The 56,750-nt window shown below is 62.3% G+C and carries 53 protein-coding genes and 1 other RNA gene (2 of these 54 only partly in view); 26 read left to right on the top strand and 28 right to left on the bottom strand.

Annotated features, from left to right (window positions below; all coding sequences use genetic code 11):
- Positions 1-828, top strand: partial view of a bestrophin family protein gene (locus P3T17_RS20775; protein WP_074265481.1) — the 3' portion only. Its footprint begins 96 nt before the window's first position; only the last 828 of its 924 coding nucleotides appear in the window; its start codon lies beyond the left edge, outside the window; its stop codon occupies positions 826-828.
- A gap of 33 nt (positions 829-861) precedes the next feature.
- On the opposite strand, the gene P3T17_RS20770 is transcribed toward P3T17_RS20775, so the two are convergent.
- The 5 genes from P3T17_RS20770 to apbC form a co-directional block, all read right to left on the bottom strand.
- The gene (locus P3T17_RS20770; protein WP_429408737.1) at positions 862-1,581 is read right to left on the bottom strand and encodes a lysozyme inhibitor LprI family protein; all 720 of its coding nucleotides are present in this window, start codon (positions 1,579-1,581) and stop codon (positions 862-864) included.
- Positions 1,582-1,583: 2 nt separating this feature from the next.
- The gene (locus P3T17_RS20765; RefSeq protein WP_074265483.1) at positions 1,584-3,869 is read right to left on the bottom strand and encodes an arginine/lysine/ornithine decarboxylase; all 2,286 of its coding nucleotides are present in this window, start codon (positions 3,867-3,869) and stop codon (positions 1,584-1,586) included.
- A gap of 90 nt (positions 3,870-3,959) precedes the next feature.
- Positions 3,960-4,529, bottom strand: coding sequence for a dCTP deaminase (dcd, locus tag P3T17_RS20760; protein WP_012432068.1), 570 nt, complete (start codon positions 4,527-4,529; stop codon positions 3,960-3,962).
- A 252-nt stretch (positions 4,530-4,781) separates the two neighbouring features.
- Positions 4,782-5,315, bottom strand: coding sequence for a superoxide dismutase family protein (locus P3T17_RS20755; protein ID WP_074265484.1), 534 nt, complete (start codon positions 5,313-5,315; stop codon positions 4,782-4,784).
- A 119-nt stretch (positions 5,316-5,434) separates the two neighbouring features.
- Positions 5,435-6,523, bottom strand: a complete 1,089-nt coding sequence (apbC, locus tag P3T17_RS20750; protein ID WP_429408736.1) for an iron-sulfur cluster carrier protein ApbC — start codon at positions 6,521-6,523, stop codon at positions 5,435-5,437.
- A 279-nt stretch (positions 6,524-6,802) separates the two neighbouring features.
- On the opposite strand from apbC, the gene P3T17_RS20745 reads away from it, so the two are divergent.
- The gene (locus P3T17_RS20745; RefSeq protein ID WP_074265486.1) at positions 6,803-7,453 is read left to right on the top strand and encodes an OmpA family protein; all 651 of its coding nucleotides are present in this window, start codon (positions 6,803-6,805) and stop codon (positions 7,451-7,453) included.
- Positions 7,454-7,807: 354 nt separating this feature from the next.
- Positions 7,808-9,961 carry a methionine--tRNA ligase gene (gene metG, locus P3T17_RS20740; protein WP_429408735.1) on the top strand — a complete coding sequence of 718 codons (2,154 nt, stop codon included), beginning with the start codon at positions 7,808-7,810 and terminating at the stop codon, positions 9,959-9,961.
- 108 nt (positions 9,962-10,069) lie between these two features.
- On the opposite strand, the gene P3T17_RS20735 is transcribed toward metG, so the two are convergent.
- Positions 10,070-14,368 carry a translocation/assembly module TamB domain-containing protein gene (locus tag P3T17_RS20735; RefSeq protein WP_429408734.1) on the bottom strand — a complete coding sequence of 1,433 codons (4,299 nt, stop codon included), beginning with the start codon at positions 14,366-14,368 and terminating at the stop codon, positions 10,070-10,072.
- A 60-nt stretch (positions 14,369-14,428) separates the two neighbouring features.
- Positions 14,429-16,261: an autotransporter assembly complex protein TamA gene (locus tag P3T17_RS20730; RefSeq protein WP_429408733.1), complete on the bottom strand. Its 1,833-nt coding sequence runs from the start codon at positions 16,259-16,261 to the stop codon at positions 14,429-14,431.
- A gap of 307 nt (positions 16,262-16,568) precedes the next feature.
- Between P3T17_RS20730 and P3T17_RS20725 the strand changes: the two genes are divergently transcribed.
- The 4 genes from P3T17_RS20725 to panD all read left to right on the top strand — a co-directional run bounded on the left by P3T17_RS20725 (position 16,569) and on the right by panD (position 19,083).
- Positions 16,569-16,754, top strand: a complete 186-nt coding sequence (locus tag P3T17_RS20725) for a DUF3460 family protein (protein ID WP_074265491.1) — start codon at positions 16,569-16,571, stop codon at positions 16,752-16,754.
- A gap of 2 nt (positions 16,755-16,756) precedes the next feature.
- Positions 16,757-17,632: a segregation and condensation protein A gene (locus tag P3T17_RS20720; protein ID WP_074265492.1), complete on the top strand. Its 876-nt coding sequence runs from the start codon at positions 16,757-16,759 to the stop codon at positions 17,630-17,632.
- Positions 17,633-17,824: 192 nt separating this feature from the next.
- On the top strand, positions 17,825-18,658 hold the full coding sequence (gene panC / locus P3T17_RS20715; RefSeq protein WP_429408732.1) for a pantoate--beta-alanine ligase: 834 nt from the start codon (positions 17,825-17,827) through the stop codon (positions 18,656-18,658).
- A gap of 38 nt (positions 18,659-18,696) precedes the next feature.
- On the top strand, positions 18,697-19,083 hold the full coding sequence (gene panD, locus P3T17_RS20710; protein ID WP_074265493.1) for an aspartate 1-decarboxylase: 387 nt from the start codon (positions 18,697-18,699) through the stop codon (positions 19,081-19,083).
- Between the two features lie 16 nt (positions 19,084-19,099).
- Here panD and P3T17_RS20705 read toward each other — a convergent pair whose 3' ends face one another.
- On the bottom strand, positions 19,100-19,738 hold the full coding sequence (locus tag P3T17_RS20705; RefSeq protein WP_429286307.1) for an AAA family ATPase: 639 nt from the start codon (positions 19,736-19,738) through the stop codon (positions 19,100-19,102).
- Positions 19,739-19,905: 167 nt separating this feature from the next.
- On the opposite strand from P3T17_RS20705, the gene P3T17_RS20700 reads away from it, so the two are divergent.
- Positions 19,906-20,325 (top strand): PaaI family thioesterase, encoded by a 420-nt coding sequence (locus tag P3T17_RS20700; RefSeq protein WP_429408731.1) that lies wholly within the window; start codon positions 19,906-19,908, stop codon positions 20,323-20,325.
- Between the two features lie 69 nt (positions 20,326-20,394).
- Here the strand turns inward: P3T17_RS20700 and P3T17_RS20695 are convergent, their stop codons facing one another.
- The 3 genes from P3T17_RS20695 to P3T17_RS20685 all read right to left on the bottom strand — a co-directional run bounded on the left by P3T17_RS20695 (position 20,395) and on the right by P3T17_RS20685 (position 22,981).
- On the bottom strand, positions 20,395-20,811 hold the full coding sequence (locus tag P3T17_RS20695; protein WP_074265498.1) for a DoxX family protein: 417 nt from the start codon (positions 20,809-20,811) through the stop codon (positions 20,395-20,397).
- 281 nt (positions 20,812-21,092) lie between these two features.
- Entirely contained in the window at positions 21,093-21,941 is an 849-nt protein-coding gene (locus P3T17_RS20690) for an ABC transporter ATP-binding protein (protein WP_429408730.1), read from the bottom strand.
- Positions 21,938-22,981, bottom strand: a complete 1,044-nt coding sequence (locus P3T17_RS20685; RefSeq protein WP_429408729.1) for a FecCD family ABC transporter permease — start codon at positions 22,979-22,981, stop codon at positions 21,938-21,940. Before P3T17_RS20685 ends, P3T17_RS20690 begins: the two co-directional genes overlap by 4 nt.
- A gap of 410 nt (positions 22,982-23,391) precedes the next feature.
- Here P3T17_RS20685 and P3T17_RS20680 point away from each other — a divergent pair, with 410 nt between their 5' ends.
- The 5 genes from P3T17_RS20680 (at position 23,392) to P3T17_RS20660 (ending at position 25,921) form a co-directional block, all read left to right on the top strand.
- A complete protein-coding gene (locus tag P3T17_RS20680; RefSeq protein ID WP_429408728.1) occupies positions 23,392-23,763 on the top strand; it encodes an ATPase in 372 nt (123 codons plus the stop codon).
- Positions 23,760-24,074, top strand: a complete 315-nt coding sequence (locus P3T17_RS20675) for a cell division protein ZapA (protein WP_074265502.1) — start codon at positions 23,760-23,762, stop codon at positions 24,072-24,074. The genes P3T17_RS20680 and P3T17_RS20675 overlap by 4 nt, the downstream gene beginning before the upstream one ends.
- An 89-nt stretch (positions 24,075-24,163) precedes the next feature.
- A non-coding RNA gene (gene ssrS / locus P3T17_RS20670) (6S RNA) lies at positions 24,164-24,345 on the top strand.
- An 84-nt stretch (positions 24,346-24,429) separates the two neighbouring features.
- Positions 24,430-24,888 (top strand): EVE domain-containing protein, encoded by a 459-nt coding sequence (locus tag P3T17_RS20665; protein ID WP_074265503.1) that lies wholly within the window; start codon positions 24,430-24,432, stop codon positions 24,886-24,888.
- A gap of 307 nt (positions 24,889-25,195) precedes the next feature.
- Positions 25,196-25,921 (top strand): SIMPL domain-containing protein, encoded by a 726-nt coding sequence (locus P3T17_RS20660; RefSeq protein ID WP_429286313.1) that lies wholly within the window; start codon positions 25,196-25,198, stop codon positions 25,919-25,921.
- Positions 25,922-26,020: 99 nt separating this feature from the next.
- Here P3T17_RS20660 and lgt read toward each other — a convergent pair whose 3' ends face one another.
- Complete coding sequence (gene lgt, locus P3T17_RS20655; protein ID WP_074265505.1) at positions 26,021-26,926, bottom strand: prolipoprotein diacylglyceryl transferase; 906 nt, start codon at positions 26,924-26,926, stop codon at positions 26,021-26,023.
- A 46-nt stretch (positions 26,927-26,972) separates the two neighbouring features.
- Positions 26,973-27,929, bottom strand: coding sequence for a LysR family transcriptional regulator (locus P3T17_RS20650; protein ID WP_429286314.1), 957 nt, complete (start codon positions 27,927-27,929; stop codon positions 26,973-26,975).
- Positions 27,930-28,051: 122 nt separating this feature from the next.
- Between P3T17_RS20650 and ilvD the strand changes: the two genes are divergently transcribed.
- Together ilvD and P3T17_RS20640 are read left to right on the top strand one after the other, a co-directional pair.
- Positions 28,052-29,725 carry a dihydroxy-acid dehydratase gene (ilvD, locus tag P3T17_RS20645; protein WP_429286315.1) on the top strand — a complete coding sequence of 558 codons (1,674 nt, stop codon included), beginning with the start codon at positions 28,052-28,054 and terminating at the stop codon, positions 29,723-29,725.
- A gap of 111 nt (positions 29,726-29,836) precedes the next feature.
- Positions 29,837-30,163 carry a c-type cytochrome gene (locus P3T17_RS20640; RefSeq protein ID WP_074265508.1) on the top strand — a complete coding sequence of 109 codons (327 nt, stop codon included), beginning with the start codon at positions 29,837-29,839 and terminating at the stop codon, positions 30,161-30,163.
- Positions 30,164-30,232: 69 nt separating this feature from the next.
- Here the strand turns inward: P3T17_RS20640 and P3T17_RS20635 are convergent, their stop codons facing one another.
- From P3T17_RS20635 to P3T17_RS20625, 3 genes are all read right to left on the bottom strand, one after another.
- Positions 30,233-30,835 carry a DUF2486 family protein gene (locus P3T17_RS20635; protein ID WP_429408727.1) on the bottom strand — a complete coding sequence of 201 codons (603 nt, stop codon included), beginning with the start codon at positions 30,833-30,835 and terminating at the stop codon, positions 30,233-30,235.
- Positions 30,836-30,940: 105 nt separating this feature from the next.
- Positions 30,941-31,357, bottom strand: coding sequence for a DNA polymerase III subunit chi (locus P3T17_RS20630; protein ID WP_074265510.1), 417 nt, complete (start codon positions 31,355-31,357; stop codon positions 30,941-30,943).
- Between the two features lie 49 nt (positions 31,358-31,406).
- On the bottom strand, positions 31,407-32,933 hold the full coding sequence (locus P3T17_RS20625; protein WP_429408726.1) for a leucyl aminopeptidase: 1,527 nt from the start codon (positions 32,931-32,933) through the stop codon (positions 31,407-31,409).
- Between the two features lie 133 nt (positions 32,934-33,066).
- Here P3T17_RS20625 and lptF point away from each other — a divergent pair, with 133 nt between their 5' ends.
- Genes lptF through P3T17_RS20610 form a run of 3 tightly spaced genes read left to right on the top strand, consistent with a single transcriptional unit; the run spans position 33,067 to position 35,707 of the window.
- On the top strand, positions 33,067-34,167 hold the full coding sequence (gene lptF / locus P3T17_RS20620; RefSeq protein WP_074265512.1) for an LPS export ABC transporter permease LptF: 1,101 nt from the start codon (positions 33,067-33,069) through the stop codon (positions 34,165-34,167).
- A gap of 3 nt (positions 34,168-34,170) precedes the next feature.
- On the top strand, positions 34,171-35,319 hold the full coding sequence (lptG, locus tag P3T17_RS20615) for an LPS export ABC transporter permease LptG (protein WP_074265513.1): 1,149 nt from the start codon (positions 34,171-34,173) through the stop codon (positions 35,317-35,319).
- A 10-nt stretch (positions 35,320-35,329) separates the two neighbouring features.
- Complete coding sequence (locus P3T17_RS20610; RefSeq protein WP_429408725.1) at positions 35,330-35,707, top strand: sirohydrochlorin chelatase; 378 nt, start codon at positions 35,330-35,332, stop codon at positions 35,705-35,707.
- An 814-nt stretch (positions 35,708-36,521) separates the two neighbouring features.
- Here the strand turns inward: P3T17_RS20610 and cobA are convergent.
- The 6 genes from cobA to P3T17_RS20580 all read right to left on the bottom strand — a co-directional run bounded on the left by cobA (position 36,522) and on the right by P3T17_RS20580 (position 42,787).
- Positions 36,522-37,274 (bottom strand): uroporphyrinogen-III C-methyltransferase, encoded by a 753-nt coding sequence (cobA, locus tag P3T17_RS20605; protein ID WP_429408856.1) that lies wholly within the window; start codon positions 37,272-37,274, stop codon positions 36,522-36,524.
- A gap of 85 nt (positions 37,275-37,359) precedes the next feature.
- Positions 37,360-38,673, bottom strand: coding sequence for a sulfate adenylyltransferase subunit 1 (locus tag P3T17_RS20600; protein WP_429408724.1), 1,314 nt, complete (start codon positions 38,671-38,673; stop codon positions 37,360-37,362).
- A 58-nt stretch (positions 38,674-38,731) separates the two neighbouring features.
- Positions 38,732-39,694 (bottom strand): sulfate adenylyltransferase subunit CysD, encoded by a 963-nt coding sequence (cysD, locus tag P3T17_RS20595; RefSeq protein ID WP_429408723.1) that lies wholly within the window; start codon positions 39,692-39,694, stop codon positions 38,732-38,734.
- 89 nt (positions 39,695-39,783) lie between these two features.
- Positions 39,784-40,536, bottom strand: a complete 753-nt coding sequence (locus P3T17_RS20590) for a phosphoadenylyl-sulfate reductase (protein WP_429408722.1) — start codon at positions 40,534-40,536, stop codon at positions 39,784-39,786.
- The gene (locus P3T17_RS20585) at positions 40,533-41,084 is read right to left on the bottom strand and encodes a DUF934 domain-containing protein (protein ID WP_429408721.1); all 552 of its coding nucleotides are present in this window, start codon (positions 41,082-41,084) and stop codon (positions 40,533-40,535) included. The genes P3T17_RS20590 and P3T17_RS20585 overlap by 4 nt, the downstream gene beginning before the upstream one ends.
- Before the next feature lie 23 nt (positions 41,085-41,107).
- Positions 41,108-42,787 (bottom strand): nitrite/sulfite reductase, encoded by a 1,680-nt coding sequence (locus P3T17_RS20580; RefSeq protein ID WP_429286319.1) that lies wholly within the window; start codon positions 42,785-42,787, stop codon positions 41,108-41,110.
- Positions 42,788-43,002: 215 nt separating this feature from the next.
- Between P3T17_RS20580 and P3T17_RS20575 the strand changes: the two genes are divergently transcribed.
- From P3T17_RS20575 to P3T17_RS20540, 8 genes are all read left to right on the top strand, one after another.
- Positions 43,003-43,944 (top strand): CysB family HTH-type transcriptional regulator, encoded by a 942-nt coding sequence (locus tag P3T17_RS20575; RefSeq protein WP_074265520.1) that lies wholly within the window; start codon positions 43,003-43,005, stop codon positions 43,942-43,944.
- Positions 43,945-44,011: 67 nt separating this feature from the next.
- Positions 44,012-45,172 (top strand): ABC transporter substrate-binding protein, encoded by a 1,161-nt coding sequence (locus P3T17_RS20570; RefSeq protein ID WP_074265521.1) that lies wholly within the window; start codon positions 44,012-44,014, stop codon positions 45,170-45,172.
- Positions 45,173-45,489: 317 nt separating this feature from the next.
- A complete protein-coding gene (locus tag P3T17_RS20565) occupies positions 45,490-46,305 on the top strand; it encodes a DeoR/GlpR family DNA-binding transcription regulator (protein ID WP_074265522.1) in 816 nt (271 codons plus the stop codon).
- Positions 46,306-46,370: 65 nt separating this feature from the next.
- Complete coding sequence (locus P3T17_RS20560) at positions 46,371-47,354, top strand: tagatose kinase (RefSeq protein ID WP_074265523.1); 984 nt, start codon at positions 46,371-46,373, stop codon at positions 47,352-47,354.
- Positions 47,347-48,630, top strand: a complete 1,284-nt coding sequence (locus tag P3T17_RS20555; protein WP_429408720.1) for a D-tagatose-bisphosphate aldolase, class II, non-catalytic subunit — start codon at positions 47,347-47,349, stop codon at positions 48,628-48,630. The genes P3T17_RS20560 and P3T17_RS20555 overlap by 8 nt, the downstream gene beginning before the upstream one ends.
- Before the next feature lie 62 nt (positions 48,631-48,692).
- Positions 48,693-49,451: a GolD/DthD family dehydrogenase gene (locus P3T17_RS20550; RefSeq protein WP_429408719.1), complete on the top strand. Its 759-nt coding sequence runs from the start codon at positions 48,693-48,695 to the stop codon at positions 49,449-49,451.
- Positions 49,452-49,534: 83 nt separating this feature from the next.
- Positions 49,535-50,896, top strand: coding sequence for an ABC transporter substrate-binding protein (locus P3T17_RS20545; RefSeq protein ID WP_429408718.1), 1,362 nt, complete (start codon positions 49,535-49,537; stop codon positions 50,894-50,896).
- A 176-nt stretch (positions 50,897-51,072) separates the two neighbouring features.
- Positions 51,073-51,330: a hypothetical protein gene (locus P3T17_RS20540; RefSeq protein ID WP_074265526.1), complete on the top strand. Its 258-nt coding sequence runs from the start codon at positions 51,073-51,075 to the stop codon at positions 51,328-51,330.
- Positions 51,331-51,361: 31 nt separating this feature from the next.
- Here the strand turns inward: P3T17_RS20540 and P3T17_RS20535 are convergent, their stop codons facing one another.
- From P3T17_RS20535 to P3T17_RS20510, 6 genes are all read right to left on the bottom strand, one after another.
- On the bottom strand, positions 51,362-52,069 hold the full coding sequence (locus tag P3T17_RS20535; protein ID WP_429408717.1) for an NAD(P)H-binding protein: 708 nt from the start codon (positions 52,067-52,069) through the stop codon (positions 51,362-51,364).
- 61 nt (positions 52,070-52,130) lie between these two features.
- Complete coding sequence (locus P3T17_RS20530; RefSeq protein ID WP_429408716.1) at positions 52,131-53,282, bottom strand: Gfo/Idh/MocA family protein; 1,152 nt, start codon at positions 53,280-53,282, stop codon at positions 52,131-52,133.
- 26 nt (positions 53,283-53,308) lie between these two features.
- Positions 53,309-54,367 carry a sugar phosphate isomerase/epimerase family protein gene (locus P3T17_RS20525; RefSeq protein WP_429408715.1) on the bottom strand — a complete coding sequence of 353 codons (1,059 nt, stop codon included), beginning with the start codon at positions 54,365-54,367 and terminating at the stop codon, positions 53,309-53,311.
- Positions 54,368-54,425: 58 nt separating this feature from the next.
- Positions 54,426-55,388: a substrate-binding domain-containing protein gene (locus P3T17_RS20520; RefSeq protein WP_429408714.1), complete on the bottom strand. Its 963-nt coding sequence runs from the start codon at positions 55,386-55,388 to the stop codon at positions 54,426-54,428.
- Positions 55,389-55,578: 190 nt separating this feature from the next.
- Positions 55,579-56,592: an ABC transporter permease gene (locus P3T17_RS20515; RefSeq protein WP_122153914.1), complete on the bottom strand. Its 1,014-nt coding sequence runs from the start codon at positions 56,590-56,592 to the stop codon at positions 55,579-55,581.
- Positions 56,573-56,750, bottom strand: partial view of a sugar ABC transporter ATP-binding protein gene (locus P3T17_RS20510; protein WP_429408713.1) — the final stretch only. 1,310 nt of this gene lie beyond the right edge of the window; 178 of the gene's 1,488 nt are visible here — the last part of the coding sequence; the start codon falls outside the window, past its right edge; it ends in the stop codon at positions 56,573-56,575. The genes P3T17_RS20515 and P3T17_RS20510 overlap by 20 nt, the downstream gene beginning before the upstream one ends.

The raw sequence follows: 56,750 nt of genomic DNA, 5'->3' as shown, positions 1-56,750 counted from the left end.
TGCATCTCCATCGCGGCCGTGGCCGTCCACGACCACCTCCTCAGGATCACCGTCAACCTCAGCACCACCCCCTTCTCCCTCATCGGTATCGCGCTCGCCGTCTTCCTCGGCTTCCGCAATAACGCCAGCTACGACCGCTGGTGGGAAGCCCGCAAACTCTGGGGCCAACTCCTCAACGATGCCCGCTCCATGACCCGCCAGGTCCTCACCCTGCCCCGCGAGTCCCTCGCCCAGTCAGACGTCAAAGACTTCGTCCAGGCCCTAAGCGCGCTGCCCCATGCACTGCGTCATCAGCTCCGCAAAACCGATCCGCGCGATGACCTCGCCGCGCGCCTGCCCGCACCGCTGCTCGACCGCGTCATGGCCTCACGTTATCGTCCCACCACCCTCATGCTCGTGCTCGGCGAATGGGTCCATCGCCAGTCGCGCACAAGCGCGCTGGACCCGATGGCCGTGCTCGCCTTCGATCGCAATCTGAATTCGCTGTCGGATGTCATCGGCGGATGCGAGCGTATCGGTTCTACGCCGCTGCCGTTTGCCTACTCGGTGATGATTCACCGTACCGTCTACTTCTTCTGCGCAGCACTGCCGTTCGGACTCGTCGAAAACATCGGCATCTTTACGCCCGTCTTCTCGGTCTTCGTTGCCTACGCCTTCATGGCCCACGAGGCCATCGCCTCCCAGCTCGAAGACCCCTTCGGCACCGACGAAAACGACCTCGCCCTCACCATGATGTCCGTCTATATCGAAGACGCCGTCCGCGATCTGCTCGCCGAGCCCGCCCTCGTCATCCCCGGCCCCGAAGCAGAGCAGTTCCTCGTGACCTGACGCTCAATGGCGGCTCACCGCCGCTAATCGCGGTCAATCGCCGTCGCTGCCCACCGTATCCGACAGCCGCTTGAGCGTCGCCACCCGCGCGCCAATGATGTCGACCCGGCCGCGCTCGTCGGTCACCGCGGTCGCCGCCTCCAGATACGCGCTCCACGCACGCTGCGCCCGCATCAGGATCGTCCGGGCACGCGCCGGCAGCTTGGTCTGCAAGCGGCGGTAGTAGCGGTTCATGTCGAAAGTCGCGTGTTCGCACATCGCGTCCGCGGAACACGGTCGTGGGCGAACCGGCAGAGTCCCGCCACTGCCCGCGTCGGCAGCCGCGCTGCGCAGCGCCAGCGCGCGGTCGCGCACCGGCTGCAGTTGCATGTCCGCCTCGGCGGTCTGATACATGGCACCTTGCTTTGTCGCGAAGACTGCGTCCAGCAACGGCGCCTGCGCATCGCGCGAAGCCTGCCAGCGGGTCTGGCTCTCTTCCCAGAGCTTGCGCCGTCCAGGCGGCAGCTTTGCCGCAAGCTGCTGCCATGCCGTATTCATCGCGGCCTGCCAGCCAAAGCGCGCCGTCTCCATGCACTGCAACTGGCCCGTCGTCGACGACATGTCACTGCGGGCCAGACACGTACGCATCGCCGCGTCGATCGGATCGGCCGCGGCCACTTCGGCGCGCGCGCTGATCGCCAGCGTCGACGCCATCGTCAGCAGCGCGGCAGCGGCCAACAACCAGGCGCCGCCGATCCGTTGCAACCGTCTCATTTTCAGCCGCGCACGCAATCGACGAAGTACTCGATGCGGCCGTTGATCGTCTCGCCCACCAGACCGTGGATGTCCGTGTGGAAGCCAGGGAAGCGTTCGTTGAACTCGCGCGCAAAACGCAGGTAGTTGACGATCGTCCTGTTGAAACGCTCGCCTGGAATCAGCAGCGGAATGCCCGGCGGATACGGCGTGAGCAGAATCGACGTGACGCGGCCTTCGAGTTCGTCGATCGGTACCCGGTCGATCTCGCGGTGCGCGAGCTTCGCGAACGCGTCGGACGGCTTCATGGCCGGCTCCATGCTCGACAGGTACATCTCGGTGGTCAGACGCGCGATGTCGTTGGCACGGTAGACGCTGTGGATCTGTTCACACAGATCACGCAGGCCGACGCGCTCGTACATCGGATGATGCTGGACGAACTCCGGCAGCACGCGCCACAGCGGCTGGTTGTTGTCGTAGTCGTCCTTGAACTGCTGCAACTCGGTCACCATCGAGTTCCAGCGGCCCTTCGTAATGCCGATCGTGAACATGATGAAGAACGAATACAGGCCGGTCTTCTCGACAATAATGCCGTGCTCGGCCAGGTATTTCGTGACGATTGCCGCCGGAATGCCGGACTCGCCGAAGCCGCCGTCCATGTCCAGACCCGGCGTGACGATGGTCGCCTTGATCGGGTCGAGCATGTTGAAGCCTTCGGCGAGCGGACCGAAGCCGTGCCACGCGTCGTTCGGGCGCAGCATCCAGTCTTCGCGCGAGCCGATGCCCTCTTCCGCGAACTCCTCCGGACCCCACACCTTGAAGAACCAGTCGTCGACGTATTCGTCGTCGACCTTGCGCATCGCGCGGCGGAAATCGAGCGCCTCGGCGATCGACTCTTCCACCAGCGCGGTGCCGCCCGGCGCTTCCATCATCGCCGCGGCCACGTCGCAGGAGGCGATGATCGCGTACTGCGGGCTCGTGGACGTATGCATCAAATACGCTTCATTGAAGCGGTGCTTGTCAAAGCGGCTGTTCTTCGAATCCTGCACGACGATCTGCGATGCCTGCGAAATGCCGGCCAGCAGCTTGTGCGTCGAGTGCGTCGCGAACACCAGCGCGCCGATGCGCGGACGACCCGCGCCGATGGCGTGCATGTCCTGGTAGAACTCGTGGAACTCGGCGTGCGGCAACCACGCTTCGTCGAAATGCAGCGTATCGAGCCAGTCGCCGAGCATTTCCTTGATCATCTCGACGTTGTAGATCACGCCGTCATAGGTGCTCTGCGTGATGGTCAGGATGCGTGGCTTGAGGTCCGGATTCTTCGCCAGCGCTTCGCGCGCGAACGGGTTCGCCAGGATCTTCTTCTTGATGTTCTCCGGCTCGAATTCGCTGCGCGGAATCGGGCCGATGATGCCGAAGTTGTTGCGTGTCGGCGTGAGGAACACCGGAATCGAGCCGGTCATCGTGATCGCGTGCAGGATCGACTTGTGGCAGTTGCGGTCCACCAGCACGATGTCGCCCGGCGCCACCGTACCGTGCCAGACGATCTTGTTCGAGGTCGACGTGCCATTGGTCACGAAGAACACGTGGTCGGCGCTGAAAATGCGCGCGGCATTGCGCTCGGAGGCGGCTACCGGGCCGGTGTGATCGAGCAGCTGGCCGAGTTCGTCGACGGCATTACACACGTCCGCGCGCAGCATGTTCTCGCCGAAGAACTGGTGGAACATCTGGCCAAGCGGGCTCTTCAGGAACGCCACGCCGCCCGAGTGCCCAGGACAGTGCCACGAGTACGAGCCTTCGTCCGCGTACTGCACCAGCTCCTTGAAGAACGGCGGCGCGAGCGAATCGAGGTAAACCTTGGTCTCGCGGATGATATGGCGCGCGACGAACTCCGGCGTGTCCTCGAACATGTGAATGAAGCCGTGCAGCTCACGCAGGATGTCGTTGGGCAGATGGCGCGAGGTGCGCGTTTCGCCGTACAGGAAGATCGGGATGTCGGCGTTGCGGCGGCGCACTTCCGTCACGAACGCGCGCAGTGCGACGATTGCGGCGGCCAGTTCGGGCGCGTCGCCTTCGACCACCACGTTGTCGGAATACGGCAGCAGCTCATCGTCGTCGATCGACAAAATGAAACACGACGCACGGCTCGACTGTTGCGCGAACGAGGTCAGATCGCCATAGCTCGTCAGCCCGAGCACTTCCGCGCCTTCTTTCTCGATTGCTTCCGCGAGAGCCCGGATGCCGGAACCCGAGATGTTCTCGGAGCGGAAATCTTCGTCAATGATGACGACGGGAAAACGAAACTTCATGGGCGATTCTCCAAAAGGAACGACCGCTGCTTTCCTGGATAAAGAGCAGCGGTCACCTGTATTTCCGGGTGGGTCAGTGCGCTGCGAGCGTCACGTTTTGGGCAACGTCACGCCGTGCTGACCTTGATATTTGCCGCCGCGATCCGCGTACGACGTTTCACAAATTTCGTCGCTTTCGAAAAACAGCACCTGGGCGACGCCTTCGTTCGCGTAGATTTTCGCAGGCAAAGGTGTCGTATTTGAGAATTCCAGCGTAACGTGCCCTTCCCACTCGGGTTCAAAAGGCGTCACGTTGACGATGATCCCGCAACGCGCATAGGTCGACTTGCCCAGACACACCGTCAGGACGCTGCGCGGAATACGGAAATACTCCACCGTGCGCGCCAGAGCGAACGAATTCGGCGGGATGATGCAGACGTCGCCCTTGAAATCGACAAACGACTTCTCGTCAAAGTTCTTGGGGTCGACGATGGTCGAGTTGATGTTCGTGAAGATCTTGAATTCGTCCGCGCAGCGAATGTCGTAGCCGTAGCTCGACGTGCCATAGCTGACGATCTTCCGGCCGTCCTCGGAAACGCGCACCTGATCGGGCGCGAACGGCTCGATCATGTTGTGCGACGCGGCCATGCGCCGGATCCACTTGTCGGATTTGATGGTCATAGTTGAACGCTGCGTAACGGATGAAGCATGGATGAATAAGGATGAAGCCGGCAAAGGCCCGCCGGGCCGCGTGTTGCCGGACGAAAGGCGCTTATTTTACGCGATCAGCGCGCTGCTGCTGCAACTGCGGCAAATAAGATTGTTGCAGCGCAGCGGAGTGAGAACGGACCGGTTCTGCAGAATGTTGAAGACGCGTCAAAAATGCGGCGCGAGACTTGATGATGACCGCGCGCCAGCCACCACTGGCCGCCGCTACTGCCGGATGATGCCGCAAGCGAGCAGCGGGCCGGCACCATGTTGCGGCCAGGCGTAAGGATCGGAAGCGTCGCGATGCACCACCACCGCCCGCTGCAGCACCGAGCGGATGCCGTCGAGCGAAACGTCCGGCGCCACGATAAAGCCGCTCGCCACACCGTTCGAATCCGCGTGGATATTGCCGAGATCGCCTTCAACCCGTGCACCCATCTTCAGCCGCTCGGCCGCCGGCGCGAAAACCGCGCCGACGCTCGAACCGTCCACCGAATTGCAATCGCCGCGCTCATGCACCTGCAGCGCATGATCGCTATCAGGAGGCAAGCCGGAAAGATTGTAGGTAACCTGCACGCCGTCGGAGCGCTCAATGAAGGTCACCAGACCGCGCGTCTGGCTTCCTACGGCCGGCACCAGTTGTGCCTCGGCGCGCTTTTCCTGTGGTCTCAGGAATGTAGTGCAGCCGCATAGCAGCAGGCTGCTGGCAGCCAGGACGATGAACGCATGCACCGCCTGCCCGTCGATTCGTTTTCCCATGCGATCCTCTTGTCGACCGCCGGCCGCCCCTGCGGTCGCCGAGCCGAACCTGATGAAGTCGACATGATACCGCGAGCGGAGGCGTCTCCAACGCCTGCGCCCGTGTTCCGAAAGGAGTTTCAGGTGTTCTGCACCACGATCGTCGGAAACTTCGAAGTCATGTCGCGGGCACGCTCGGCGATATGGATCGCCACCTTGCGGGCAATCGAGCGATAAATCTCGGCGATCCGGCCATCCGGATCGGCCACCACGGTCGGGCGACCGGAGTCGGCCTGCTCGCGGATGCCTATATCGAGCGGCAGGCTGCCGAGCACTTCGACACCATATTCCTTCGCCATGCGATCGCCGCCGCCGGCGCCGAAAATATGCTCTTCGTGGCCGCAATTCGAGCAGATATGGATGCCCATATTCTCGACGATCCCGAGGATCGGAATGCCGACCTTCTCGAACATCTTGAGGCCCTTCTTGGCGTCGAGCAGCGCGATGTCCTGCGGCGTGGTCACGATCACCGCGCCCGTCACCGGCACGCGCTGCGACAGCGTGAGCTGGATGTCGCCGGTGCCCGGCGGCATGTCGACGATCAGGTAGTCCAGATCTTCCCAGTTCGTCTGCCGCAGCAGCTGTTCGAGCGCGGAGGTGGCCATCGGGCCGCGCCAGACCATCGGGTTGTCCTGCTCGATCAGAAAGCCGATCGAGTTGGCCTGCATGCCGTGGCCGCGCATCGGGCTCATTGTCTGGCCGTCCACCGATTCCGGACGGCCTTCGATGCCGAGCATCATCGGCAACGACGGGCCATAGATGTCCGCATCCAGAATGCCGACAGACGCGCCTTCGCTCTCGAGCGCCAGCGCCAGGTTCACGGCGGTCGTGCTTTTGCCGACGCCGCCCTTGCCCGACGCCACCGCGATAATGTTCTTCACGTTCGGCAACAGTTTCACGCCGCGCTGCACAGTGTGCGCCGCGATCTGCTGGGAAACCTGCACACGTGCCTCGGCCACACCCGGCACGGCGCGCAACGCGTCGCCGATCAGTGTGCGAATCGCTTCAAACTGCCGTTTGGCCGGATAGCCGAGTATCACTTCGACGCTAACCGTGGCACCATCAATAGCGGTGTTCTTGAGGCTTTTCGCCGCCGCGAAAGGGCGGCCGGTGTTGGGGTCAGCGACAGTCGCGAGGGCGGCGTCGACCAATGCCCGATCAATGCTCATTGAGACTCCATGGGAACACTTGCGGCGCGACCGAATCGAAGTTTCGGCCACCGACTGGAAATTGAAAGAAATTGTTATGTGGGATTGCGCAAATCAGCCTTGCCGGGCACCCTTCGCCAGCAGCAGGCCGCAGGGTCGCATCGCCAGATACTTCAGTCGTCATTGTAGTGGCTGGCGCGGGAGGTTGCCGGAAGACCCTTCTTCACCGTGTTTGCGCGGCGTCGACCAACATGCCCATCGTGGACGGACGACCCGCTTTAATAATCAAGAGGAATCAAAATGAACGCAAAAATCATGACTCGCCTGGCAGTCTTCGCAGTCGCCGGTTCGCTGCTGGCAGGCTGCGCCACGCAACAGGGCACCAACACCGCGGTCGGTACGGGCGTGGGCGCCGGTACGGGTGCGGCACTCGGCGCGATCTTCGGTGGTGGCAAGGGCGCGGCAATCGGTGCGGGCGTCGGCGCAGCGGTTGGCGGCATCACCGGCTACAACTGGCAGGCCATTCACAACAAACTGTCGGGCGCCACCAAGGGTACCGGCACGCAGATCACGGAACAGCCGGACGGTTCGCTCAAGCTGAACATCCCTAGCTCGGTTACGTTCGATACGAACAGCTATGCGCTCAAGCCGTCGTTCACGCCGATCATCGACCAGTTGGCGCAGACGCTCCAGCAGAATCCTGAGCTGATCGCGCAAGTGGTCGGTTATACGGACAGCACCGGTTCGCCCCAGTACAACCAGACCCTGTCGGTCAACCGTGCACAAAGCGTCGCCGACACCCTGCTCCAGCGCGGCATCAATCCGCAACGCCTGTCCGCACAGGGCATGGGGCAGAACAATCCGATCGCCGACAACAACACGGACGCTGGCCGTGCTGCGAACCGCCGCGTGGAAATCTACCTGCGCGCGACCGCGCAACACGCAGGCTAACGGCTAGTACAGCGGGGAATGGGTGTGGGGCCAGCACGCTGCGTGCAGTCAGTCGCCGCGCCGCGAATCCCACCATGTGATGGGGACGGAAACACCGGTAGGTGAATCGAAAAAAATTTCGAACTCTCCCGAAAATCCGCTGTCTCTCTTTACGGTACGTGGCTGGCTTTGCCGCCACGGCACCATTCTCCTCTTGTCGTTGTTGCTCCGGGGCCCATAGCCCCGGTTTTTTTTGGTGCCGGTTCCGCGCGCCGTTCAGTTCAAGGTCTGGCGCACCAAAACACCGCGGGTCTGCTCGCCGCGGCCGCCCTGCTAGAATCGTAGTTTCGTCTCCCGCAAGCCCTCATACTCCCTATGTCAGCACCCGCAACCGGTCTCCCCGCAGGCGCGCCGTCCGGCCGTCGACAGATTCTCGTCACGTCAGCCCTTCCCTATGCGAACGGGCAAATCCATATTGGCCATCTGGTCGAATATATCCAGACGGACATCTGGGTCCGGACGCTGCGCATGCACGGCCACGAGGTGTATTACGTCGGCGCCGACGATACGCACGGCACGCCGATCATGTTGCGGGCGGAAAAGGAAGGCATCACGCCGAAGCAGCTGATCGACCGCGTCTGGCAGGAACACAAGCGCGATTTCGACAGCTTCGGTATTTCCTTCGACAATTATTATTCGACCGACTCGGAAGAGAACCGGGTTCTTAGCGAATCCGTCTATACGGCGCTCAAAGACGCAGGGCTGATCGACGCACGCGATATCGAACAGGCGTATGACCCCGTCAAGGAAATGTTCCTGCCGGACCGCTTCATCAAGGGCGAGTGTCCGAAGTGCGGCGCCAAAGACCAGTACGGCGACAACTGCGAAGTGTGTGGCTCGACCTACCAGCCCACCGAGCTGATCAACCCTTACTCGGTGGTCTCGGGCGCCACGCCGATCCGCAAGACGTCGACGCACTATTTCTTCCGCCTCTCCGACCCACGCTGCGAGAATTTCCTGCGCGGCTGGGTGGGTGGGCTGGCGCAGCCTGAAGCCACCAACAAGATGCGCGAATGGCTCGGCGATTCCGGCGAGGCCAAGCTGGCTGACTGGGATATTTCCCGTGACGCGCCGTACTTCGGCTTCGAGATCCCCGGCGCGCCGGGCAAGTACTTCTACGTGTGGCTGGATGCGCCGGTCGGCTATTACGCGAGCTTCAAGAACCTCGCGGAAAAGCGCGGTATCGATTTCGACGCGTGGGTGCGCAAGGGCTCGAGCGCCGAGCAGTACCACTTCATCGGCAAAGACATCCTGTACTTCCACACGCTGTTCTGGCCGGCCATGCTCGAATTTTCGGGCCATCGCACGCCGACCAACGTGTTCGCGCACGGTTTCCTGACGGTGGACGGCGCGAAGATGTCGAAATCGCGCGGCACGTTTATCACGGCGCAGAGCGTGATCGACACCGGCCTGAATCCGGAATGGCTGCGCTACTACTTCGCCGCCAAGCTGAACAGCACGATGGAAGACCTCGACCTGAATCTGGACGACTTCCAGGCACGCGTGAACAGTGATCTGGTCGGCAAGTACGTGAACATCGCGAGCCGCGCGGCGGGCTTCCTGATCAAGCGTTTCGACGGGCGCGTGCAGGACAGCGCGATGCAGCATCCGCTGCTCGGCACGCTGCGCGCGGCGATCCCGCAGATCGCTGCCAACTACGAAGCGCGCGAGTACAACCGCGCACTGCGTCAGACGATGGATCTGGCCGACGCCGTCAACGCTTACGTGGATACAGCCAAGCCTTGGGATCAGGCGAAAGATCCGGCCAACGCGGTCGCGCTGCACGAAACCTGCAGCGTCAGCGTCGAGGCGTTCCGGTTGCTGTCGCTCGCGCTGAAGCCGGTGCTGCCGAAGCTCGCGGAAGCCGTCGAAGGGTTCCTCGGCATCGAGCCGCTGAAGTGGTCCGATGCCGCCACGCCGCTCAGCTCAGAGCGGCCGATCAACGCGTATAAGCATCTGATGACGCGCGTCGATCCGAAGCAGATCGAAGCACTGCTGGCGGCCAATCGTGAGTCGCTGCAGGCAACGGACGCCGCGGCGCCTGTCGCCGCCGACAACGCCAAAACCAAGGCCAAGGCAAAAGCTGCTGCAGCCGGCGACAAGGCAAGCACCGAAGACGACGGCTCCGGCGTCATCTCGATCGACGACTTTGCAAAGATCGATCTGCGTATCGCGAAGATCGTCGACTGTCGCGCGGTGGAGGGTTCGGACAAGCTGTTGCAACTGACGCTCGACGTCGGCGAAGAGAAAACCCGCAACGTGTTTTCGGGTATCAAGTCGGCCTATCAGCCGGAGCAACTGATCGGCAAGCTGACGGTAATGGTGGCAAATCTCGCGCCGCGCAAGATGAAGTTCGGGTTGTCCGAAGGGATGGTGCTAGCGGCATCGGCGACCGACGAGAAGGCCGAACCGGGCCTCTACATCCTCGAACCGCATAGCGGCGCGAAGCCGGGCATGCGGGTCAAGTAGGACCGCGGCGCGGGTCGCGCTACCGCCGTCACTGGAAAAGCAAAAAGCACGTCAACCGACGTGCTTTTTTGCTTTGCGAGCATGCGGGGGCAACCCGCATGCATCGCCCTACTGCTTCGACTTGCCAAACCACGGCCAGCGATCGAAGCGCCGCGTGTACAACAGGTTCATCCCCTGGAACGTCCCGCCGTACGCCACCACCGACCAGTAGCGCGTCAGATTGACCGTCGCCTTGATCGCATTGCTCGCCGACTGCAGACCCTGCTCATATCCCAGTACCAGCCACTGGTTGATGGCCTTCGACACCATCACGACCTGCGGATCCGTCAGCCCCACATCGCTCGTGCCGATCGAAAACTCGTCGAGCCCGAACGTCTGCGCGATCCGCTTGCCTTGCGTATTGCCGAGCAGCGCCAGGGCGGTCGTCATCGCACTTTGCTGACCGAGGTTGTTGCCCTGATCGGTGCCGTGGCCAAACAACAGCCATGACAGCTTTTCGTTGTCGGGCACGGACGGCTCCGAGATCAGCTTGGCGACCGGCGCGTCGACGGTACCGGTCACCTGTACGCCCGCTTCGACCTGCTGGTTGCGCCGCATCGCCAGAATGTTGATGCCCGGATTGGCCACCGGACCGTTGAACGTGAAGAAGCCGTTCTCGATGTTCAGCTTGCGCCCGAAAGCGGTATAGGTCGAGCCTTGTGTCACGCGCACGTCGCCCACTGCGCGCAGCGGCGCGTCAGGCGCGCTCAGCGCAGTGATCTTGCCGGTCAGCCCGAGGTCCGCGCCCTGACCGCGGAAGCGGAACTTGTTGCCCAGATTGATCTCGACGGTAGCGGTCGGCGCAAAGCGGCTTGCCGGCTTGTTGCCGGGGAGCACACCCGGCTTCGCCTCGCCGGGCACCGTGCCGTCAGGCCGCACGACCACCACGTCATCACCGAGCTTGGGCGCCGCCTGCTCCGGCATGTCGAAAAGCGCGTGATCGACGGTGAATTTCCCATTGATATTCATGGCCCCGAGGTGTCCGCCGTTGGCCACGGTCGCGCTGCCCGAAAGCGACAGATTGCGGTCCGGCGCCGCGAACAGTTCCAGCTTATCGGCAACAATGCTCGCGGTCAGATCGGGCTCCGAACCGTCGAGGCGCACCTTGCCGGTAGCGCGCAACGTGCCGGTTGCGCCGTGGAATTCAACCTGCTGGAAGTCCACCAGATTCTGCGACAACGCAATGCGGATCACTCCATCCTTCAACTGGATGCCCTGATCGACCGCAGTGGCCGAGATGCCGTCACCCAGCAGCGACCCCGACACGCTTGGCTTCGCCACCGTGCCGCCAAGCGCGAGCTTCAGCGCGAGATGGCCGTCGAGCATATAAGTCGGGCCGAGCAGACCGCCGGTGGTCTTCAGCGACGGCACATTGGCGTCGATATTGCCCGTGAGCGGCGCCTCGTCGTTGATACTCAATGCACCGTTGTTCATCGCAAGCGTCGTGTGAGCGTCGGCGTCGATCACGCCGATCCGGCTCGCCTGCGCATGCACCGTCGCGTTCAGGCGATTGCCGGCGCTGAAGTCGACGCGCGCCGAGAGATCGGTGATACCCATCGATGCAAGACCGTTGCCGATTTCCACCGTCACATCGCCGCCGCGGCGCTTCAACTGGATGTGGCCGCTCGCCGTGTTGCCGAGCGCGAAGTCCCAGTCGCCGTCGAACACCAGATCGGTTTTCATCGGCGGCGGCTCGCCGGTGAACTCCTGCTGGATCGACATCAGGCGCGCCACCGAAACGCCCGTCAGCGAGCCGGCCGACTGGATGCGTCCGTGATCCAGCGCGAACGATTTCAGATCGAGCACCGCGCCTTCCAGCGTCAACCGGGTTGCGCCGAGCGTCACGTGGTTAGGCGCCGCGCTGATGGTTAGCGGCGACTCGAGATTGATCGAAGGCGTGCCGCGATTCTGCAACTGCGTGACGGTGCCATCCCAGGCCGTGCCTTGCGATGTATCGGAGAGGCGGCCATTGGCGGCCAGCGTCAGGTCGAGCGGCCGCTGATACAGCGTGCCGACCGCCTGGGCTTGCAGCGTATGGTGCGCGCGCGTGCCGTTCAGGCGCGCGCTGAGCGTCGACAGTTCGACGCCGTTTGTGCTCAAGTCACGCGCGTCGGTCGTAAAGACCATCGCGCCGTTTGCACCGTCGCGCAACTCGGCGTGGCCCTCCGCGTGGCCGAGCTTGTTCGCGCCGAATACGACGCTATCGGCCTTGTAGTCCAGCGTGACATTCGGATGCGCAAACGAGCCGGTCACATCGCCGTTGGCGGTAACCTGCCCGGCCAGACCGAAACCGAGGCGCTCGATTTGCGGGGCATCCGCGCGAAACCGCAACCGGTCGCCCGGCGCGCCGAAGCTGCCCTGCAGATCGACCTGGTTGCCTGCTACTGACAGCGTGAGCTTGCTGGGCAGGATCCGCGAACCTGCGAGCTGGATCGTGCCGCCGCCGGTCATCGGCAAGTCGTCGTAGACGCTCTGGCCAAGTTTGATCTCAGCTTTGGTCGTGAAGGTAGGACCGAGCACGCCGGCTGCCGTGATGGTGCCGTTGACGCGCGCCTGGATCTTCGGCGACGGAGACGACGACGGTTTTGCGGCAGGCGCCGAGCGCTTTGCTGGAGGTACCGGGGCCTGTGCTGGACGCGCCGGGGCTTTTGCCGGTGTCGCCCTGGCAGGATTGCTGCGGCCCTTGCCGTCGTTCGCTGCAGCGCCGGCCGGCGCGCGCGAAGGCATCTGCGAGGTCAACCCGAGCGGATCGAAATCGGTCAGTTGTGCTTTCAGGTTGTATGTGGAACTGGCGTCGTGTTTGATGGCGCCCGAGAGGTCAATCCGTCCGCGGCCCGAGGTGATCCGCACATCGCTAAAACTCATGCGCGCCGGGTCAAACGTGATTTTGCCCTGGGCGCGCAGCGCGGCCTTGGGATCAGCGAGATCGAGCGTGATGCTCTGCACGTCGTCATTCAGGCGAATGCCGATCGGCCCGGCAAGCTGGGTTGAGCGCACGCTCGCTTCGAGCGCGTTCAGGTCGAGACCGGCCACATGCAGATCGAGTTGGCCACGCTTGCCAGTCAGCGCGCCCGCGCCTGTGAGCGTCGCGTTCTTGACGAGTCGCACGTTCAGATTCGAGATGCTTTGGGCGTGCGCATCGAGCCGCACGTCGGTATGGGCTTCGATCAGCGGCAGCAGATGTTCGTCGATCGCGCCCGGTTTCGCGTTGACGATCGACACCTGACCAGCGACGACAAAGCCAGCGGCAGATTTCGCCGCGGGGGCAGCGGTGGTCGAGGCGCTCGCTGCAACCGGACTGGCAACGCTCCCGCTCGCACCCACGCCACTCCCACTCCCACTCGCGCTCTCCGCACTCGCCGCACTCGCCCCGCTCGCCCCGCTCGCGGCCGCTGCGCCACCGCCGCCCTCACCCACAACCGGCTGCAGATCCGCCCGCACCGCCAGATCCGCCAACGGCGCACCAGGCGCGAAAGCCTGCGGGTTAATGTGATCGAACGTCAACGTCGCGCGCTGCAGCGGCACCTCGGCAAACGGCGTCGCCTCGACGTGCGCATGGCCCGCGAGTTTCATGCCGCTCGCATCCAGTTCCGCCACCAGCGTCTCGAGCGTGCCGCTCAAGCGCCCGCTGACCTGCACCGGCTCCTCATTGACCTTGCCCGAGTAACCGATATTGCCGCTCAACGGAAACGGCCGCACGCCATCCAGCTTCGCCGCCGCCGTCACCGAACCAAACGGCGTATCGAGCCGATCGATCGCGGCTTCGTGATGCTGCCCATCGCTGCGCCCATGGAAAATGAAATGCGAATACTCCGCCGTCGACCCGCCTTGATGCAACAGCAGCGTATCGACCCGCACGTCACGTATTTCGATCTGCATCGGTAAACGCAGGTCCTTCGGCAGGCTCATCGGCGAACTGCTGCTGGATGAGGACGAGCCGATCCGCGCGTCGATGGTGCCCACATGCAGATAGTCGACCGCAAAACGCCACGGCCGCCCGCTCACCGCCCAGCGGCCATCGACCTTGTCCACCTTGATGTCGGTGCCGCTGCCGTCGAGACTGCGCCACTCCACCCCGTGCAAACGCAAGCCCGTGATCAGCGCGCCGCCGTCCAGCGTGCCGGTGAGGCGGCCGCCCAGCAGCCTCACCGCAGCGTGCCACGCATAGGCAGTGCCGCGTTCAGTCGCCACCGCGCCGTATAACGCTCCCGCCAACAATGCCACGAGCACCACCGGCACCCCCATAAACCACGCGAGCAGCGTCCACAACCGGCGCTTGCGGCGCACGGGAGGCGGCGTCTCAGAACCATCCGGCGTGGTGCCACCGGGTGTCTGCGGAGGAGGGTTGGCGGAAGAATCCGTCGTCATACTCGAGCCATGCGAATCACAATGCCTGAAGCGAAAGTCACTGCAGTTGGAAGTAAAAGATCAAAAGGCGATGCCGAGCGTCAGATACGGCCGGATATCCTTGTTACGAATCCCGTACGCGAGGTCGACGTTCACTGGCCCCACAGGACTGCGCCAGCGCGCGCCAAAACCCACGCCGGGGTAGAACACTTTTTCGCCCCATGTGTCGGTGGCCGTGCCGATGTCGAAGAACACCGCGCCGCCCCAGTCATGGGTGAACCAGTGCTGGTATTCGCTCGAAGCTGTAATCAGGTATTTGGTCGGCAGCACCGAGCCGTCGACGTTATTGCCGATGCCTTCGTAGCTATAGCCACGCACCGAATTCGAGCCGCCTGCCCGGAACAGCAACGAGGCCGGAATGCCGCTCGAACTGCCCGACGTGAACACACCGCCGAATTCAGCACGTATCAAGACAAGATCGGATTTGCCGACCGGGAAGTACTGCTGGGCACGCGCATAGAGGCGCCCGAAAGTCTGATCGGCCAGGGCGCCCTTGACCGCGAAACCCGCTTCGACGTGAATCAGGTTGCCGGAGCGCGGAAACAGCGGGTCGTCGGTATTACGGCGCGTCCAGGTCCATGCGGGCACGAGTGCGTGGGCGGTAATCGGTCCGACCGCGTTCTGGTCGAGCCTGTCGTCGTAATAGAAGAGCGAGTAGCCGTAGTCGAGGTACTGCGATGTGCGGGTGGTTTGCACGCCGGCGCGAATACTGTAGATGCGGGTATCGGACACATTGGTGGTGCCATACGAGGCCAGCACGCTATTGGTCCACGCGCGCTCGCCCGGCGGCATCGACAACTGGATCTGGCCGAACTGTTCGATCTGGTCGATCCGGCCGCCCACCGTGAACGGGTACGCTGCGCCGAAGGTATTCAGATACGAGTAGTTGCCCTGCACCTGTGGACCGGTATCCGTGGCGTAACCCACGCCGCCGCGAATGCTGTTGTAGGGATATTCGCTGACCTTCACCCGCACCGGTGTCTCGAGCGGCTTGGCCGGGTCGTTGCCGACGTCGATCGCGACGCTCGCGTAGTACGGCGTGTTCTGCAACTGGCGCTGCAGTTCAGCCACTCGCTGCACGTCGTAAATGGCGCCGACGGAAATCGGATTCACGTTGTCGACGATCTTCGCGGGATAGCGCTCGGTGCCTACCACTTCGAGCTTGCCCATCGTGAAGGTCGGACCGCTGTCGAAGGTGACGGACAGCTTCGCCTCGTGCGTGCGCGGATCGATACGTGCCTGCGACTGCGTAATCTTCGCCGCCACATAGCGGCGCGCTTGCAACGCACGGAGGGCCGCGCTTTTGGCATCGTCCCAGCCGCCCTGCGAGAACGGGTCGCCTTCATGCAGCGAAAAGGCAAAGCGGGTAGCGTTTTCCTGCGCCGGGTCTTCGGTCAGCACCGGCCCGTTGAATGACAGCGTAACGGAAGAAATTGTGGTCTGCGGACCGGGATCGACGCTCACCGTGACGCGCTTCTTGCCGTCGACCGTACGAACGTCGGTGCGCACCACCGGCGAAAAATAGCCCGCGGTGGCGGTCAGATCGCGCACCTGCTGCGGAGTCGCGGTGACCAGAAAGTCGAACTGGTCGTCGCTGACATCGTCCCGTTTGGCGAAGCGGGCGATATCCAGATGCTCCTCGAGCAGCTTGCGCACCGCGCGCGGCGAGGCCTGGATATCGACCTTGTAAGCTGCGCGTGCCTCGACAGCCGCGAACGCAAGCCAGACCAGACCCAGCGTCAGCCATGCGCGCACCAGCCACGCCGCGCCCTGAGCGTGGCGCGCGAGCCGACCACGCCGCGCAGCCGGTTTGCCATGTTGCACACGCGACGGTTCGATCGCACAACCCGCCAAACAGGACCTCCGCGGCCGTTGTTGATGAAAGATTCCGCTTGCCGGCCGCTGCGGCGGCCCGAAGCTCGCTATTTGACCACATCGGCGGCGCCTCGCGGGCATCTCGAAATTGGCGGAGGCGGCCTATCCACGCCCTCCCCGACTGTTCGGGCATGGGCTCTGCAGTTGCGGCTCGCCCGCCTTGGACGTGGCAACCGGGCCGATGTTCCGCGAGTTTTCGCCCACAGGCGACGCTTGCTGTAAAATTGCGTCGACCCGAGCGACGGTCTCAATAACCGCCGCCACCTCCCCATACGGACGTTGAGCCATGTATCAATCGGACATCACGCAGTTCCTGAATCAGTTGAAGGAACAAAAGCCCACCCTCGAGGCGGAACAACGCCGCGGCCGCTCGCTGCTGTGGGACAAACAGCCGATCGACCTCGAAGAGCGCGCCGAGCAGCAAGCCTCGCGCGTGCAACAGACCGCCTACCAGTACTACCAGAACTTCTGAGCGTGAGTTCCGCCGACGAGGCCCGCGCCGCCAAAGCGGCGCAGCCCGACGCTGCGCTCGCCGCGCCCGCGACCGATTCGACGCCCGATACCGTCGACGGCATTGCGTTCGCACGCCTGTACGGCGAGCCGCTTTTCAAGCTGCCGACCGATCTGTACATCCCGCCGGACGCCCTCGAAGTCTTTCTCGAAACGTTTGAAGGTCCGCTGGATCTGTTGCTGTACCTGATCCGCAAGCAGAACTTCAACGTGCTCGACATCCCGATGGCGGATGTCACCACGCAGTATCTGGGCTACGTCGAGCAGCTGCGGCAGACCAATCTCGAACTCGCGTCCGAGTATCTGCTGATGGCCGCGATGCTGATCGAGATCAAGTCGCGCATGCTGCTGCCGGTCAAGAAGGCGGATACCGGCGAGGAAGCCGAGGATCCGCGGGCCGAACTCGTGCGGCGCCTGCTCGAGTACGAGCAGATGAAGCTCGCGGCGCAGCGTATCGATCACCTGCCGCAACTCGGCCGCGACTTCCTGCGCGCCGACGTCTATATCGAGCAGAGCATCACGCCGCGTTTCCCGGACGTGAATAGCGAAGATCTGCGCGCCGCCTGGGCCGACGTGATCAAACGCGCGAAGCTCGTGCAGCATCACCGGATTTCGCGTGAAGAGCTGTCAGTGCGCGAGCACATGAGCGTGATCCTGCGCCGGCTGCAGAACGCACGCTTCATGGAGTTCTCGGAGCTGTTCGACACGACGCGCGGCGTGCCGGTGGTGGTGGTGAACTTCATCGCCATGCTGGAGCTGTCGCGTGAATCGCTGATCGAAATCACCCAGGCCGAGCCATTCGCGCCTATCTACGTGCGGCTCGCATACCTGCCGGCATAGGCGGCGCCTCGCATTAGAGTCGCGCCTCACTTCGGTGCGCCGATCCGTAGGCACAGCGCGCGCAAATCCACTACAATCCCGCGCTCCGAACCCGTCATCACCGGAACGGGATCCTGGCCGCCGAAATGATGCCCAATGCACCATTATCGTGCAAACCAGGTCCTGCGCCGCGCGAGGAAAACACGTCCGACCATGAAAGTCATCAGCTCGATCCACGAATTGCGCGACCAGTTGCGCGGCCAGAACCGCACTGCGTTTGTCCCAACGATGGGCAACCTGCATGAAGGGCATCTGTCGCTGATGCGTCTGGCGCGCCAGCATGGCGACCCGGTGGTAGCGAGCATTTTCGTCAACCGGCTGCAATTCGGGCCGAACGAGGATTTCGACAAATATCCGCGCACGCTCGAAGCCGATATCGAGAAGCTGCAAAGCGAGAACGTCTACGTGCTGTTTGCGCCGACCGAGCGCGATCTGTATCCGGAGCCGCAGGAATACCGTGTGCATCCGCCGCACGATCTGGGCGACATCCTCGAGGGCGAATTCCGCCCGGGCTTCTTCCAGGGCGTGTGCACAGTCGTGATGAAGCTGATGTCGTGCGTGCAGCCGCGCGTCGCCGTGTTCGGCAAGAAGGATTACCAGCAACTGATGATCGTGCGCCAGATGTGCCAGCAGTTCGCGCTGCCCACGGAAATCATCGCCGCTGAAACCGTGCGCGACAGCGACGGCCTCGCCCTCAGCTCGCGCAACCGCTACCTGCAGGCCGCCGAGCGCGCCGAGGCGCCGAAGCTCGCGGCCGAACTGAACCGGGTGCGCGATGCCGTACTGGCCGGCAACCGGGATTTCGCGGCTATCGAGCGCGCGGCGATGGACGCGCTGGCCGCACGCGGCTGGCAGCCCGACTATATCGCCGTGCGTAAGCGCTCGAACCTGCTGCCGCCCACCGCGCAGGACATCGATGCGCCGCTCGTCGTGCTCGCCGCGGCCAAGCTGGGCGCCACTCGCCTGATCGACAACCTCGAAATCTGACCAACAGAACACCAGGAAAAAGGCCCAAGAGAACGGTCATGCAACGTCACATGCTGAAGTCGAAGATCCACCGCGCCGCGGTGACTCACTGCGAGCTGCATTACGAAGGCTCGTGCGCGATTGATGAAAATCTCCTCGAAGCCGCGAATATCGTCGAGAACGAACGCATCGATATCTGGAACATCAACAACGGCGAGCGTTTCTCGACCTACGCAATCAAGGGTGAGCGCGGCAGCGGGATGATCTCGCTGAACGGTTCGGCGGCGCGGCGCGCGCAACTGGGCGACCTGGTGATTATCGCCACGTTTGCGATGGTGGAAGAAGCGGAACTGAAGGCAGGCTGGAAGCCCGATCTGGTGTTCGTCGACGACAAGAACAAGATCAAGGGCAGCCGCGACCACGTGCCCACCCAGAACTGGACCTAAGCCGGCCCGCTTTCAATCAGGCCTTGGGAGCCTTGCGTTCGAGCCATTCGACGATCGGCTGCCACTGCTCCAGATCCTTTTCGACCCGGCTCTTTGCCACATCCCACAGCGTCAGACCGTGCGCCGCAAGTTGCACGTAGTTCTGGGTGTCGCGCAGATAGCCCAGCACGGGCAACTCAAGTCCCTCGACAAAGCGATGCAGCTGCTCGGCCGAGCGCGTGCGGGCGTCGACCCGCATGCCCACCACGCCGATTTCAATCCCCCCCTTCCTCACGGCCTTTTCCTTGGCGAGCCGCTCGAGAAATTCCTGGGTGGCGAGAATATCGAACAGCGACGGCTGCAGCGGCACGATGACCTTATCGGCCAGATCGAGCGCAATGCCGAGCCGGCTGCCGTGCAAACCCGCCGGCGTATCGATCACGGCGTGCTCCAGTCCTTTGGGCGGCTTGACCGGCGTCTCCTGGTCGATTTCCCAGACTTCGATGGGCGGCAGCGTGGCGGGCCGCAGTTCGAGCCACGCGTGGGCCGAGTGCTGCTTGTCCAGGTCCGCCAGCGCGACCCACTCGCCTGCCGCGGCGAAATAGCCCGCCAGATTGGTCGAGAGCGTGCTCTTACCCACGCCGCCCTTCGGATTGGCCACCACGATTACCGTCATGAATACTCCCGGGAAGATGGCTGGCGCCGCCAGCCGGATTGCCGCTTCTAGTCTGATCTTGCGTCGACCCCGTCGATCCAGCCGTTGATAATATCGATAAATCGAGTTGGACCGAAACCCCGAAGGGGCATTTGGGCTGCCATTCTTACAAAAAAGGAGCGAATACGATGAGCAAATTGCGCGCAGGTTGCACGATCGAGAGCCTGATGGAGCGTCAGCGGGGCAGCTTGCCCGATATGCTGGGAGTGCAGGTGATCGCGCTCGAGGAAGGTTCGCTCACGGCCGAATTGACCGTGCGGCGCGAGTTGCTGGCGCCGAACGGCTTTCTGCATGCGGCAAGCGTGATCGGCCTGGCTGACACGGCCTGTGGCTATGCGTGTATTGCCCATCTGCCGGAGACGGCGCGCAGTTTCACCACGATCGAGTTGAAGAGCAATTTCCTCGGCACCTGCATCGACGGGACGATCCGGGCGGTCGCCAGGGGCGTGCATCTGGGACGGACAACGCAGGTATGGGATGCCACTGTGTCCGATCCGAACGGCAAGACGATTGCGCTGTTCCGGTGTACGCAGATGGTGCTGGTGTGAGGTTCAATTGAAAAACCCCTCCGGCCCGCGTCCGGAGGGGTTTTCTATATCAACTACGCCGACTTACCCTCAAGCCGTCACCGCCCGCGGCACCTTCGCTCCGGCCAGTGCGCCCACGCCGCCGCCAAGCAGCGACTGCACTACCAGCGTCACTGCCCAGAAAGCCGGATATTCCCAGCCGCCGTTCGGCGACGCGAAACCCCAGCCGTTATGCAGGTGAGCGGACATCGCGCCGAGCATGAACGGCAGCAGCACCAGCGCAACCCAGCGAACCTGCACGCCAAGCAGCAAGGCGATGCCGCCTGCCAGTTCGACGAACGTCGTGACATAGCCGAGCCAGCCCGGCAAACCCAGTGATTCGAAAAAATGCGCGGTGCCCGGCAACGTGAAAACGAAAATCTTCTGCAGGCTGTGCGCGAGATACAAGACGCCGAGAGCAACACGCAGGAGCGTGGCAGCGAAATCGGCTGAACGGTTCGAGTTCATCAAGAGTCCTTGTCAGTTGAGTGGGACGACGCACGCGCGCCATCGATAGACCGGACTGTATTCGAACCATGGAGTGAGAAAAACTGCCATTCAGACTTAGATTATTTCCGCACAGGAGTTAATAGTCTCAGGCGAACTGGCCGCTTTCTGGAGGTAGCGCGCTTGCGCAGACCGGCAGCGGGTGCGCAGTGAGCAGACTCGCAGTACTACTACATGAAGCGCGGGCTACGCAACGCAGCATTGCCAGACGCTGGGGGACGGAGAAGACCGGGGCTCGTCCTTCACCCCGCCGGACCAGCGGTGCCGCGCTGCGCGTCGTGCGCGCGCGGCGCAGGAATCAGCGCCTCATGGCCGCCGTCCTGCAACAGGATCAGGGGATAGCCGAACGCGCGGCTCGCCAGCGCCGGTGTCAACACGTCGCGCACCGGGCCGGCGAATGCTCCGCCCACGCCATCCAACAGTAACCCGTGTGTCGCGAAGCGCCGCGCAAGGTTCAGGTCGTGACATGAAAACACTACCGTGCGCTTGCGCTCCGTTGCCCAGGCGGTCAACGCCTCGAGGCAGTCGATCTGGTGATGCAGGTCGAGATGCGACAACGGTTCATCAAGCAGCAACAGCGGTGCATCCTGGCACAGCACGGCGGCCAGCGCCACGCGCTGGCGTTCGCCGCCGGAGAGCGACAGCACGTCGCGCGATGCGAAGTCCGCGAGTCCCAGCAGGTCGAGCGCGGCATGCGCCGCCGCGCGATCGCCCGGACGCTCCCATCCCCAGCCTGCGAGGTGCGGAAAGCGGTTGAGCATCACGATCTCGAGCACGCTGGCGCTGAACGCGTCGTGCGCACTTTGCGGCATCAACGCACGACGCCGCGCGAGCGACACAGGCGGCCACGCTGCGACGCGCAAACCGTCCAGTTCGACGTGGCCTGCTGCCGGCTGCGATAGACCGGCCAGCGTCGAGATCAAGGTGGTCTTGCCGGCACCGTTCGGTCCAGCGATGCACCAGACTTCGCCCGGATAGAAGGTATGCGTGAAGCGATCGAGCAGCGTGCGCTCGCCGGCGCGCAACGTCACCTGTTGCGCGCTCAGGGTCGATCCAGTGGAAGGCGCTGGCGGTGGTGTATGTATTCTCATCGCGGCCTGCGCAAGAGCATCCAGAGAAACACCGGCACACCGATCAGCGCCGTGATCACCCCCACCGGCAATTGAGCGGGTGCAATCACCGTACGCGCAACGAGATCCGCGCCCATCACGGCCACACCGCCGCCAAGCGCGGCAGCGGGCAACAGCATGCGTTGATCGTTGCCGAACGCGAGTCGCAACGTATGCGGCACAACCAGGCCTACGAAGCCGATCGTCCCGCCAGTCGTCACAGAAGCAGCGGCTGCGAGCGACGCCACCAGGTAGACACGCAGACGCAGGCGCATCACAGGGACGCCCAATGCCTGCGCAGCCGCATCGCCGCGCAATAGCACGTTGAGTTGCGGCGCAGCAGGAAGAATGGCCGCCAGCACAACCGCCAGCGCCGCGAGTGCGATCCAGGGCAAGCCACCACCGTTCAGATCGCCGGTGAGCCAGAACAGCATTCCGCGCAGGCGGTTATCCGGTGCGAGGGTCAGCAGTAACGTGATCAGCGCGCCCCATCCCGCTGCGATCACGGCACCCGTCAATAGCAGACGCGGCGACGTATCCTGCGGTTCGCCACGCCACAATTCGCGGCGCGCAAGACCGAGCACCAGCAGGATCGAGACGAACGCCCCGGCAAACGCGCTCGCATCGACGAGCCACCACGCGCAGCCGGCCATCATCGCGAACAGCGCGAAGCTCGCGGCACCACCGGATACGCCGAGGACATACGGCTCAGCGAGCGGATTGCGCAATAACACTTGCAGCAAGGCACCGGCGACGGCAAGCAACGCGCCGCACGCGAAACCGGCTAACGCTCGCGGCAAACGCAGCGAGCGCACGATTTCTGCTGCGAGATCGGCAGGTGCGCCGGAGTGAGAAGGGAGCGGCATCAACGCAGCAAACACCCGGGCGGGCGTGAGCGGGACGCTGCCGAGCGCAAGCGACGCCAACAGCACAGCGAGCGCCAGAATGGCGAGCACACACCAGATGGCTGCAGCACGTCTCGCGTGCATGACCGGCATCGTGCGTGCGAAGATTCGGTTCATCCGCGCAGCCCCACGGCCGCGGACACAACGTCATAGCTGTTGCGAGCCGGGCGCGGGACATAGGTTGCGACGCGGGATGTTGCAGATGTAGGCCGGCTCATAATCCTGGGTGGCGGGCGTCGTCCCCGTTTCCGATTGATCAGCATGCACCGGACAAAATTGCCTGCGCATTGCCCGCAGGCACTGAAGTGCCGCAAGTTTAGGAGCGCCCGCAGAACGCGTCAAGAAAGGTCAAGCAGGCTGCTTTTGGTGCGATGACAGACGGATGAATTTTTGGTTCGGAGGGACGTTCAGGCCGATTCCGCCAGCGAAGTCTGCACAAAGCGATGCTGTTACGTCTCGAAACGAGACAATTGTCGGAACCTGCGACATTCCGCGCTAAAATGCGATGTCTTTAGAGGACGCAGCACATGCTCACCGAACTCGAAACACTTTCACAGAATATCGGCAGACTGATTGCGATCAGTCAGCGCCACAACGAAGCGCGTCAGGCGCTCGAAACCCAGCTCGCCCGGGTGCGCGCCGAAGCCGATGCAACACGTGCAGAACTTGCGCAGATGCGCGAAGAACGCGACGCACTGCAAGCGGAGCGCGATGCGCTGTCAGCGAAGATCGACGACGCCCAGGTGCGCCTGAACGCGATCCTCGAAAAATTGCCGCGTGCACGCGCTCAAAACGAGCCGGACAATCAGCTCGATCTTCTCGCGCCCGAGCTCGAACTCAATGCGCATCACGAAGAAGAAGCCGGTAGCGCCGTCACCCGCCACGGAGAAAACGCATGACCACCAAGCAGATCGAAGTATCGATTCTCGGCCAGCCGTATCGTCTCGCCTGCTCGCCGGAAACCGAAGCTGCGCTGCTGGAAGCCGTGGCACGCGTCGACGCCGAAATGTCGAAGATCCGCTCGCACAGCAACGTGCGCGGCATCGATCGCATCGCGGTCATGGCTGCGCTCTCGCTGGCATCGGAACTGCTTAAGCTGCAATCGAGCGTGCGCCATGGAGAAGCATTTCCCGCAGAGGAAATCCGGCGTACAATGCATCAGATGAACGAACAGCTAGGTACTGTGATTCAGCAGTACAGCGTGCAGTAAAAAGGTCTAAAGTAGTCGTACGGTCAAATTCAGAATCCAGACGAAGTGCGTGATCAAGGATCAGCAAACGTCTGAGTTCAATCTGTTTAGCTTCCCTGCCTGGTTCGCCAAGGTCATATATTCCTTGAACCAATGCCATGTGCACGGTTGTGGAAATTTGCAGCACGGGTGTGCGCGTCACTCTGTCTGATGTACCCGAAGTGCTGCTAACTGCGACCAATTCTGAACTCCCGGTTCAGGATGCCGGCCTAGCGGCTAAGGCGGGGACCTTATCAAACGGCATCGGACATGGGTCCGGTGCCGTTTTTCTTTTTGGTGCCCAATTTAACGCTCAATTCAACCTTCCATTCGATTCATGCGCTACTGGCTAATGAAGTCCGAACCGGACGAAGCAAGCATCGACCACCTCGCCCACGCACCGCATCACACGTTGCCGTGGACCGGCGTGCGCAACTATCAGGCGCGTAACTTCATGCGCGACGTGATGAAGATCGGCGACGGTGTGCTGTTCTATCACTCGAGTTGTCCGGAGCCGGGCATCGCCGGGATTGCAGAGGTGTCGTCGACGCCCTATCCCGATCCCACGCAGTTCGATGCGAAGAGCCCGTACTACGATCCCAAATCGACGCCTGAGACACCCCGCTGGGTGCTCGTCGACGTCGTATTCAAAAAGAAAGTGCCGCTGATTCCGCTGGCTGCGTTGCGCGAGCATGCTGAACTCGCCGACATGCGTGTGCTCGCCAGAGGCAACCGTCTGTCGATCACGCCGGTCACCGAGGCCGAGTGGCGCTTCATCACAAAGCGGCTTGTTTGAAGTGGCTGCAGCTGTTCATGCTTGTTGTGCAGCGAGTTTGCGCAGCACTTGCGCGGCATGTCTGAAGACGCAAATGCGATCGCAGTTGCTCGTGTGACCGAGCGTCGCAGCAAGGCAATTGTCAAGTTGGGGAACCAAGACAGCCGTGTGTGCGCCTAACTGGCTCGCAAGCGTCATGCCATCGGGTAGAACGATCAATCCCGCTACTGGCACGCAGCGCCAGTCGTGCGTGGCCTCTTGCAGGTCATCGCACGAACTCAAGCACGAGTCATCGCGCATAACCGCTCAAGCAAGGAGTCCAATACAAATGACGCAAAAAAACGCACGAGCCATCGCACTTGCCATGGCTCTCGCCACTCCCCTCGCGTTCGCATCCGCCGCGGTCCACGCACAAACCGTCACGCAGGCGGAGCCGTCGGGCGTGCTGTCACTGAATGCGCAAGCCAGTGCCGAAGTCCCGCAGGATGTCGTGGACATCACGCTCTTTTACGAACAGGAAGCAAGCGACCCGTCCGCGCTCACCAGCACGCTGAACCAGCGTGCCGACGCAGCACTGCGTCAGGCCAAGGGCGTGAGCGGTGTCACCGCGCGCACCGGATCGTTTGCGATTTCTCCGTCAACCGATCGCGACGGACGCATCTCCGCATGGCGTGGCCGCACTGAAGTCGTGCTGGAGTCGCATGATTTTGCCGCGGCCTCCAAGCTCGCCGGACAGATGGCATCTAACATGCAGGTGGGTAACGTGCAGTTCTCGCTCTCGCCGGAAGCGCAGCGCGCCGCCGAACAGAAGCTCACCGGCGAAGCGATCGCCTCGTTTCGGCAGCAGGCCAGTGCCGGTGCTCAGGCATTTGGCTATAGCAGCTATTCGATCCGCGAGGTCACCGTCGGACATAACGGCGTGATGCCGCGTCCCATGATGATGATGAGCGCGCGCGTCATGGGCGCTGATGCCAAAGCAGCTGCGCCGCTGCCGCTCGAAGCGGGTACGTCGACCGTGAGCGTGAATGTGTCGGGTTCGGTGCAGATGAAGTAACGCGCTTCTCGGCGCAATACAACGAAAACGCCACGGCATGCCGTGGCGTTTCGTCATTCAGGCAGAGGTGCAGCCCCGTCTGGACGCCTGGATGGACGCTCAGTTCGCGCCGACCGGCTTGGCCGCTTCGCGGTCCTTGCGTCGATACGCCCACACCAGGATGAGCACGCCAACGATGATCATCGGCAGCGACAGCCATTGCCCCATCGACAGTCCCATCGCCAGCAGGCCGAGGAAGTCATCCGGCTCACGGGCGAATTCCACCGTGAAACGGGCAAGGCCATAGCCGATCAGAAACACCGCAGATATGGCGCCCAGCGGACGCGGCTTGCGCGAGAAGAACCACAATACGAAGAACAGCGTGACGCCCTCGAGCGCGATTTCATACAGCTCCGACGGATGCCGCGGCAGCATGTGATATTGCGCGAAGATCTCGTTCAGATGCCACTTTGCGGCCAGTTCCGGATGCCGTGAGAGCCAGACGGCGTCGTCGTTCGATGCGCCCGGAAACATCATCGCCCATGGCGCATTCGGATCGGTGACGCGGCCCCACAGTTCACCGTTGATGAAGTTGCCCAGGCGCCCTGCGGCAAGCCCTGTGGGTACCATCGGCGCCACAAAGTCCGTGACCTGCAGCCACGAACGACCGCGCTGGTAGGCGAATAGCACCATCGCCAGCGTGACGCCGAGAAAACCACCGTGAAACGACATGCCGCCTTCCCACACCTTGAAGATGTCGAGCGGATGCGCGAAGTAATAGTCAGCCTTGTAGAACAGCACGTAGCCAAGACGGCCGCCGAAGATCGTGCCGAGTACGCCGTAGAACAGCATGTCGTCGATATCTTTGGCGGTCCAGCCTTGCGCTGCGACGTACGGCAGACGCAGGCGCAGCCGGCCGACGACAATCGCCAGAATAAATGCCACCAGGTACATCAGGCCGTACCAGCGCACGGCGAGCGGCCCTAGATGGATGGCGATCGGGTCGAAATTGGGATGAATGTGCATCGTGTTGTTATGGGCAGTTCAGGTTCAAAAGCGGATTCAATAAGGCTCAACAAGACTCGACGGTGGCCGCATGCGCCTGCACGATACCGATAAAGCCGGCCAACACCGGACTTACCTGCGCCGTGCGCCAGACCAGTCCTGTCTCGATGGCCGGCACCGATTCGCGCAGCGGCCGGTACACCACGCCGGTGCGGCGCAGATTACGCAGCGATTGCGGCACCAGTGCGACACCCATGCCGGCCGACACCAGGCTCACGATCGTCTGCATCTGGATCGCCTCCTGCGCGATACGCGGCGTTAGGCCCGCGACGCCGTAGCAATCCATAATGATGTCATAAAAGCCAGGCGCGAGACGCCGCGGGAAGATCACGAGCGGAGCATCGGCGACATCGCGCAGGCTGATTGGCGCGTCGCGCCACTCCGCGCCGGCCGATGCGCCCCGCCCTTCAACACGCGCCGCCATCTCGGACGACATGGCGATCACCAGCGGCTCGCGCGCGATCGGGAGCCACGACAATTGCGCCGCATGGCGTGGCGGCAGCGGCGCAATGACCAGCCCCGCGTCGATGCGGCCGGCCACCAGTTCCTCGATCTGCACGTCGCTGGTCGCCTCGGTCAACTGCAGACGCACACGCGGATGACGCGCCCCGAAGTCGCGCAGCAACGAGGGCAACAGACCGTAATCCGCAGTAGAAACAAACGCCAGCGACAGCAGCCCTGCCTCGCCGCGTGCGAGGCTTTGCGCGAGCGGCCGCAGCGCCTCTGCGCTGGCGAGCAGACGCCGCACTTCAGGCAGCAGGTCGGCTCCCACCTGGGTCAATTCGACCGACCGCTTGGTGCGTGCAAACAGCGCGACGCCAAGCGTCTCCTCCAGCGCACGGATCGCCTGGGACAGCGGCGGCTGTGTCATGGACAGGCGGGCGGCCGCGTGGCCGAAGTGCTTTTCTTCGGCCACGGCGATGAAATAGCGCAACTGGCGCAGATCGGGCGTAATGGGCAGCATGATCGATACATTTTACGACCTAATGGCCTGCAAATAATATATTGGACGCGCACATCGAGAAACCGCACGCTTGCGCGACGCACCACCGGCTAAACTGGACTAAGAACAACCTGGAGATCCCCATGCCGTACAACCGTCGCTCGAAGAACATCACACAAGGCGTCTCGCGCTCGCCGAATCGCTCGATGTTTTACGCCCTCGGCTATCAGAAGGAAGACTTCGACAAGCCGATGATCGGCATCGCCAACGGCCATTCGACCATCACGCCGTGCAACGCGGGCCTGCAGCGTCTCGCTGACGCCGCGGTCGTCGCCGTCAAGGGCGCTGATGCGAATCCGCAGATCTTCGGCACGCCGACGATCTCCGACGGCATGTCGATGGGCACCGAGGGCATGAAGTACTCGCTGGTGTCGCGCGAGGTCATTGCGGACTGTATCGAGACCTGCGTGCAGGGTCAGTGGATGGATGGCGTGGTCGTGATCGGCGGTTGCGACAAGAACATGCCGGGCGGCATGATCGGCCTTGCGCGCATGAATGTGCCGGGCATCTACGTGTATGGCGGCACGATCCGTCCGGGGAACTGGAAAGGCGTCGATCTGACCATCGTGTCGTCATTCGAAGCGGTGGGTGAATTCACCGCGGGAAGGATGTCGCAGGAAGATTTTGATGGGATCGAACAGAACTCATGCCCCTCCACAGGTTCGTGCGGCGGCATGTACACCGCCAACACGATGAGCTCTTCGTTCGAAGCCTTGGGCATGTCGCTGCTGTACTCGTCGACAATGGCCAATCCGGATCAGGAAAAGGTGGATTCGGCGGCTGAATCGGCACGCGTGCTGGTCGAAGCGGTCAAGAAGGATCTGAAGCCGCGCGACATCATCACAAAGAAGTCGATCGAAAACGCCGTAGCCGTGATCATGGCCACTGGCGGCTCGACCAACGCCGTGCTGCACTATCTCGCCATCGCTCACGCGGCCGAAGTGGAATGGAGCATTGAAGACTTCGAGCGCATGCGCAAGAAGGTGCCGGTGATCTGCAACCTGAAGCCGTCGGGCCAGTATGTGGCCACCGATCTGCACAAGGCAGGCGGTATCCCGCAAGTCATGAAGCTCCTGCTCGACGCAGGCATGCTGCACGGCGACTGCATCACGATCACAGGCAAGACGCTCGCCGAAGAACTGAAGGACGTGCCGGCCAAACCGCGTGCGGACCAACAGGTGATCTTCCCGATCGACAAGGCTTTGTACAAGGAAGGGCACCTGGCAATCCTGAAGGGCAACCTGGCCACGGACGGTGCGGTCGCCAAGATCACAGGTCTGAAGAATCCGGTGATCACCGGCCCTGCCCGCGTGTTCGACGACGAGCAAAGCGCGCTGGAAGCGATTCTCGCGGACAAGATCACGGCCGGCGACGTCGTGGTGCTGCGCTATCTTGGCCCGAAGGGCGGCCCCGGCATGCCGGAGATGCTCGCCCCGACTTCAGCGATCATCGGCAAGGGGCTCGGTGAGACCGTGGGCCTGATCACCGATGGCCGCTTTTCCGGCGGCACGTGGGGCATGGTAGTGGGCCACGTCGCGCCGGAAGCGTTCGTGGGCGGCACCATCGCCTTCGTGCAGGAAGGCGATTCGATCACCATCGACGCACACAAGCTGCTGCTGCAACTGAACATCGACGACGCCGAACTCGCACGCCGCCGCGCGGCGTGGCAACAGCCGAAGCCGCGTTACACGCGTGGCGTGCTCGCCAAGTACTCTGCGTTGGCGCTGCCGGCCAACAAGGGCGCAGTGACTGGCTAACGCCGCGAGCACGCTTAAGAAACACAAAGGGGCGCACGAAAAAACCGTGCGCCCCTTTCCTTTTATAATGCCTCCACCACAAGTCGGGCACCTGCACCGACGGAGACCAGAATGAAATCAACGTCGTATGCAGCACTGGCGCTTGCAGGAGTTCTCGCAACCAGCGCCCCGGCGCAGGCGGAGCCCGCACCCGGCCTCGCGCTGGCGCAGCAGCAGAACTGCATGAGTTGTCACTCGGTGAACCGTCCGTTCATGGGACCGGCTCTGCATGACGTCGCGGACAAATACGCTTCACGCGCCGACGCGGAAACCTACCTAGCCCATAAGATCATCGACGGCAGCACAGGCATCTGGGGACAAGTGCCGATGCCCGCCAACACCCAGCTCACGCCCGATCAGGCCGCAATCCTCGCCAGCTGGATCCTGACGCTGAAATAAGGCCTTCGAATTAACTAACGGTGCGGGTGGCGGGCGGCCATCGCCAGGCGCCCGGCCACCGTCACACGCTCAATGCTCAGGCGAACGCCGCCCAATTTCTTCTTCGACCGCTTCGCGCACCCAGCCGGTCATCTCCGTTTCGAGCGCCAATGCGACTTCCCGCGTGATCTGGTTGACCAGCCACGTGGTGTGATCTTGCAGCGCATCACGGCAGCGCGCTTCGATCACCGACCGCCCTTCTCCGGTGAGATAACTGGCAAACCGTCCACGCAGACGTTCGGCCAGCACGTCGGCATCGAGGCTGCGAACCGGCACGACAGGCTCGGGAGCAGTCGCGCGAGCAAAGTGAAAGGCCGAAGTGGCCTCAAAGGGAGCAGGCTCCGGCGCGCCGGCCAGTTCGAACGGCGCCGGCGGCTCGGGCAACTCGAAGGCCTCCACGTGGGCATGGGTCACGCTGTGGACGGTTACGCCGTCAGCCGGCTCCACGTCCGGCACATGCTCAGGAGCCGCCGTGCCGGCGGCAGCCCACTCGCCAGCAGCCCTGTTCTCCACGGGCGCAGCGTCGGCCTCCGCGCCTCTGAAGGGCCGCCGGTAATCGGGATTGCCCGGCACGAGGACCTCGTCGAGGACCGGTATCGAGGTGTCGAAATGAGTATCGGACGAATCGGGCACGAATAGACTCCGTCGATGAATCGGGCGATATAGCGAAGCCGCGTGGCCACCCGGCGCGGACCCTACCGGTGTGCGGCGGCGTCCAGACCCAGTGGCACGGCGACGCTAGCCGCCCTGCTTGTAGTTGTTTAGAGCATAGCCGCGATCGCGATAAAAGCGATAGCGTTCGCGGCCCGCGGACAACTCGTCTTGTGCGTTACCGACCACTTCCAGCAATCTTTCGAAGCGGGCGAACTGCGCCGGCACTTCAGCGCCCAGATTCAGCAGAACCTGATAGTGCGGCACCCGGTCGGCACTGGCTGTCAGCACAATCGGCGTTTGCGCGGCGAGCGGGCTGTCGGCGTAGCAGTGCGGCACGAAGTCGAGCGGCGAAAAGGTCCACAGCTGCTCGTCGAATGCGCGCAGCCGCGGCGGCTCGGCCAGCACGACAGTCGGCTGGCCGGCCAGGTACGCCTTGCGCGCGAGGCGGCACGCGTACAACAGCGAATCGCCGACGTTCGAGTGAAAATCGATTCTCGTCATCGGCGGGTCCGCCTCAGCGCCTCAACACGCGCATCGGTACTGCGATGGATCATTGTGCAGTGCGACCGTCAGCGGCCCTGTCGATCAGGAACTGCGACAGAAGCGGCACCGGACGGCCCGTTGCACCCTTCGCGGCGCCGCTCTTCCATCCCGTGCCGGCGATGTCGAGGTGGGCCCACGGGTACGCTTCGGTAAAGCGCGACAGGAAGCACGCCGCCGTGATGCTGCCGCCCGGACGTCCGCCGATGTTGGCGAGGTCCGCGAAGTTCGACTTCAGCAGGTCCTGATATTCCTCGTCGAGCGGCATGCGCCATGCCGGATCGGACGCTTCGCGCGAAGCGTCGAGCAGCTCACCGGCCAGCGCGTCGTCTTTCGAGAACAGCCCGCTGTTGTGGTGACCCAGAGCGATCACGCAAGCTCCGGTAAGGGTTGCCACGTCGATCACGGCTGCCGGCTTGAAGCGCTCCGCATAGGTCAGCGCATCGCACAGGATGAGACGGCCTTCCGCGTCGGTGTTCAGCACTTCGATCGTCAGGCCCTTCATGCTGGTGACGATGTCGCCCGGCTTGGTAGCGGTACCCGACGGCATGTTTTCGCAGGTCGGGACGATCACTACGAGGTTGATCTTCAGGCCCATTTCCGCAACCGCGCGCATGGTGCCGAGAACCGAACCCGCGCCGAGCATGTCGTACTTCATTTCGTCCATGCTGTCGCCCGGCTTGAGCGAAATGCCGCCAGTGTCGAACGTGATGCCCTTACCGACCAGCACCACCGGAGCAGCCTTGGCGGGGCCGCCCTGGTACTGCAGCACGATGAACTGGGGCGGTTCGACCGAGCCGCGCGTAACCGACAGGAACGAACCCATGCGCAGCGCTTCGAGCTGCTTCTGGCCGAGCACTTCGACCTTCAGCTTCCAGTCTTTGGCGAGCTTTTTCGCCGTGTTGGCGAGGTACGTCGGAGTACAGACGTTGCCCGGCAAGTTGCCGAGGTCGCGCGTCAAATCCATACCGTTGGCGAGCGCAGCGCCTTGCTTGGCAGCGACCTTGGCGGCTTTCTCGTCACCGGTGTCGACGCTGAATACGACGCGCTTGAGCGCCTTCGGCGTGGTATCCGGCTTGCTCTTCATCTGCGTGAACTTGTACGACAGTTCGCGCAGCGCGAGGATGGCCGAGCGCACGGCCCAGTCAGCCGAGCGTTCGAGGATAGGCAACTGGGCCAGCGTAAACGTGACCTGGACGATCTTGGTTGCCAGGATGGCGCGCCAGGCGGCCCGCACGGCGTCGCCGTAGGCTTTCTGGGTGAAAGCGTCCTGCTTGCCGAGGCCAACCAGCAGGACACGCGAAGCACCGATACCGGACACTTCATGAAGGAACAGCGTGGTACCGCTCTTGCCGTCCATGTCACCGGCTTTGACGATACGGGTCAGGAGACCCTTGGTGGCCGCATCGATCTCCAGTGCGGCGCCCGACAGCGTTTGCGACTCGAAAATGCCGATCACGATGCAATCGGACTTTCCAGTCAGGAACCCATTCGAGGAGCCTTTGCTCCAATCACAGGCTTTTATGCTAAAGTCCATCGCGCTTGTCCTCGGATAAAATCTGGGCTTAGGATGAAAGCCGCAATTATCCGCTATTTTTCCCGCGGCGGCTGCACGGGGCTGACGGGATGCTCCCGGACCACCCCCAAGGCACGCACTCTCTTCCTCAACAATGATCTTTGAACGCTCCCTCCAGCGCGAACTCGCGTACACGGCTGGTGCCGTGTTCATGGTTCTCCTCACGCTCGTGCTGACGACGATGATGATCCGGATTGTCGGCTTCGCCGCTTCCGGGGAGATCGATCCGCGCGACGTGCTGGTCCTGATCGGCCTGACCGTGATCGGCTATCTGGCCATCATGCTGGTCGCGACCCTGTTCGTCTCGATCCTGTTCGTCCTGACACGCTGGTACAAAGACTCGGAAATGGTGGTCTGGCTGGCCTCGGGCGTGAGTCTCACGCGCTTCATCCGGCCCATCGCCGTGTTTGCGACGCCCATCATCATCCTCATCATGTTCTTCGTGTTCGTCGGCTGGCCGTGGTCGAACCAGCAGAGCAAGCTGATCCGCGCGCGCTTCCAGCAGCGCGACGAGGTCTCACTGCTGGCGCCTGGCCAGTTCCGCGAATCGACGGTGAGCCACCGGGTGTTCTTCATCGAAAAGATGTCGCCGGACCAGTCGCGCGTCGAGAACGTGTTCGTGACCAGCACCGAAAACGGCAAGGTCAACGTGGTCGTATCGAAGACCGGCCATACCGAGACCCACAAGAACGGCGACCGCTTCGTGGTGCTTGAGAACGGCCGGCGCTACGACGGCGAGCCGGGCAAGCCGGATTTCCGCATCATGGAATTCGAGCGCTACGGCGTGAAGATCCAGAGCCAGCCGGTGATCAACGTCCCGACCACCACCGGTACGCCGACGCTCGAACTGTTACGCAACCCGAACAAGGACAATCTCGCCGAGTTTGCCTGGCGAGCCGGGTTGCCGCTGATCGCGATCAACCTGATGCTGCTGGCGATCCCTTTGGCTCACCAGAATCCGCGACGCAGCCGCACGATCAACCTGGTGATGGCAGTGCTGATTTATCTGACCTATTCAAACCTGTTGAACGTTGTGCAGTCATGGATCGAGCAAGGCAAGATGTCGTTCCCCGTGGGGCTGCTAGGCCTGCACGTGATCGTGGCAGCGATTGTGGCGTTCATTTTCTGGCTGCGGGTGCGCAATCGGCCCTTGTTTACGCGAGCGACGTTCCGACGCTCGTCGCAGGGAGCCTGACCGATGCGGATCTATGAAAAGTACTTCGCCAGTCAGGTCTACCTGTCGTTTATCTTCGTGCTGTTTGCGTTCTCGGGTCTGTTCTTCTTCTTCGACCTGATCAACGAACTGAATTCGGTCGGTCACGGCAACTACAAGTTCCAGTATGCGGTGCTGCGGGTGGCGCTGCAGACGCCGTCACGCTTCTACGAAATCATCCCGGTGGCGGCGCTGATCAGCGCGATCTACGTGTTCGCGCAGATGGCGGCGAACTCCGAGTACACGATTTTCCGGGTGTCGGGCCTCGCGACGAATCAGGCGCTGCGTTCGCTGCTGAAGATCGGTATTCCGTTGGTGATCCTGACTTACATCATCGGCGAAGTTGTCGGACCTTACACGGACCAGTTATCGGAGCGGGTGCGGCTGGAGGCGTTGGGTTCGGCGGTGTCGACCAACTTCGAGTCGGGCGTATGGGTGAAGGACACGTTGACCGCGCGCGCGGACGGCGAGCAGGTAACGCGTTTCGTGAACGTCGGCAAGCTACAGCCCGACGCCACGATCACCGACGTGCGCATCTACGAATTCGATTCGAAATTCCGCTTGTCCAACGTGCGGATTGCGCAGAGCGGCAAGTTTCAGCCGCCGGGCCACTGGTTGCTGAAGGACGTGACGGATACGCAACTGATCGACGTGCCGCCGGTCGCGGGCACGCCCCAGGATGCGCTTAATCCGGTGTACCGCGCGAGTCAGGTGACGGTGCCGGAATACTCGTTGCGCTCGGAGTTGACGCCACAGATTCTGTCGGTGCTGCTGGTGTCGCCGGACAATATGTCGATGTTCAACCTGTTCCGCTACATCCAGCATTTGCAGCAGAATCATCAGGACACGCAACGGTATGAGATTGCGTTGTGGCGCAAGCTGCTGTATCCGTTTGCGGTACTGGTGATGCTGGTGCTCTCGTTGCCGTTTGCGTATCTGCACACGCGCGCGGGCGTGGTGGGGATGAAGGTGTTTGGCGGGATCATGCTGGGGATGAGTTTCCAGCTGTTCAACACCTTGTTCTCACATATGGGGATGTTGAATACCTGGCCAGCGCCTTTGACTGCGGCGACGCCTGGGTTGGTTTATCTGGTGCTTGGGCTGGTTGGGTTGAAGTGGGTGGACCGGCATTAGGGGTGGGGCCATGGCGTTGCATGGGATTGTGCTATTTGGACATGGGGCTCGGGATCCTCGCTGGGGGGAGCCTTTTGGGCGGCTGGCGGCTAAATTGCAGAGTGCTTATGGCTCCGCCGGGCCAGTCTCGCTGGCGTTTCTTGAGTTGATGGAGCCGGATCTTTCTTCTGCTGTTGCTGCGCAGGTTTCTCTTGGGTGTTCCTCTGTTACTGTTATTCCTGTGTTCTTTGGGCAAGGTGGGCATGTTAGGAGGGATTTACCTGCGGTGCTGGATAGTTGCCGGGCTGCGCACCCTGGAGTCACTATTCATTGCTCTGATGCCGTTGGCGAAGATGATTCTGTGCTTGAGGCTGTGGCTCAGTATTGCCTTCGGCAAGTGATCGGGTGACTGTTTTTTTGTCCTCTCTCCGAGGGGGTTGCCTGCGGCGCCTTGGTTTGGCGGTTGCTCTTGCGGTGTTGGCCTTTCCTTGCGTTCTTAGTGGTCTATTAGCGATGCCCCTGTGCGGGGCGGCACTTACTTTCTTTGCCGCCGCAAAGAAAGTAAGCAAAGAAAGCGGGCTTCAAACCGCTAGCCTGTAGGTGTCCACCACTTGTGTGAACGCGGAGTGGTCCGCGCACGCAACCTGCCCTCGCACCACACCCGTTAGTGACAAAGGGCTCATCCACCCCACTCCGCACTGCGCGCGTCGCGGATGGGTCTGCAAGGGAAGGCGGGGGGTGCCGGAACACGTACGCTCCGCACATTACGGCCCCACCGAAGCGCAAGACGAAGAGGCTGCCTTAGCCAGCCGAATGCAAGCCTCAGAATATGCGCCATATAGTTAGTAAGCCTACGGATCTAGTGGAAGAACTTATGCCGCGCGAGGACTCATGCCGTACGAGCACATATGCCGTACGAAGAGTTATGCCCGACGGCGGGGCGCGCAGCGCAACGCTGGAACGGATGAGTGCTTTGTCACTAGAGGGGATGGTGCGAGGGCGGGTCGCGTGCGCGGACCACTCCGCGTTCACACAAGTGGTGGACACCTACAGGCTAGCGGTTGGAAGCCCGCTTTCTTTGCTTACTTTCTTTGCGGCGGCAAAGAAAGTAAGTGCCGCCCCGCACAGGGGCATCGCTAATAGACCACTAAGAACGCAAGGAAAGGCCAACACCGCAAGAGCAACCGCCAAACCAAGGCGCCGCAGGCAAATACCCATCAACCTTAAGCCGCACTAAGCACCGCTTCCAAAGAAGAAACCTCTTGCCCGGCCCGCGCAGCAAACCCCTGCCCGATCATCAGAAGACTAGGCTGCGAAGCATCAAGCCACTGCTGCGCGGCACCCGCAGCAAGATCAGAAAGCGTAAGTGTGAGCATCCGCTCACGAGCCGTGCTGCAAGCCTCAACAATCGCCACAGGAGTACCCCCATCGCGCCCCGCGTCGATAAGCTCCTGCGCAATCTCCGGCCCACTATCCCTGCCCATATAAAACACCAGCGAATCCGCATTCACCTGCTCACGAATCGCCTCAGTATCAGCCGCCCGGCTATGAGTAGCCAGCGCAACGCTACGAGAAACCCCTCGCAACGTCAAAGACCGCTTCAAGGCCGCCGCACTAGCCAGCGCAGCAGTAATCCCTGGCACAACCTCATATTCGATCCCCGCCGCCTCCAGCGCCCGCATCTCCTCATCGGCGCGCCCAAACAACATCGGATCCCCGCCCTTCAGACGAACCACAAGCGCGTGTTCCTGCGCAGCATCCACGATCTGCTTGTTGATGAACTGCTGCGCCGTCGACAGCTGGCCGCACCGCTTGCCCACCGCAATCTTGCGAGCATGCGGCGCGTACTCGAGCATCGCCGGTTCGACCAGCGCGTCGTGCAACACCACATCCGCCAGACCCAACAGTCGCGCGCCCCGAACCGTGATGAGATCCGCGGCCCCTGGCCCTGCACCGATCAGATACACCTTACCCATTTGCCTCAACCCCATTCGTACGGTCCGTGCAAAACCCCAAGCCGCGGGCGAGCGCCCATCTGGCGCTCCTTCAAACCCTTACGCCTTAGGCCGAAAACGCCCGGATCATTCCGGCCGCCACCGTGTGATGCGTCGCCTCGTCAATCAGCACGAATGCCCCCGTGCCCTGATGCGAGTCGTACACGTCGCACACCACAGGCTTCTGCAGCGTCAACGCCACCCGGCCAATGTCGTTCATCGTCAGATCGTGACGGTCCGTCGCGTGCGACAGCGTATGCACGTCCAGCACCTGCCTGATCGCACCGATCCGTGCAAACACGGTGTTCGTCGTCTGCTTCAACAAATACTTGCGTTGCGTCGACAAAGGCGTGTCGTCGAACCAGCACAAGTCGGCTTCCAGCTTCTTCGCCGGTTCCGGTGCCGCTTCGCGCAGCACGAACGTGTCGCCTCGCGATACATCCACGTCTTCCGCGAGGCGAATCGTCACCGTCTGGCCCGCGAATGCGCGTTCTACCTGTGCCGTGCCGCCTGGCACCGGGGCGATGATTTCCGCCACCGTCGCTTCGCGGTTAGCCGGCAGTACCACGATCGTGTCGCCCACCTTCACTTCGCCCGCTTCGATACGGCCCATGTAGCCGCGGAAATCGTCCGCCTGGCTGCCGTCCTGGCGTGCCACCCATTGCACCGGGAACCGCAGCGCCTGGCCCGTGGGAATCTCTACCGGCAACGCTTCGAGCACGTCCAGCAGCGGCTCGCCACCGTACCACGGCATGCGTTCGCTCAGCGTCACGATGTTGTCGCCCTTGAGCGCCGATACCGGCACGAAGCGCACATCGGCCAAGCCCAGTTGACGCGCCAGTTCCACATACGCGTCGCGGATTTCGTTGAAGCGCGTCTCGCTGTAGTCGACCAGGTCCATCTTGTTGATCGCCACAATCACGTGCTGCAAACCAAGCAGTTTGACGATCGCGCTATGGCGCTTCGTTTGCGGCAGCAGTTGCGCCACGCCGTCCACGAACGTGACGCGCGTGGCATCCACCAGGATGATCGCGGCATGCGCCGTCGATGCGCCCGTCACCATGTTGCGCGTGTACTGCTCGTGGCCCGGGGTGTCGGCAATGATGAACTTGCGCTTGGCCGTCGCGAAGTACCGATACGCGACGTCGATCGTGATGCCCTGCTCGCGTTCGGCTTCAAGGCCGTCCGTCAGCAGCGACAGATCGATTTCGTCGCCTACGGTGCGCTTGTTTTTAGCGCGTGACAGTGCGGACAACTGGTCCGAGAGCACCGCCTTGCTGTCGTAAAGCAGACGCCCGATCAGCGTGCTCTTGCCGTCGTCGACGCTACCCGCCGTAATGAAGCGCAGCACGCCAAGGTCTTGCGGTTGATGAATACTCATGATTTCCCTACCTCTGTCGACCGGAGTTGGCGCTAAAGCGCTTGCTCCGGTCCCGTGCCTAGAAATAACCTTGCTTTTTGCGCTGTTCCATCGCGGCTTCGGACACCTGATCGTCCATCCGCGTCGCGCCGCGTTCCGTGATTTCGGTCACGGCCGTCTCAGCGATGATCTTCTCGAGATCGTCCGCGTCGCTTTCCACCGGGCACGTGCAGCTAATGTCGCCCACGGTGCGGAAACGCACCAGCGCCACTTCGCTGGTTTCGCCTTCACGCATCGGCGTGAGTGGCGTGACCGGCACCAGCAGTCCATTGCGGCGCACGATTTCGCGTTGATGCGCGTAGTAGATCGACGGCAGCTCGAGCTGTTCGCGGGCGATGTATTGCCACACGTCCAGTTCGGTCCAGTTCGAGATCGGGAACACGCGCAGGTGCTCACCGTTGTGCAAACGCGCGTTGTACAGGCTCCACAGTTCCGGGCGCTGCGCCTTCGGATCCCATTGGCCGAATTCATCACGGAACGAGAAGATCCGCTCTTTCGCGCGGGCCTTTTCTTCGTCGCGACGTGCGCCGCCAATCAGTGCGGTGAACTCATGTTCAGCGATCGTTTCGAGCAACGTCACGGCCTGCGCGGCGTTGCGCGAATCCGTTTCGCGGCGCAGACGCACGGTGCCACGCTTGATCGAATCTTCGACATGGCCGATCACCAGTTCCGCGCCAATCTGCTCGGCACGGCGGTCGCGGAAGTCGATCACTTCCTGATAGTTATGGCCCGTGTCGATATGCACGAGCGGGAACGGCAGCACGGTCTTGCGGTTCGCGCCGAGGCCGAATGCCTTCAGCGCCAGGTGCAGCACGACGACCGAGTCCTTGCCGCCCGAAAACAGCAGCGCGGGCTTGCTGCATTCGGCGACCAGTTCGCGCAGGATGTGAATCGATTCAGCTTCGAGCCAGTCCAGGTGATCCATCCGGGTTGCAGTGTCCGTATGCGGTGCGTTGACAGTGGAATCGAGCGTGGTGCTCATGTTCGGGTCCTTCGTGAGTTCGTGTCGCCGGCGGCTGCCCGCGTCACGCAAATATTCATTCTATCGAGAATTAAAAACGGCTTCGGCGATCAGGCGGAGGCGCTTTCGTCGACGACCGCGATTGGGATCGTGGTGATATGCAGGCCGCATTCCTTCGTGTCGCGCGACTCCCACCACCAGCGCCCTGCCCGGCTATCCTCGCCGGGACGGATCGCCCGCGTACACGGCTCGCAGCCGATGCTCGGATACCCGCGCGCATGCAGCGGGTTCACAGGCACGTCGAACGCAGTCAGGTATGCCCACACATCGGCCTCGGTCCAGTCCGTGAGCGGATTGAACTTGGCGATATTGCGTGCCGCGTCGTGCTCTTCCTCGTGCAGCTCGGCACGAGTGACCGATTGCTCGCGGCGCTGACCCGTCACCCAGGCGCTAACGTTCGACAGCGCGCGGTTCAGCGGCTCGACCTTGCGGATCTCGCAGCAGCGCTTGCGCAGATCGACGCTTTCGTAAAACGCGTTCAGGCCGTGCGAGGCGACGTATTCGTCGACCGCTGCCGTTTGCGGATGAAACTGTTCGATCTCGTAGCCGTAGCGCTCGCGCACACGGTCGAGCATGCCGACCGTTTCCGCGTGCAGACGGCCCGTGTTCAGCGAGAAGATACCGATCTTCACCTGACGCGACAGGATGGCGTGCGTGAGCAGCATGTCTTCCGCCGCGAGGCTGCTCGCGAACTTCACCTTGTCGTGACGGGCCGCGATCGAATCGAGGAGCGTGTCGAGGCGCTCAATCTTCGCAGCCAGTTCCGGCCCGATGGCGGCACCTGCGGTGGCGACGGTACTCATACCGCAGCCTTCTCCGCAGCAGCGGCAGCAGCAGCTTCGCGGCGGCGGAACAGCGGCGACGGGTTATCCACCGCGCCCTGATACTGCACGGTAAATTCGTCGAACGCTTTCAGTGCGTCGTGCAGGTCTTTGTCGGCACGCACGGCGTATGCATCGAAGCCGCAGCGGAACATGAAGGTGAGTTGATCGCGCAGCACGTCGCCGATCGCGCGAATCTCGCCCTTGTAACCATAACGCTCACGCAAGAGACGTCCAATGCTGTAACCGCGGCCGTCGCGGAACACCGGGAAGTCCACGGCAATCAACGCGACCTTGTCGAAGTCGGCGACCATATCCGCCGGTTCGCTGTCCGCGGCGAGCCACACTGCAATTTCAGCGGCGCTGCGCGAAGCCGTCAGCGCGTCGCGCTCAGCCTGCCACAGCGCCAACGGCACAATGATCTTGCCGGCCGGCAACGCGTCCACTGCGGGCAATGCACCGTCTTCCGCTGCACGCACAACTGTCCAGTCATCGTTGACGATCGCGCGATTCTTGATGATAGAAGCCATCTGTTCAATATCCTTTGTCGCGGTTACGCGTGAGCCGGTTGACGCGAGGCGTACACGCGTTCCTTGAACGGCGTGATGCCGATCCGGTTGTACGTTTCGATAAAGCGCTCGCCTTCAATGCGATGCTCCACGAACGTGTCGATCACCTTCGACATCACGTCCGGCATCTCTTCTGCTGCGAACGACGGCCCGATCACCCGGCCGACCTGTGCACCGTTTGCGCCCGTTCCCTGCTCGCCGCCGAGCGTCACCTGATACCACTCCGAGCCATCCTTATCGACCCCCAGAATGCCGATGTTGCCGATGTGGTGGTGGCCGCAGGCATTGATACAGCCCGAGATGTTTAGCGACACGTCGCCGAGGTCATACACGTAATCCAGATCGTTGAAGCGCTCCTGGATTGCCAAAGCAATCGGAATCGACTTCGCATTCGCCAGCGAGCAGAAATCGCCGCCCGGGCAAGCGATGATGTCGGTCAGCAGGCCGATATTCGGCGTTGCAAACCCTTGTGCCTTGGCCTTTTCCCACAGGTCGAACAAGTCGCGCTTCTGCACGTTAGCCAGAATCAGATTCTGTTCGTGCGACACGCGGATTTCGCCGAGCGAATACTGATCGGCCCAGTCGGCCACCGCTTCCATCTGCGCGTCAGTGGCGTCGCCAGGGGCGATCGTGGTCGGCTTCAACGACAACGTCACCGAAGCATAACCCGCCACTTTGTGGGGACGCACATTGCGCTCGACCCAACGGGCGAAGCCGCGGTTTTCCAGCAGATGCTTTTCGAACGAAGCGTCCGTATCCGGCAGTTTTTCGTATTGCGGCGGCGCGAAATATTGCGAAACGCGGTCGACTTCGGCTTGCGTGAGCGTCGACGGGCCGTCCTTCAGGTGCTGCCACTCTTCTTCGACCTGCGCCGAGAACTTCTCCGGGCTCAGTGCCTTGACCAGAATCTTGATGCGCGCCTTGTAGATATTGTCCCGGCGGCCGTAGCGATTGTAGACACGCAGGACGGCTTCGGCGTAGGTCAACAGATGCTGCCACGGCAGGTCGCGGCGGATGATCGCGCCGACGATCGGCGTGCGGCCCATGCCGCCGCCGGCCAGGATATCGACCACCAGTTCGCCCTGCTCGTTCTTCTTCAGATACACGCCCAGATCGTGGATCTGCACGGCGGCGCGGTCTTCCTTCGAACCGGAGACGGCGATCTTGAACTTGCGCGGCAGCCAGGCGAATTCGGGGTGGAACGTCGACCATTGACGCAGGATTTCGGCCCACGGACGCGGATCGACCACTTCGTCGGGCGCGACACCAGCGAACTGGTCGGCGGTGATGTTGCGGATACAGTTGCCCGAAGTCTGAATGCCGTGCATCTGTACAGCAGCGAGCTTGCGCAGGATTTCCGGCGTTTCTTCGAGTTGGATCCAGTTGTACTGGATGTTCGAGCGCGTCGAAAAGTGGCCGTAACCGCGGTCGTGTTCACGCGCAATGGTGGCCAGCACGCGCATCTGGTCGCTGCGCAGGTTGCCGTACGGAATCGCGATACGGTGCATATACGCGTGGCGCTGCATGTACAGGCCATTCTGCAGACGCAGCGGACGGAACTCCTCTTCGCTCAATTCGCCCGACAAGCGGCGGCGAACCTGGTCGGCGTACTGCGCGACCCGTTCATCGACGATGGTCTGGTCGTACTGATCGTATTGGTACATTCGGGGACCCCAGTTTGCGTTACACGCCGCGCTCCGGTTGCGCCGCGCAAAGATCTCAGCCTTTGCCAGTGCGGTCGAGCGGACCTTTCAGACCCCCGCTCATTTGCTAATGACAAAAACAGATATCCATATTGAAAAAGATGGGGAAATAGTAATAAACTCCCCATATACTTCAAACGACTAAAAAATTCTTTTGATATGCACAGAGGTTATATATGAACCTGCACCAGTTCCGCTTCGTGCGTGAGGCCGTGCGGCAGAACTTCAACCTCACCGAAGCGGCCAAGGCACTGTATACAAGCCAGCCTGGCGTCTCGAAGGCGATCATCGAGCTGGAAGACGAGCTGGGCGTCGAAATCTTCACCCGGCACGGCAAACGCGTCCGCTCGCTGACAGAGCCGGGGCGCATTATCCTCGCTTCCGTCGAAAAGATCCTACAAGAGGTCGAGAGCCTGAAACGCGTCGGTAAAGATTACGCGGCGCAGGATCAGGGCAACCTCGTCATCGCGGCCACGCACACGCAAGCACGCTACTCACTTCCGGCCGCTATCGCAGAATTCAAGAAGCGCTTCCCGAAAGTTCACCTTTCGATTCTGCAAGGCAGCCCGACGCAAGTGGCCGAGATGGTGATCCACGACCAGGCGGATCTGGCGATCGCCACCGAAGCGATCGCTAACTATAAGGAGCTGGTGTCGCTGCCGTGCTTCCAGTGGCACCACATCGCCGTGATGCAGCCGGACCATCCGCTGCTCGACCGCAAGCTGCTGTCGCTCGACGATCTGAGCCAATTCCCGCTGATTACGTATGACAACGCGTTCGCCGGCCGCACCAAGATCAACGAGGCGTTCCGGTTGCGCGGGTTGTCGCCGGATATCGTGCTCGAGGCGATCGACGCCGACGTGATCAAGACCTACGTCGAACTGGGTCTGGGCGTCGGCATCATGGCCGATATCGCCTTTAACGCCGAGCGCGACCGCCATCTGCGGGCGATGCCGGTCGGCCACCTGTTCGGCAGCAACGTGACGCGGCTCGCGCTCAAAAACGGCGCGTATCTGCGCAGCTATGTGTATACGCTCGTCGAGCTGCTGTCGCCGAGCATGAACCGCAAGCTCATCGAACAGGCGCTCAAGGGCGAACACGAATCGTACGAGCTGTGATTCAATTCACCGTTTTGCACTGCCCTCTTCCTGCTTTCCTTCCCGCTTACCGTTTCGGAGACTTCCGATGACGTCGTATAAAAAGACCCTGCGCGGCATTGCCGTGCTCGGGGCACTCGTTGCGGCAACGGCCGCGCATGCCGACCTGAAAGTCGGTATCGATCTGTCAAGCACCGGCCCCGCGGCCGTGATCGGCATTACCAGCAAGAACGCGATGCTGATGTGGCCGGACACGATTGCCGGCCAGAAAGCGGACTACATCATTCTGGACGACGGTTCCGATCCGGGCGCCGCGGTACGCAACATCCACAAACTGATCAACGAAGACCACGTCGACGTGATCGTCGGGCCGAATATCACGCCGGCAGCGATCGCCGCGTTGGACCCGGTCGCGGAAAGCCAGACGCCGATGATCACGCTGGTTGGCTCGGCCAGCGTGGTCGAGCCGCAGGAAGGCAAGCGCGTGTGGGCCTTCAAGATGGCGCAGACCGATAGCGCGATGGCCGATGTGATAACGCGCTACATGTCGAATCACAACGTCAAGACGGTTGGGTTCATTGGCTTCGCGGATGGCTATGGCGAAAGCTGGCTCAACGAATTTTCGAAGTTTGCGGCGCTTCGGCATATCCAGCTGGTTGCGACCGAACGCTTTAACCGCACCGATGCGAGCGTCACCGGACAAGTGCTGAAAGTAATGGCGGCACGGCCCGATGCGATCCTGATTGCGGGCGCCGGCACGCCGACGGTGTTGCCGCAGCGCACGCTGATCGAACGCGGCTTCAAGGGCGCGATTTACCAGACGCACGGGATTGCGACGCCGGAGTTCATCAAGCTCGGTGGCAAGGATGTCGAAGGCACGCTGTTCCCGACGCAACCGGTCGTGGTAGCGCGCACGCTGCCTGCGGATCATCCGGCGAAGAAGGCCGCGCTAGCGTTCGTGAATGCGTATGAAGCGAAGTACGGTCCGGGCTCTGTCACGCAGTTCGCGGGCGATGCGGCGGGGGTTTATCCGCGGCTGCAGGATGCCGTGGCACGAGCGCTGAAGACGGCGCAACCGGGCACGCCGGCATTCCGTGTCGCTCTGCGCGATGAGCTGGAACATGCGCATGAGCTGGTCGTGCCGAACGGCGTGGTCAACAGCAGCGCGAAAGATCACGTCGGCCTCGATCAGCGGGCCAGCGTGATGGGGATTATCAAGGATGGGAAGTTCGTCTATCTGAGCCAGTAAGCCTGGCGGGCCGGGAATCCGGCCCGTATTGCCAAGGTGGGGCTGCCCGGAATTCACCCGCACCCACCCTTGGGCCTTCCGTCACGCGCGTCACCCAGCGTTAGCGCGTCATCTCGCCTTGCGGCGCGTCAGCCCGCAACACCTCCCCGCCGTCCCCTTGTTTCCCTTTCCGGAAAGCGCACGCACGCGCTCGTCCTCCATCGACGCCCCATCCAGGGAAAACCACAGCCTCACCCGCGACGCTTTCCTTTGACTCTCTTTCGATTCGAAACTACTATCTTTCGAAACAAAAGCGTTTTCTTTCGAAGAGCGGAGACATGCTGGCTAACAAGAGTTCCCTGAAGCGGCGCCTGCAGATCGTCGAGATGGTCCGCAAGCGCGGCGAGGTATCGGTCGAGGAGCTCAGTCAGGCTTTCGATGTGTCGAGCGTGACCATCCGTACCGACCTGACTTACCTCGAACAGCAGCGCTATCTGGTGCGCTCGTTCGGCAAGGCTCGCTATCTTGCGCAGCGTCCCGGCGAACGTGTGTTGATGCCGTTGTCGGACGGTGCCACGCGCAAGGCCGCGGAAATGGCAATTGCGCGTTTCGCGGCCGAGTCCGTGGACGACCACGAATCGCTGATGCTCGGCGCCGGCGAAATCGTCCATAAGGTGCTGCCGCTGCTTTCCGATTGCTCGAACCTGTCGCTGCTGCTGAACGACATCGCCATGGCTCAGACGGCCCAGCGCTTCGTGCACGGCGAGTTGCAGCTCACCGGTGGCCATCTCATCGAGGAGGGCACCACCTTGACCGGCCCCGAAGCGGAACGCTCCGTTACCACGCGCTCGCTCGATCTCTGCATTCTCGAAGCGTCAGGTCTGGACCGCGACGGCAATCTGCTGTGCGTCGACCCGAGCCTCGCGCGGGTGTTTCATGCAGCCACCCAGAGCGCCGCCCGCACCATCGTCGTCGCGTACCAGCCGCAGTTGTCCGAGCGCGACGGCCACGTGTTTTGCAACCTCAGCGAGATCGGCGGACTGGTGATCGACGATGGCATCGATCCGCCCACGATGGACCTGTTTCCACGCAAGCAGCTTGAACTACACCGGCGCGAAAACGGAATTATCGAATTCCGGCGGACCACGCGCTGACGGTCCATTCAAGGAAATTCAAGGAAGCGACGCCATGAACCACCGATTTCAAACGAAGACACGCCATGCCTGATCCGAAATCTCACAGCACCGGAAAGACCGGCTACATCCTGACGATGGGGGAGATCCTCGTCGAAATCATGGCGACCGAGCGCGGCCAGTCGTTCCGCAAACCAGGCACGCTGATCGGCCCCTATGCGAGCGGCGCGCCGGCGATCTTCATCGATCAGGTGGCGCGCCTCGGCAGCCGCTGCGCGATGATCGGCTGCGTCGGCGACGACGACTTCGGCACGCTCAACGTCGAGCGCCTGCGCTCCGATGGCGTGGACGTCTCGGGTATCGCCGTCATCAAGGGGCAGACAACCGGGAGTGCCTTCGTCACCTACCGCGAGGACGGCGAGCGCGACTTCATCTTCAACATCACGAATAGCGCGTCGGCGCATCTTTCCGTAGCCAACATCCGCGAAGACCTGTTGAAGGATTGCCGGCACTTTCACGTAATGGGGTCGTCGCTGTTTTCGTTTCGCATCATCGAGGCGATGAAAAAGGTCATCGAGACCGTCAAGGGGCACGGTGGCACCGTCAGCTTCGATCCGAACATCCGCAAGGAAATGTTGAGGATTCCCGAAATGCGCGAGGCACTCGATTTCATTCTCGACTACACCGATGTGTTCCTGCCGAGCGGTCATGAGGTGACGCTGCTGGCCACCGCCGGTTCCGAGCGCGCCGCGATCGACGAACTCCTGCAGCGCGGCATCCGCGAGGTCGTGGTCAAGCGCGGCAAAGACGGTTGCAGCTTCTACGACGGCACCGACGAACTCCATGTGCCGGCGGTCCAGGTGCGAGAAGTGGATCCCACCGGCGCCGGCGACTGTTTTGGTGCGACCTACATCGCCTGCCGGTCGCAGGGCATGAGCGTCGCCGAAGCGTTGCGCTACGGCTGCGCGAGCGGCGCTCGCGCCGTCAGCTTTCGCGGCCCGATGGAAGGCACGGCGTCGCTGGCCGAACTCAACGCATTCATCGCGAACCCGGAGTCTCATCATGGATAACGTGGTCGCGCGCCTTTCCAACGGGCATGGTGCAGCGAAGTCCCTGAAGGGAATCTATTCGATCTGCTCGGCGCATCCCTGGGTGCTGGCCGCAGCGATGCAACAGGCCGTCGACGATGGCACGCCGTTGCTCGTCGAATCCACCTCGAACCAGGTGGATCAATACGGCGGCTACACCGGCATGAAGCCGGCGGACTTCATTCGCTTCGCGCACGGTATCGCGGAGCAGGTCGGTTTGCCGCGCGAGCATCTGATTCTCGGCGGCGATCATCTCGGACCGAACGCGTGGCGCAGCCTTCCAGCGGAAGAAGCCATGCAGCGCGCGGAAGCACTCATCGACGCCTATGTGCGGGCAGGATTCACGAAGATCCACCTGGACACCAGCATGGCTTGCGGCGGCGATCCGGAGCGACTGTCGGACAGCGTGGTGGCGCAACGCGCGGCGCAATTGTGCGCCGTTGCCGAGGCCGCGGCGGATCACGCCGGGTTCGACAACCAGCCGGTTTACGTGATCGGCACGGAAGTGCCGGTGCCAGGCGGCGCAAGCGAAACGCTCGATACCGTCGAAGTCACCCGGAAAGAAGCCGCGATGGAAACGGTCGCCGTACATCGTGATGCGTGGCGCGCGCGGAACATCGACGCAGCGTGGGACCGTGTGATTGCGCTGGTCGTGCAACCCGGCGTCGAATTCGACCACACGAAAGTGATCGACTATCAGCCCGCCCTTGCCGCCGGTCTTTCCCAGGTTCTGACGCAACTGCCCGGCATGGTCTTCGAAGCGCACTCGACAGACTATCAAACGCCCGAATCGCTGCGGGCGCTCGTGCGGGACGGCTTTGCGATTCTTAAGGTGGGCCCGGGCGTCACGTTCGCGTTGCGCGAGGCGCTCTACGCGCTGTCGGACATCGAAGCTGAACTGCTACCCGCAGCGCAGCGCGCCGACCTGCCGGTAGCCGTGGAAGCCGCGATGCTTCGCAAGCCCGCCAACTGGGACAGGTATTACCACGGCGACGAAGCCGAAAGACGTCTGCTTCGTACCTACAGCTATAGCGACCGGGTGCGCTACTACTGGGCCGATCCGCAGGTTGACGCAGCCGCGCAACAGCTATTGCGAAACCTCACCGGCACAACGATTCCGGAAAATCTCCTGAGCCGCTATTTGCCGGCGCAGTACTGGGCGCTGCGGCGCGGCGCCATCGACGGTTCCCCGATGAGCATCGTGCAAAGCAAGGTGCGCGAAGTCGTGGGGCAATACGCATCCGCTTGTCGTGAGTAACGTGGCACGTCACCGCGATAGCGCTCGCTACAAACGAGTCAAACATTAACAAGGAGGATGTCATGTCCTTTAAGCCCAACGCGTCTTATGATTTTAGCGACGCGGTCGTAGTAATAACAGGCGCGGCAGCCGGAATAGGCCGGCAGGTCGCGGAGCAATTCGCCGCAGCCGGCGCGACGCTCGCCCTGATCGACCGTTCCGAGTCCATCGCGGATATCGCTTCGAACCTCGGTGAAGTCCACAGGGGCTGGATCGCCGACATCAGCGACCCGGAATCGGTCGCCGCAACGGCCAACAGGATTCTTTCGCAGTTCGGCCGCGTCGACATCCTGGTCAACAACGCAGGCATTGGTCCGCTAGCACCAGCCGAAGATTTTCCCCTTGAAACATGGGACAAAACGATGGCCGTCAACCTGCGCGGCGCGTTTCTCGTTGCGCGGGCCTTCGCACCGGACATGCTTGCTCGTGGGCAGGGAAGGATCGTCAACCTGGCGTCCCAGGCTGCTGTGATTGGCATCGAAGGGCATGTCGCTTATTGCGCCAGCAAAGCCGGCGTCATCGGCATGACCAATTGCATGGCGCTCGAATGGGGGCCGAGAGGCGTAACGGTCAATGCCATCTCTCCGACCGTAGTCGAAACGGAACTGGGCCTCACCGGATGGGCCGGAGAAAAAGGCGAACGCGCCAGAGCCGCGATCCCCACCCGCCGATTTGCCAGGCCCGCTGAGATCGCCTGCGCAATCATGTACGTGGCAAGCCGCGAGGCCGCCATGGTCAACGGCGCGAACCTGCTGATCGACGGCGGCTACACGATTATCTAGATCCCAACACGAACGAAAACCTGAGAGCAAATGGAGGCAGTAGAGGGCTTTACATAACCCACGACGATGTTTAGGAGACTGAAATGATTAGCCTTTCTCATATGGCTTCGCTGCGCTGCGGCGCCTTGCGGAGCCGTCTTATTGCATCAGCAGTTGCGGGAATTGGGCTGGGGCTGGGCCTGGGTGGCGTGGCCTATGCCACCACTGTCACGATCGCGGTGCCGAACAACAACGATCTGATCGAGATGAAAAAGCTTTCTCCAGTGTTCGAAAAGGCCAACCCCGATATCCAGTTGAAGTGGATCGTGCTCGAAGAAAATGTGCTCCGGCAGCGCCTGACAACGGATATCACGACTAACGGCGGCCAGTTCGACGTATCGGCTATCGGGACCTATGAAGCACCGCTCTGGGGCAAACGCGGATGGCTGGTTCCGATCACCGGCCTGCCTGCCAGCTACGATCTCGACGACGTGCTCAAATCGGTGCGCGACGGCTTGTCGTACAACGGAACGCTATACGCCTTGCCGTTCAACGCCGAAAGCTCGATGACGTTCTACCGGAAGGACCTGTTCGCCGCCAAGGGTTTGACGATGCCCGATCATCCCACCTACAGCCAGATCAGCGAGCTTGCGGACAAGCTGAACGACAGGGCCAACGGCGTTTACGGTATCTGTCTGCGTGGCAAGGCCGGCTGGGGTGAGAACATGGCTTTTGTTTCGACACTGGTGAACACGTACGGCGGACGTTATTTCGACGAGAAGTGGAACGCACAGGTCGATTCTCCGGAATGGAAGAGCGCGATCAATTTCTACGTCGACCTGTTGAAGAAAGATGGAGCGCCGGGAGCCAGTTCAAATGGCTTCAACGAAAATCTGTCGCTGATGACGGGCGGCAAGTGCGCGATCTGGGTCGATGCGACATCGGCCGCCGGGATCCTCTACAACAAGTCCGAATCGTCCGTCGCAGACAAGGTGGGCTTCGCTGCGGCGCCAACGCAGGTGACCCCGAAGGGTTCGCACTGGCTCTGGTCGTGGTCGTTCGCCATTCCGAAGTCGTCGAAGTCGCAAGATGCGGCCAAGCGGTTCATCGAATGGGCGACGTCGAAGGAATACATCTCACTCGTGGGCAACGACATCGGTTGGGCATCGCTGCCGCCGGGTACGCGTCAATCCACCTACGCACGTCCTGAGTACAAGCAGGCCGCGCCGTTCAGCGAATTCGTGCTGAACGCGATCGAGACCGCCAACCCGAACGACTCAACTTTGAAGAAAGTCCCGTACAGCGGCGTGCAATATGTGGGGATTCCGGAATTCCAGTCGTTCGGAACCCTGATCGGGCAACAGATAGCCGGGGCGCTCGCAGGACAGATCAGCGTTGACCAGGCGCTGCAGGCGGGTCAGGCTGCTGCTAACCGCGCCGTACGCTCGGCGGGCTACCAGAAGTAGCGAACGCATCGGCCGTAGCCGCGTAAGCCACGCGCTTTCGTGCGATACGAAGCGCGTGGCTCCTGAGTCAGCGTGGCAGATCAGCCTGGAAGCGGGACCGCATATGGCGATTGGGCAGACGATGGCGCACCATTGCTGATACAGTAAATGCCCCCTCCTCCCGCAATCGCACCACCATGCGCACCACCCGAGCCATCAACGCTGTCGAGCGGCTAAAAACCCGCAGCGGCAATCCGCAGTTCGCGGCGATTAGCCTGTCCGGCGGCCTGTTCTATCTGGTCGACAAATCGGGCGGCACGGACAAGAAGGTTTCCGATCCGCTGCCGCTCGACGATTTCGTCAAATTCGTCGACGGCTTCGGGCCGCCGAAACCGCGCAAGGCGAGCAAGCTAGACCTCGCGTTCGAAGAGCAGATCAGGAAAAGCAAGAGCTAAAGCGCCCGCGGCACGAGAGCTGGAAGAAAGCTCAGCGGCACAAAGGCGGCGCGTCATGCAGCGCGTCGTTCTCGATGATATTGACGCCACGCGTATCGCCGCTCAGGACCTCGGTCACCAGCGCCCGCGCCACCCGCTCGACGGAAATCGAGCGCCACTTCGGCGGCAGATACACCCCGAGACGCCGCGCAATGCTTTCCAGCGGCCTGCTCTCGTTACGTTCGCCCATCAGGAATGAAGGCCGTACGATGGTCAGCACCGGATAGTCGAGCTTCTTCAAACTCTGCTCCACATTCCCTTTCACGCGGCTGTAGAAAGTGCGCGCTTGCGGATCGGCGCCAATCGCACTGACTATCGCAAAGTGCGAAGCGCCATGGCGGCGGGCAATACCGGCAATCCGCAGCGGGTATTCGTAGTCCACCTTGCGAAACGCCGCCTGTGAACCCGCCGTGCGGATGGTCGTGCCCAGTGCGCAGATGACGGAGTCGACGTCGAAGATGTCCGAATCCGCGTCAGGCCAATCGTAGTCGATCACATGTTCGACGACCCGGTTGCCACCCGTCGACCCCGTCACGGCCGATCCCGACGCCCGCCGCACCAGCATCCGGATTTCCCTGACCCGATCGTCCCGCGCCAGCAGACGCAAACACGCACTGCCGACGAGGCCCGTGCCTCCGAGCAGGAGAATCGTCTGTTTGCGGGGAGCAGTGGACTGGCTGGACGCGAAGGAGGTCGACATGCGTGAGTCCGTCAAAGAGGGGCACCGCCGCATCTTACCGCGTCAAGACGTCCCCTGACCCTTACCCGCGTTGCACTTCCTTTATCTGCCCATCAGCCGCGCTGCTAGCGAGTACCGCATCGATAAAGTGCAGGCCCGCGACCCCGTCGTCGACGGTCGTCAGAAGCGTACTTTCCTGCGGCGGCGCTTTGCCCGCATCCAATGCCTCGATTTGCAATGCAGCGTCTTTATAGAGTTGCGCGAAAGCCTCCAGATAGCCCTCCGGATGCCCCGGCGGCACACGCGTCGCATGCGCGGCGATAGCGCTTTTCACCCGGCCGCGGGTGAGCCGCTGCGCCGCGCCGCCAAGCGGTGTGAACCACAGCTCGTTGGGATTCTCCTGATCGAAGGTGAGACCGGCTTTGGTGCCGTACACGCGCAGCCGCAGCGCATTCTCCGCGCCGCTCGCCACCTGGCTTGCCCACAGCATGCCGCGCGCGCCGTTTTCGTAGCGCAGCATGGCTTGCACGTGATCGTCGACGCGGCGCCCCGGCACGAACGTGTGCAGTTCGGCGGAGAGCCATTTGGGCTGCATGCCGGTGACGAATGCAGCGAGGTGATACGCATGCGTGCCGATATCGCCGAGGCAGCCTGCCGGGCCGGACAACGCCGGATCGGTGCGCCAGCCGGCCTGTTTGTTCGTACCGGATTGCTCGATCGGCTCCGCAAGCCAGTCCTGCGCGTATTCGACCTGCACCACGCGCACCTCTCCAAGCTCGCCCGCTTCGACCAGCTCGCGCGCGTGACGGACCATCGGATAGCCCGAATACGTGTGCGTCAACGCGAACAGCCGCTTCTTCTCGCGCGCGAGTTTAGCCAGCGCCTGTCCTTCTACGAGCGACACGGCGAGCGGCTTGTCGCAGATCACGTGAATTCCGGCTTCGAGAAACGCGGTCGCCACCGGCGCATGCAGATGGTTCGGCGTGACGATCGCTACTGCGTCGATTCCGTCGTCTTTGCGCGCGGCTTCGGCCCGCGCCATCTCACCCCAGTCTGCGTAACTGCGGGCAATGCCAGCTTCTTCCGCACTCGCCTTGGCGCGTTGCGGATCGGACGACAATGCGCCCGCCACCAGTTCGAAACGGTCGTCGAGGCGTGCGGCGATCCGGTGCACCGCGCCGATGAACGCGCCCTGCCCGCCGCCGACCATGCCCAGCCGTAACTTTCGTGTCATGGAAGATGCTCCTTTGATCGATACGCTCAGATACCCAGCACACGCTTCAATTGCGCCGTGTCGACGCCGCTGCCCGCGAAGTCGTCAAACGAATGCTCGGCAACCCGAATGATGTGACGCCGAATGAACTCTGCGCCCTCGCGCGCGCCGTCTTCCGGATGCTTCAACGCGCATTCCCATTCGAGGACTGCCCAGCCGGGGTAATCGTATTGCGCCATCTTCGAGAAGATCGCGCCGAAATCGATCTGGCCATCGCCGAGCGAGCGGAACCGGCCCGGACGTTCGACCCAGTCGCTGTAGCTGCCGTAGACGCCCGCCTTGCCCGTCGGACGAAACTCCGCGTCCTTCACGTGGAAGACCTTGATGCGCTCGTGATAGATATCGATGAACGAGAGGTAATCGAGTTGCTGCAACACGTAGTGACTTGGATCGAACAGAATGTTCGCGCGGCGCTGTGCGCCCGCACCGTTCAGGCGCTCAAGAAAACGCTCGAACGTCACACCGTCATGCAGATCTTCACCCGGATGCAGTTCGTACGCGACGTCCACGCCGACTTCATCGAACGCATTGAGAATCGGCGTCCAGCGGCGCGCCAGTTCATCAAAGGCTTCCTCGACGAGACCTGCGGGACGTTGCGGCCACGGGTACACATAGGGCCATGCGAGCGCGCCGGAAAACGACACATGCGTGTCGAGCCCGAGCCGTCGCGACGCCTGCGCCGCCAGCTTCACCTGCTGGATCGCCCATTCGGTGCGCGCCTGCGGATTGCCGCGTACATGCGGAGCCGCAAAGCCGTCGAACAGCAGGTCATAGGCCGGATGCACCGCCACCAGTTGCCCCTGCAGATGCGTCGCCAGTTCGGTGATCTCGACACCGGCGTCGGCGACCACACCCAATAACTCGTCGCAATACGTCTGGCTCGCTGCAGCCTGTTCGAGGTCGATCAGGCGTGGGTCGACCGGCACCTGGATCCCCTTGTAGCCAAGGCTGGCAGCCCAGCCTGCGAGGTTTTCCAGGCTGTCGAAGGGCGCCTTGTCGCCCAGGAACTGGGCCAGATAGATCGCCGGCCCCTTGATGGTCTTCATCGTGTTGCTCCTCGGTCAAAGGTTGGACCGCGCGCCACCGGACGCGCGGCCCAACCTGTTAGAACGGTGAATCCGGGAAGTAGTAGTCCTTCGCGTTGTCCTTCGTGACAAGCACCGACGGGATGATCGTCTTCGGCGGCAGCGTCTGGCTCTTCAGACGGGCCTCGGCGGTCAACTTGATCGCGTCGTAGATGAACTTCGGCGAGTACGTGACGTCCGCATTGATGATCTTGTCGCCGTCCAGCACGCGCTTGATCATCTCTTTCGATCCGGCGCCGCCCAGGACTTCCTTGATGTCCGTGCGCTTCGCCTGATCGATGGCCTTAAGCACGCCCACCGACATGTCGTCATCCGCGGACCACACCGCGTCGATATGCTTGAAGCGCGTCAGATAATCCTGCATGACCTTGAACGCATCGTCGCGATTCCAGTTGGCGTATTTCGCGTCGAGCACCTTCACGCCAGGACACGCCTTCAGCGCTTCGGTGAACGCGCTATAGCGTTCGTTATCGAGCGTGGTCGGAATGCCGCGCAACGCGACGATGTCGCCCTTGCCGTTCAGCGATTTGCAGAAGTACTCGCCGGCGAGCCTGCCGAAGGCCGTGTTATCGCCCGCTACGTACGCGTCCTGCGCGCTGGTGTCGGTCAGGCCGCGATCCACCACCGTCACGTAGATGCCTTTTTTCTTCACCTGCGCTACCGGCTGCGTCAACGAAGCCGATTCATGCGGGAAGATCACCAGTGCATTGATCTTGTTGACGGTGACCATGTCCTGCAACTGGTTGGCCTGCTCCGGCGCGCTTGCCGAGGTTTTGAGGATCACCTTGAGGTCGGGGTGTGCCTTCTCCATGTCCTCCTTCGCCTTGTTTGCCCACCAGTCGATGCCGCCAGTGAAGCCGTGATCGGCCGTCGGTATCGCCACGCCCAGAATGACCTTGTCGTCGGCACGCGCTGCGCCCGCGGCCCCCAATATTCCCAACGCCAGCACGCCGGCGCTGATCGCTCGAATGACCTGCTTCATGTTGTGTCTCCTATGTCGACCGGAGTCGGCGCCTGAACGCCTGCTCCGGTCTCATCACGGTTGTTGATCTATGAGGCACTTTCGTGCGCCTCGGTTTCCTGCACTGCTTCGGCTGTGCTGCCCTTCGTATGCCCGTGCTGCCCCTGCTGCTATCGTGCCGAACCACCGTCACTGCCTGCCACACCGCCGCTTATCGCCGCCCGCGCTGCAAAAACGCCACGACGATAATCACCGCCCCCTGCACCGCCGCGTTCAGGTACACGCTGATGATGCTGGTGAGATTCAGAATGTTTGCGATCACCGACAGCAGGATCGCCCCGATCACCGTGCCGATCACACGTCCCTCGCCGCCTTTAAGCGCGGTACCGCCGACCACCACTGCCGCGATCGCCTCGAGTTCCCACAGGATCCCGGTCGTCGGCGTAGCCGAACCAAGGCGCGGCACGTAGAGCACCGTCGCAACGCCCACGCAGATGCCAAGCAGTACGTAGGTTATGATCTTGACGGTATCGACGCGAATCGCGGCATAGCGCGCGACCTGTTCGTTCGAGCCGATCGCCTGCACATGCCGGCCGAATGCCGTGCGGTTCAGGATCAGCGTGCCGCCCGCCGCCACCACGAGAAACACCCAGATGGGAACGGGCACGCCGAGCAGACTCGCGTAATACACGGGACTGTAGAGATCGGTCAGCGAATTGTTGAGCGTGAGCGCACCGCCGTCGGCAAGCCAGGTGAGCACTGCACGAAAAATACCAAGCGTGCCCAGCGTGACGATGAATGGCTCGATACGCCCTTTGGTAATCAACAGACCATGCGCCCAGCCGAACAATCCACCCAACACGAACGCCAGCACGATGCCGATCGCGATGATCATGAGCGGCGCGAACGTATGTCCACCGACGCCCGCCGACAAGCCATTCATCAGCCAGATCATGCTGCCGGCGATCAACGCGGCCATCGAGCCGACCGAGAGGTCGATACCCCCGGAGATGATCACGAAGGTCTCGCCAACCGCGATGATGCCGATGAACGACGTACGCGTAAGCACGTTCATCAGGTTGTCGACGGTGGCGAAGTCGTGATTGAGCAAGGTGCCGGTGACGCACAGCACGATGAGACCGACGAGCGGTCCCAGCCCGTACAGATGATGCGCGAGACGCATGGCTCGGCCGGATTGTGCGGCTTCAGTGGGTGCCGGTCGCATGAGCGATCAACTCCTCTTCGGTCAGGTGGTCGAGATCGAGCGTGGCCTGTAGCCGGCCCGTGCGCATCACGGCGACGCGATGGCACAGGCCGATCAGCTCGATCAGTTCGGATGAAATGACGATCACCGCGCGCCCTTGCGACGCAAGCCGGTGAATC

Source organism: Paraburkholderia sp. GAS82, from assembly GCF_050436285.1.
GTDB classification, from domain to species: Bacteria; Pseudomonadota; Gammaproteobacteria; order Burkholderiales; family Burkholderiaceae; genus Paraburkholderia; species Paraburkholderia phenazinium_B.
The sequence above is the reverse complement of the archived record's forward strand: the minus strand, read 5'-3'. Positions and strand labels throughout refer to the sequence as shown.

Excerpts from the sequence above, each read along its gene's own strand:
- cysD (WP_429408723.1), bottom strand. The coding sequence starts at position 39,694 with ATGAGCACCACGCTCGATTCCACTGTCAACGCACCGCATACGGACACT.
- P3T17_RS20625 (WP_429408726.1), bottom strand. The coding sequence starts at position 32,933 with ATGGACTTTAGCATAAAAGCCTGTGATTGGAGCAAAGGCTCCTCGAAT.
- P3T17_RS20690 (WP_429408730.1), bottom strand. The coding sequence starts at position 21,941 with ATGAGAATACATACACCACCGCCAGCGCCTTCCACTGGATCGACCCTG.
- P3T17_RS20755 (WP_074265484.1), bottom strand. The coding sequence starts at position 5,315 with ATGGGAAAACGAATCGACGGGCAGGCGGTGCATGCGTTCATCGTCCTG.
- metG (WP_429408735.1), top strand. The coding sequence starts at position 7,808 with ATGTCAGCACCCGCAACCGGTCTCCCCGCAGGCGCGCCGTCCGGCCGT.
- P3T17_RS20530 (WP_429408716.1), bottom strand. The coding sequence starts at position 53,282 with ATGACACGAAAGTTACGGCTGGGCATGGTCGGCGGCGGGCAGGGCGCG.
- P3T17_RS20555 (WP_429408720.1), top strand. The coding sequence starts at position 47,347 with ATGGATAACGTGGTCGCGCGCCTTTCCAACGGGCATGGTGCAGCGAAG.
- P3T17_RS20600 (WP_429408724.1), bottom strand. The coding sequence starts at position 38,673 with ATGAGTATTCATCAACCGCAAGACCTTGGCGTGCTGCGCTTCATTACG.
- panC (WP_429408732.1), top strand. The coding sequence starts at position 17,825 with ATGAAAGTCATCAGCTCGATCCACGAATTGCGCGACCAGTTGCGCGGC.
- lptG (WP_074265513.1), top strand. The coding sequence starts at position 34,171 with ATGCGGATCTATGAAAAGTACTTCGCCAGTCAGGTCTACCTGTCGTTT.
- P3T17_RS20550 (WP_429408719.1), top strand. The coding sequence starts at position 48,693 with ATGTCCTTTAAGCCCAACGCGTCTTATGATTTTAGCGACGCGGTCGTA.
- P3T17_RS20580 (WP_429286319.1), bottom strand. The coding sequence starts at position 42,787 with ATGTACCAATACGATCAGTACGACCAGACCATCGTCGATGAACGGGTC.
- P3T17_RS20565 (WP_074265522.1), top strand. The coding sequence starts at position 45,490 with ATGCTGGCTAACAAGAGTTCCCTGAAGCGGCGCCTGCAGATCGTCGAG.
- dcd (WP_012432068.1), bottom strand. The coding sequence starts at position 4,529 with ATGACCATCAAATCCGACAAGTGGATCCGGCGCATGGCCGCGTCGCAC.
- P3T17_RS20640 (WP_074265508.1), top strand. The coding sequence starts at position 29,837 with ATGAAATCAACGTCGTATGCAGCACTGGCGCTTGCAGGAGTTCTCGCA.
- P3T17_RS20630 (WP_074265510.1), bottom strand. The coding sequence starts at position 31,357 with ATGACGAGAATCGATTTTCACTCGAACGTCGGCGATTCGCTGTTGTAC.
- P3T17_RS20680 (WP_429408728.1), top strand. The coding sequence starts at position 23,392 with ATGCTCACCGAACTCGAAACACTTTCACAGAATATCGGCAGACTGATT.
- P3T17_RS20515 (WP_122153914.1), bottom strand. The coding sequence starts at position 56,592 with ATGCGACCGGCACCCACTGAAGCCGCACAATCCGGCCGAGCCATGCGT.
- ilvD (WP_429286315.1), top strand. The coding sequence starts at position 28,052 with ATGCCGTACAACCGTCGCTCGAAGAACATCACACAAGGCGTCTCGCGC.
- P3T17_RS20520 (WP_429408714.1), bottom strand. The coding sequence starts at position 55,388 with ATGAAGCAGGTCATTCGAGCGATCAGCGCCGGCGTGCTGGCGTTGGGA.
- apbC (WP_429408736.1), bottom strand. The coding sequence starts at position 6,523 with ATGAGCATTGATCGGGCATTGGTCGACGCCGCCCTCGCGACTGTCGCT.
- lptF (WP_074265512.1), top strand. The coding sequence starts at position 33,067 with ATGATCTTTGAACGCTCCCTCCAGCGCGAACTCGCGTACACGGCTGGT.
- P3T17_RS20770 (WP_429408737.1), bottom strand. The coding sequence starts at position 1,581 with ATGAGACGGTTGCAACGGATCGGCGGCGCCTGGTTGTTGGCCGCTGCC.
- P3T17_RS20660 (WP_429286313.1), top strand. The coding sequence starts at position 25,196 with ATGACGCAAAAAAACGCACGAGCCATCGCACTTGCCATGGCTCTCGCC.
- P3T17_RS20575 (WP_074265520.1), top strand. The coding sequence starts at position 43,003 with ATGAACCTGCACCAGTTCCGCTTCGTGCGTGAGGCCGTGCGGCAGAAC.
- P3T17_RS20585 (WP_429408721.1), bottom strand. The coding sequence starts at position 41,084 with ATGGCTTCTATCATCAAGAATCGCGCGATCGTCAACGATGACTGGACA.
- P3T17_RS20765 (WP_074265483.1), bottom strand. The coding sequence starts at position 3,869 with ATGAAGTTTCGTTTTCCCGTCGTCATCATTGACGAAGATTTCCGCTCC.
- panD (WP_074265493.1), top strand. The coding sequence starts at position 18,697 with ATGCAACGTCACATGCTGAAGTCGAAGATCCACCGCGCCGCGGTGACT.
- P3T17_RS20535 (WP_429408717.1), bottom strand. The coding sequence starts at position 52,069 with ATGTCGACCTCCTTCGCGTCCAGCCAGTCCACTGCTCCCCGCAAACAG.
- P3T17_RS20675 (WP_074265502.1), top strand. The coding sequence starts at position 23,760 with ATGACCACCAAGCAGATCGAAGTATCGATTCTCGGCCAGCCGTATCGT.
- P3T17_RS20650 (WP_429286314.1), bottom strand. The coding sequence starts at position 27,929 with ATGCTGCCCATTACGCCCGATCTGCGCCAGTTGCGCTATTTCATCGCC.
- P3T17_RS20525 (WP_429408715.1), bottom strand. The coding sequence starts at position 54,367 with ATGAAGACCATCAAGGGGCCGGCGATCTATCTGGCCCAGTTCCTGGGC.
- P3T17_RS20610 (WP_429408725.1), top strand. The coding sequence starts at position 35,330 with ATGGCGTTGCATGGGATTGTGCTATTTGGACATGGGGCTCGGGATCCT.
- cobA (WP_429408856.1), bottom strand. The coding sequence starts at position 37,274 with ATGGGTAAGGTGTATCTGATCGGTGCAGGGCCAGGGGCCGCGGATCTC.
- P3T17_RS20545 (WP_429408718.1), top strand. The coding sequence starts at position 49,535 with ATGATTAGCCTTTCTCATATGGCTTCGCTGCGCTGCGGCGCCTTGCGG.
- P3T17_RS20725 (WP_074265491.1), top strand. The coding sequence starts at position 16,569 with ATGTATCAATCGGACATCACGCAGTTCCTGAATCAGTTGAAGGAACAA.
- P3T17_RS20665 (WP_074265503.1), top strand. The coding sequence starts at position 24,430 with ATGCGCTACTGGCTAATGAAGTCCGAACCGGACGAAGCAAGCATCGAC.
- P3T17_RS20705 (WP_429286307.1), bottom strand. The coding sequence starts at position 19,738 with ATGACGGTAATCGTGGTGGCCAATCCGAAGGGCGGCGTGGGTAAGAGC.
- P3T17_RS20735 (WP_429408734.1), bottom strand. The coding sequence starts at position 14,368 with ATGACGACGGATTCTTCCGCCAACCCTCCTCCGCAGACACCCGGTGGC.
- lgt (WP_074265505.1), bottom strand. The coding sequence starts at position 26,926 with ATGCACATTCATCCCAATTTCGACCCGATCGCCATCCATCTAGGGCCG.
- P3T17_RS20570 (WP_074265521.1), top strand. The coding sequence starts at position 44,012 with ATGACGTCGTATAAAAAGACCCTGCGCGGCATTGCCGTGCTCGGGGCA.
- P3T17_RS20540 (WP_074265526.1), top strand. The coding sequence starts at position 51,073 with ATGCGCACCACCCGAGCCATCAACGCTGTCGAGCGGCTAAAAACCCGC.
- P3T17_RS20590 (WP_429408722.1), bottom strand. The coding sequence starts at position 40,536 with ATGAGTACCGTCGCCACCGCAGGTGCCGCCATCGGGCCGGAACTGGCT.
- P3T17_RS20745 (WP_074265486.1), top strand. The coding sequence starts at position 6,803 with ATGAACGCAAAAATCATGACTCGCCTGGCAGTCTTCGCAGTCGCCGGT.
- P3T17_RS20695 (WP_074265498.1), bottom strand. The coding sequence starts at position 20,811 with ATGAACTCGAACCGTTCAGCCGATTTCGCTGCCACGCTCCTGCGTGTT.
- P3T17_RS20685 (WP_429408729.1), bottom strand. The coding sequence starts at position 22,981 with ATGAACCGAATCTTCGCACGCACGATGCCGGTCATGCACGCGAGACGT.
- P3T17_RS20560 (WP_074265523.1), top strand. The coding sequence starts at position 46,371 with ATGCCTGATCCGAAATCTCACAGCACCGGAAAGACCGGCTACATCCTG.
- P3T17_RS20700 (WP_429408731.1), top strand. The coding sequence starts at position 19,906 with ATGAGCAAATTGCGCGCAGGTTGCACGATCGAGAGCCTGATGGAGCGT.